Here is a 57,671-nt window from a genome sequence, read left to right on the forward strand (position 1 = left end):
GCCTCTGTCCCAATTGCGGTCCGGCAGTTCATCGATCAAGTCTTTAGGCGCGTTCCAATGCCAGCAAAAAGTGACAATGCCCCCGTTATTCCACCAATCGATCGCAATGTCGGTATCGCTGCACACAGAGCCGCGCTCCGTTCGCGAGGGCGTGTAGTTCATGAAGTCGAAGCCGTACACTGCCGGATACCTGCCTGTCGTTTCGTAAATGATGTCTACCTCCGGGGAAGTAACGACCCCGATCTGTTGACCGGTCAATATCCGCTTCCCATAGCTGTCGCATAAGTAGGTCATCAGCCGCTTGGCGTTGTCCTCCGCATTCGGATTAATGAGGTTAGGCTCTACTCGAAAAAAAGCTTGATCGTTCGTATTTATCATTAGCGGCTTCTCCCATTCATCGCTTTTCTTTATTTACTTCAACCTATATCGGCTTTCTTCCTTAACCGATAATACCGGAACGCTCAACGCTCTCAACGAAGTAACGCTGTACGATCAAGTACAAAATAATGAGCGGAATAATAGCGAGCAAAATGCCCGTATCGATAATAAGCGCCACGTGGTTCGGGTCGGCCTTCACGTTCGTCCCCGTACCGACGCCGGTCAACACCGGAATGAGCGCGTTCGCCTGCGCGGGCAGAGATGCGATCTTGATCGGCATGAGCGATGTCTCGCTCATGAACAGCGACGTATAGATCGTATCGTTGTATTGCCATACGAAGCAGAACAGGATAACTGTAATCATCGGCGGAATCGCGTTAGGCAGCATAATGCGCAGAAACGTCTTAATGCCGCCCGCGCCGTCGATTAGCGCCGCTTCTTCGATTTCCTTAGGCATTCCTTTGAAAAACTGGCGGAAAATGTAGATGAACAATCCCGCCTTCAGCCCCATCGCCGTGGCCGACGTAATAATCGACGGCCAATACGTATTCAGCAGGTTAACGCCTTCCTTGCCGGTGAACAAGGACACCAGCCCGAGCACATCGAAGCTTCTGAAGTGCAAGTACATCGGGACGAGCAGCGTGCTCGTAGGCACGAGTATCGTCAATATGACGAGCGCGAACAGAACGTTGCTGCCCGGGAAGTTGAAACGGGCAAATCCGTATCCGGCCAGCGCGCACGATGCGCCTGTCAGCAGCGTCGTGGCGACGACGAACAGCATCGTATTGCCAAGCAGCGGGAAGTAGTCCAAAATTTCCATCGCCAGCTTCAAGTTGTCAAGCGTGAAGTGGACGGGAACCATATAAATCGTCGGATTGTAAATATCGATCTTGTCCTTGAATGCCGTCGAGAACTTCATAAGGAGCGGATAAATAATAATAAACGAGATGCCGATGACGAGCATGTAGCGGAAGATGGAGTACAGAATATCGACCGTTTTGTTTCTCGCCTTTTGCAGCCTGTATTTGTTCGCCTCGTTGCTGACCGCCTGAGGAGTCCCAGCTTCCATCTTATTTCCTCCTTCGCTATCGCTTGAACTTAGTTATAATGGATTCTCTTCGCGAGTATCCATCCGATCGCGACGAGAATGATACCGACGATAAGGGTATAAATCCATGACATAGCCGAGCTAAGCCCGAAATTTTGCGTTTCGAATGCGGTCGTGAAGATTTCTTCGGTAACCGGGCTTCCCGCGAACGAATCGATAATCGTATAAATGATGTTCGTCAGAATAAGCGGGCTAACCATCGGGAACGTAATTTTCCAGAACGACTCGTAAGACGTTGCGCCTTCCATCTTGGCCACTTCGTACATCGAGCCGGGCACAGATTGCAGCGCCGCCAGGAAAATGAGGATTTGAACCCCGGAGCTCGTAATAATCTCGTAAATTCGCATAATCGCTCCGACGATATAATCGACGAACGAGATTGGAAGACCGATATCGCTCAAGATCATGACCATCGACATAATATTGTACTCCGACGTCGACCCGCCCATTTCGTTCACGACGCTCGCATCGCCGACGAGGTTGATCAGACCCGCCGATTCCGCCGACGCAATGGCGTTGGATGCCAGAATGACCGGCAGGAAGAAGATCGCTCTCGCGAGCGTTCTTCCGCGGAACTTCTGGTTGAGCAGCGTTGCCGAGAACAAGCTGAAGAATAGGATCATCGGCACGTTAAGCAGCATCTCCGATACCGACTGGGTCAATATCCGGTTGAACGTCGCATCCACGAACAGCGCGTTGTTGAAGTTGTCCCAGCCGACGCCTTCCAGCTCGAAACCGTTAAGGCCGACAGTCAGCTTGCTGAAGCTGAATTGCACCGATTGGAAGAGCGGCGCCGCGAACAGCAGTACGAAGCCGATCAGCCAAGGCAATATGAAGGCGATTCCGAGCAATGAGCGTTTGCGGGCTAAAGTAAGCTTCGTTCCATTCATGGCTGTTCACCGCCTATCGAATAATGTTGAGGGTCGACCGTAACGCCGCCAACGGTCACCGCTTGATCCGTATAGTTGACAATGATCGAGCTGCCGTTGCTGTACTTCACTTCGACGACGCCTTCTTGATGGCGGATATGCTCCGTCATTGTCTCGCTTCGAAGCGGTGCCAAAGCCGTGTTCGCTTCCTTATACATCGCAACCGCCTGGTCGTACCAATCCTTGTAGGAAGTCGAGAAGCTTGTGTCGAAATGCGTGAACTTCAGCTTTGACGGCGGTTCGTACGTCCAGGAGAAGTACGGCGCAGCGCCGAGCTCGATCGCCTTCAGCAATTGCAGCTTCGTATCCTGCTCGTCGCTAAGATTCATCGCTTTGCCCGTATAGTCTGCGAAGCCGTGCACGACCATCTCGTAGAACGGGACTTCTTCGTCCGTAATAAGGAAGCCGCTGGAATCGGTCGGCACATCGATCAAATGATCCGCGTACGGGAATGCGTAAGAGTTCCCGCCGGCAATCATCGTCTCGTGCGTGCGCTCATCGAGCTTGCCGAGCTGCTCCTTGACGATTTCCTTCGCCGTCTCGCGATGCACCACCCGGCTTACGCGATAATCGGAGACCAGCATGCCGCCAAGATCGCGCAGCGACAGACCGTTTATGCCAAGCTTGTCGTATTGATTCATGAACTTGTCAACGTAGTACGGCAGCTTCGCCGGCGATAGCAGATAATAAGTGCCAAGGAACCTATCCATCCGGTTCAAAGCCCGGTTGTACGGATACAGCTCCGCCTCTTCGCGGGTAACGAATCTGGCTGCATCGGACGATGGAGCGAATCCGCCGTCGTCATGGTACATTTGCTGGAACGCGACGTCAGGGAATAGCATGCCGCCCGCTTCCTCGAGCTGCTTCGCCAATGCGGCAAGGTCTTGCTTGCCGCCCAGCACGGCATCCGTCTTCAGCTTAACCGGCGTCTTATGGTTGACGCCTTTGCCGAACCAGCCGGAGTAGCGCATCATAAGCCGGTCTACTCCATCCCGCTTCAGCTGCGCGGCGATTTGCGACGCTTCCTTGAAGCTCGTCATCGATACGACAGCGTCGTAAGGCACGCCGAGCATCGACTTTCTTTTGTCAACGGAACCCGTAATCGTAAGGTAGAACGGCAATGCCTTCTCCCCGCTAAGCGGCTGAAGCGCTTGTTCCTTAACGAGCTTCTCTCTGTAATGCTCCGCCATGCCGGAATAGCTTGACTGCTCGCTTGGCAGAAAGCTGTAGCGAATCTGAATATCGCCGGTATAGATTTGTTCATTAAGCAACTGAATTTCTTGAATCGTAGCTCCCGTATACAGCTCGAGCTCATCTTCGCCGCGAAGGGCGAACGACGTATAGGCGTAGTTGTAGCCGTTTTTGCGTCCGCTCACGTCGGCCGCAATGCTTGCTATGGCGTCGCCCTCCTCGATAACCGCGAACCATGCCGCGTCATCCGCCTTCATGCCGAATACCGGCATTCTCGCGCTCTCGGTCACTTGACCGCGACGCCGGGTGTTGTCGTTCGGGTCGAAGCCGTATACCTTCTGTACGTATTGCTCTTCCTTCACCTTGCCGTTGTTCAGGTTAATCAGGCTTCCCGAACCATCGGGGACGAAGATATAGCCTTCCGTACTCGAATCGGCCGCGCCGAAGAAGTTAAGCAGCTCGATGCTGCCGATCTTCAAGGCGCCGCTTTCCTTGATTTGGCTGACGGGGACGGATACGATCAGCTCTCCTCCGTCCAGTCGATATTCAAGCGGGATCGTAAAGCTCGGCTTGTCGCTTCCGCCGCCTCCGGATACGCCGTTCTCCTCGTTGTCGAAAGCAAGATCCTCCTCGGTATAACCGGCCGCTTGGAAGGCGGCGATCATCTTGTTCAAGACAAGCTGCTTCGAAACCTGCTCATCCAGCCGCTCCAATATATCCGGGTTTCCTTCCTTCGGATAATACCGGGTCGAGACATACCTCGCTTGCGAAGCGTCGAGCTTCGACACCAGCTTCTCTTCCATCCTCGACTTGCTGATATACTTCGGCAGCGCGTCGATACCGAGCGACATATCGCCCAGCGTATACGTAATGCGCACGCCGTTCGCGATACTCTCCGCCGTGAACTGCTTCGAGCTGATGCTCTTCCCGAAGTTGGTGAACGTATTCAGCGTTCCTACGGAATCGCGGAACAGTACCGACACTTGCGAGGACATCACTTCCTTCTCGTATGGCGAAGCGATCGTATCCTCATTCCGTTTCTCGGGATTGCTGTACCATACCCGGTTGTGGCGCTTATCCTTGACTGCGACCTCCGTCGTATCGGGATTGAAGTAGAGCGACAGCTCCGCATTATCCGCCACAAGCTTCATCCCCGGCACGCCTTGCGACGAATCCGGCAGCGCCTTCAACTCGCTTCCGGCCTCCAACTCGGCTGTAGTCTCCAGGTAAGCGGCTGCGTCGACTGCCTTCACCCCGCGGTCGATCACAAGCAGGATAACGACGGCAACGATGATTATAGCTGCAGCACAGGCCAACGCCGCAACGAGAATCTTTCTATTTTTCACTTGATGCGGCCTCCTTTACGTACGGAAAGTAAGTTCCCGGTAAATGTTCACGATAAATTCAATGATTTGCTGCATCATGCTCATGACGAGCGTGCCAAGGAACACGATTATGCCCATGACGATAACGGTCAGCGCCATCGTTACGATCGTCTTAAACGCCGAATATTGGTGGACGGTCATCGTGCCTACGAACAGCAAGCCAATGAACCATATCGTCGAGATCGAATGGAACAAGTAGTAAAAGGCCGTCTCTTCCTGCACCATGAAGCGGCTCGCTATCGTCATCGGCACATAGATCAGCACGAGCGGCAGCAGCGCGTACCCGGTTGCCATGACGATTTCCTTGAATTTTCCTTCGCCGTCCATGAGCGTCGTAATGGCCCAGTTCGAGACGCACCATAAGAAAAACGGAAATACGATTGTGATGAGCTGCGTCAAGCTGTTCAAATACCTCGGATCGTTATAGTTGACGAGAAAGCCCGCGAATTGATTTTGCAAAATGACCGTTAGAACGACGAGAGCCAGGATGAACAAAGCGACGCGCACCTTGCCTTTGCCGTCGTATTTCATATCCCAGAAGCCGTCGAACGGATGCACGATCAGATGCAGCGGAAACTTGATAAAATCCTGCTTCATAGCGCTTTGCCCTCCCCTATGTTCTGTGCGCCGCTGCCGGACGGACGGTTCAGCTTATGCTTGCGCTTGCGGCTAACCGCACGATAGAGCTTGAATGCGAACCATGACGCCGCGAGCGCTACGAGCACCGATAAGAAATTGCCGAAGTGCTCCTTCATGAATTCCCGGCGATAACGCTTGTAGGCAACCGAATAGCCATCGCGGTCCATGCCGAGCTTGAAATATTGGAGCGCTTCCTTGTTCCGCTTCTCCATCAGCAGCGACTTGCCGATACCGATGTAGGCAATGTCGTAATTGGCATTCAAACGAAGCACTTCTTCCCATACCGGCACGGCCTGCTTGTCTTCGCCGTTATGGTGCAGCATGACCGCTTCGTTAACCTTCGAACCGAACTTCGTCGGCTTGAAGGCGACGATGTTGCTTTTACCCCTATCGAGCACAAGGTGATTGCCGCCAACGCTTTCGATGGCGACCGGCGTCTTGAACGTACCCGCCTGATTGCTCTTGCCGCCGTAGACGTAGAGCAGGTCTCCCTCATCGTTGTAAGTAAATATTTTGCCTTGATTGGAATCGAGTACGCTGTACATGCCGTCATTCTGCACCTTCACGTCGATCAGCTTCGAAGGGCCTACGGAAAGACGGTACAAAATATCGCCCTTAACATGAAAGTAGCCGTAACGCTTCAGCACATCCTCGCCGGAAGGGTTAAGCCGCTTGACCGGCTCCTGCGAGCCGGGGTCGATGTTCGTCGCGTAGACGAACCCTTTGGCGTCGATATCGATATTAGAGAACTCGGTCGGGATGAACAGAATCATCTGCGCCTTCTGCGCTTTCGTCGAGAATAGCCTCCAGAAGAACTCCGTATAATCGCGCTGTACTTTATTCGTTCCTACGAAGCCGATGAACTCGCCGTCCGGGTCGAATTGCATAATGCCCTCGAACATCCCTTGGGCGATGACGAAAACGCGCTTCGCCTTATCAACCGTTACCTTAAGCGGCGCGAATTTGAAGTCGCTCGCCAATATATCGGAATTCGGCTTCTCGATGAATCGGACCAAGCTGCCGTCCTTATCCAAGACGACGACTCGCCCGTTATCCGTATCGGCAATGTACATCATGCCGTCTCCGTCTACGTACATGCCCGTCGGGTTCTTAAAGCCGTCCCGTTTGCCGTCATTGCTGAAGCCGTCAATGATGTCTTGAACCTGCCACTTCTCGTCGATGCGGACGATACGGTTGTTGCCGCTGTCCACCACATGGATAAGTCCGTTGTCGTCCACGACCATATCGGCCGGTTCGACGAAGTCGCCAACACCAAGTTCCTTGCCGGATATGACGCGATCGGGCACGTAAGCCGCCGGAGCGGGAACGGCTTCTTCCCAATAGTTGTAATTGTAGCTCTCATAAGGCGTAGACGATGCGTACGCCGGCGCGGGCGTTGCATTAATGAACAGTAGGGAAGCCGCCGCGACTACGAGAAACCATTTTTTCGCTGTCAAGTGCCGTCCCTCCTTAATCCTTCATTCCTGAAGTAGCCATGGTCTCGATAATGCGGCTCTGCGAGAATACGAACAGCGTAATCGGCACGCTCATGAGAATGAGCGCCACGGCTGCCGCCGCTCCAGCTCGGGCGATACCGCCCTGCACGATCTGATTCGCCGCGAAGTGCAGCGACTTCAGCTGCTCGCTGTAGATGAACCCGTTGCCGTCGCTGCCCCATAGAATCTGGAACAGCAAGATTATGAGCGTTAGCCACGCCGGCTTCACGTTCGGCATGACGATGCTCCAGAAGATGCGATACTCGCTCGCGCCGTCGATCTTGGCCGCCTCAAGCAGCACGTCCGGTATTTGCTCCATGAATTGCTTCATTAGATATAAGCCGAGCGAGTAAGAGAACGCCGGAATAATAACCGCCCAATACGTGTCGATAAGTCCGATCCACGACATGATCATATACGTTGGGATGGCCGTTACGGCCGGCGTGAACATTAGCGATAGGACAACGATCGTGAACATGAAGCCTTTACCCGGAAACCGGTGCTTGGCAAGCGGGTATGCGGCGGCCGACGCCAGCAGCACATGCCCGATAATGCCCATGCCCGTTATGAATACCGTGTTGAAAATATATCTGGAGAACGGTACCCACGAGTTGCCGAGCAAGTTGATCAAGTCAACAAAGTTGTTCATCGTCGGGTTGCGAACGAACAACGTCGGCGGGAACATAAAGATTTCATCCAGCGGCTTGAATGCGTTGTTGACGGCATAGACAAGCGGCAGGATCATGAATGCGCCGAATAAAGTCAACAGTGCAAATAGCGAGAAGCTGCCCAAGAACGAGCGGTTGACCCGCTTCTTGCGAAGTCGAAATGAGAACGTCATCAGCTCATTCACCCACCTTACGAAGAAGTTTTTGTACCAGGATGTTCGTTCCGACCATAATCATGAACAGCACCGTCGCAATGGAGGAAGCAAAGCCCATCTCGAACCTTGTCGTGCCGTAGTCGATCAGATGCGTAACGATCGTCTCCGCCGCGTAGTTGACGCTCGGGAAACCCGCAAGCGCAATCGATACGTCGGCGACGGCGAACGCCGCGGTCAGTTGAATAACCGCGCCGAACATGAGCTGCGGACGCATGGAAGGCAGCGTAATATACCACAGCTCCTGCCAGCGGTTCTTGATTCCGTCGACCGCGCCAGCCTCGTACAGCGTGCCGTCAACCGTTTGCAATCCCGCGATGAAGGCAAGGAAGCCCGTACCGAGACTCAGCCACAGCTGTACAAGAATGATGATCGGCAGCACGTATGCTTCCGTCTTCAGCCATTGCAGCGGCTCGAGAATAATGCCGAGCTTAATGAGCAAGCCGTTCGCGATACCGTAACGGTCGCCGGAGAAGATCATCAGCCAGATGAAGAAAACGTTGCCGGAGATCGACGGCGCGTAGAATACGAGCGTCATGACAGCTCTCAGCTTCGGCGACAGTTCATTGATAATCCAGGCGAATACGAAGCAGGCAATGTAGCTTATCGGCCCGGTGATGACGGCGAATAAAATCGTATTCTTGACCGCGATCAGGAAGACGTCGTCTTCGAGAAACAGCCGCGTATAGTTCTGCCAGCCGATGAATCTCGGAAATTCCAGCATATTAAAGTACGTAAAGCTCAGAACAATCGAAATCAAGACCGGCAATACCGTAAATATCGTGAACAGCAGCATGTACGGCGCCAGCAAAATATACGAATGCTTATTGGCTTTCGCTTCCCGCAATTTCAGGCTCAACCAATTTTGCACGCTTAACCCTCCCCTTATTGCGGTAGTCCGAACTCTTTCCGTTTCGTGCGAATTTCGTCATGCATGTATTGGACGTAGTCCATAATCGACTCGCGCGCTTCTACAGAGCCGACGACCGACTTATAGAAAGCGTTGAATAGATGACGGCCCGTGAAGTAGCCGCCCGGCACTTCCGGCACGCCCTTCACGGATTCGAACTGCTCTTTCAAGTTCTCGTAATCGGCAACCGGCCATGGCAGGCTGTCGAGCGCTTTAATATTCGCGGTCGGATAACGGGCCGCCGCGCCCATGAGCCCTTCCATCTCGCGGCCGAACGTCGTTTGCGTCGTTTCGCTCGTCCACCATTTCATGAACTCCCATGCCGCATCCTTATCTTCGGCCGCGTTCAACATGACGACGCCGCTGCCGCCGCTCGGTACGGTACGGTCGATCGCACCGTCCTTCCGAACCGTACCCGGCACAGGAGCGAAGCCCCACATGCCGCGGATTTCCGGCGCAAATACGGAAAGCTGGTTATACGTCGTATAGTCGGCGATGCCGATCGGCATCTGTCCGGTACGGAAGCGATTGGCGAAGTCGTATTCGCGCTCCAGCTTATAGTCGGTATAGAACTCCGTCCACTGCTTGAACGTCTCTATTCCAATCCGTGAATCCAAGTCGGACTCATTGCCGTCGTTACGGTAGAACTGACCGCCATTCTGGAAGAGCAGTGTTGCATACATGGAGTTCGGCGGAATATTCTGGCCTTGAACGGCTGCTTGGGCAACGACCGGCAAGCCGAATTGCATATGGTTTTTGCTAAGAACGGCTAGAAGATTGGATACGTCATCCCATGTCTTCGGAACCTCAAGCTCCAGCTCTTCAAGCACGTCCTTGCGGTAGAAGAGCATATTGAACGTCTGCGTCTCCGGCAGCGCATAGACACCGCTTTGATAGCTGTACGGCACAAGCGCGCTTGAACGGAAACGATCCTTTACTTCATTAAAGTCGGCGAATTGCGTCAAGTCGACGGACGCGCTCCTCATCGCATAGTTGACGGGAATATCGTTCTCGATCTGCATCGCCACGTCGGGACCTTGACCGGCCAGCGTCGCCGGAAGCAGCGTGCTCATATTGACCAGCTTCAAATTGACATTAATGCCGGTAGCCGATGTGAACGTCTCGTCAATCATCGCTTTGATCGTGTTCGCTTGGTCACGGCCGCTTCCGATCCATACCGTTACGGAACGTTGATCCGACTTATCCGTTACGTTGCCGATTTGGTTGTAATCGGTGAAGAAGGAATACATGAAGGTCGAAGCTTCATGCTTTACCTTCGAGAAGAAGCTCATGCCCTTCTTCGGAAACTTCTTGTCTGGCGAAGCGATATAGATCGCATCGAATTCCAGCGGCTGCTGTCTCGCCTGCTGCACCCAAGTACCGAGACCGCCCGTATTCGTCTTGTAAGCGGTGAGTCGCTTCGATACGCTCTCGGGTTTGTCGATCATCTCGTCAAGCTGCAGCGCCATCGTCTTAAGCAGCGCTTCCTGATCGCCCGATTGGCCGGAGAGAGCAACTAATTGCTTCGAAATACGCTTCAGCCTTTCGCTCTCTGCAACGAATACCTCAAGCAGGTTGTCAATTTTCTTATCAAGCTGATAGTCGCGGAATTCATCCGGCTTCGTGCCCGTAATCATTAATATTTTGCGATACATGTCGTTGAGGTTATAAAGGCTCTCTTCCACCTCGCGGATGAGCGGAGCGAATTCGCCTAGGCTGACTTCCATCCGAATCGTATGCTTGCCTTTCTCAAGGCTGTACAGATACGGCTCGTCGCCGCCCATAACATCCATGCGATAGCCGCCCTTATAACGGAAAGCGACCTTCTCCATTTCCTTGAACGGCACTTCGCCGTCAATCGTCAGCCTGCGGGTTGAATAGATGCCCCTTACGTAGTTTTGCTGCGACTTGAAGGCAATCTTGTAGAGGCCCGTCTCCGGAACGTCGACTTCCCATTCCATCCATTGGCCCGGCAGACGCCAGTTGTAGCCGCCGATCGTGTTGATATTTATTTTTGAAGCACTGTATGGATATACCGCAGCACTTGAACGTTCGCTCAAAGGATACAAGGTAGGCGAGGATTTGGCGGTCGACGCTTCCCCTTCAATTGTAATCAGCTTGCCCGCAGTCGGCTTTACGCCGTCAGCGTCATACTGCTTAACCCTATCTTCATAAGGCAATGGCGTCGTCTGCTGTAAAATTTTCAATTGCTTTATTACCATAGGCTCCCGGGTCGATTCCAGGGCAATCGTATGTGTTCCTTGCGATAAGTAAAATAGGAAAGGCTCGTTCTCATAACCGTCGGAGTCTTGGAACAGCTTCTCGCTCCATCTCGGCTTCTCGATCTGCTTCGGGCGCAGCTCGTTGCCTTGATTATCTCTCACGATCTCTTCCTTCTGATTGCTCCAAATGCGGTCGAATTGCAGGAAGGCCGCTTCCCGGAACGGTCGCTCTCCGTCGATCGTAAGCGAACGTTCAATCGCCGAGCTCTTCCCTTCTACCGGATAATAGAGCAATGACAGATTGTACAGCCCTGCTTCGGCAATCTGAACGCTCCATTCCACCATGCCGGATTCCCCCGTCATCAGCGATATTCCGTTCATTCCCTCGAACTGCTCCAGCTTCTCGAAGCCGTCTCCATCGGTGCGGCTGTAATCTGCCGCTTCCAGCACAATCTCTTGCTTCGGCCTGGCTTCTCCTTCGAATTCGGACAAATATTGCGTATATCTTCGTTCATTGTAAGCCGATTGCTTGGCGACGCTGCTTTGGGCCTGTTCGTCCGATGATGCGACGTCTGGGCTTGCATTCGTTCCCAAGGTTGTTCCGATCGGCAGCACGATGATTGACGCCATTACAGCGAGCACTATCTTTCCAGCTAAATGAGTAAGCCGCATATTGCTTATCACCAGAGGTCCTCCTTAGGCTTTATTCATAACGGCGGGGGAGGTCGCACCCGACATCCCCCACCGTTACGCCCTATTGAATGCTTCTATTATTGGCCCAGCTTCGCAATGGATGCTTCGGCAAGCGGCTTAACTTTCTCGGCAGTCGCCGTAACCGACTGGTTGCCCACGATGATGTCCTCTACGAACAAGCCCGTAGGGAATTCAGGGAACGAATCGTCGAGCAGCACTTTGCCGGTTCCGTTAATATAATCGCGCGTAATCAAGATGTCATCCTCATGCGTATAGATGCCTTCCAGCCATTCTTGAGCCGGGAATTCCTCCGTTTGCGGGATATCGAACGTTTCTTCGAAAATTTGATAAACCAGCTGCGGGTCTTTTACGCCTTTCGGGATAAATTTCCCGGATGCAGCCGTGTCCGCGAACGTGATTGCAGGATCGCCCTGGGGTCCTGTCGGTATCGGAACGACGCCAAGATCAAACGTCAAGCCGCCAAGGTTCCATGCCGCCGTAATAAACATGGCAACATCGCCGTCTTTGAACGTGTTGTATTCATCCCAAGCCGTTTTGTTGCTGCCTTTAATACGAACGACTTTATCTACGTTATACATGCGGTTAACGAATTCTGCCGCTTCGATCGTTTTCGGATCCGTGAAGCCTTGTGTCTTCGCTGCTTCGTCAACGACGAATCCGCCGTTCGCATAAGCGAAGTTGCGGAACACGTCCAGCGCCCAACCGGAAAATCCGTAAGTATCGATCTTGCCGTCGTTGTCGTTGTCTTTTGTTGCAAGCTTCGCAATTTCCAGGAATTTATCCCAGTTCCATTGACCGCTTTCGTACAGCTCTTTCGGATCGGGAAGGCCAAGCTTCTGGAACAGGTCGCGGTTGTAATGCAAGCCTACGCCGCCCGTGAACGGACTGTCGAAGCCGTACTCATCGCCCGCGATCGGAGCCGTCTTCATGATCAGGTTCGCTTCGTTGTTAATGTTATTGGCTGCCGTCGTGTATTCGCTCACTTTTAGCAGTTGGCCTTTCAGAATAGCTGGCAATGCCGACTTGTATTCCATTTGGACGATGTCGGCGAACGGCTCGCCGCCAAGCACGGATGCCGTGAATTTTGGCATATATTCTTCAAAAGGTACGTTTACGAATTCAATTTTGACATTGTATTTCTTCTCGACTTCTGCGATTTTCTCAAGGCGCGCTTTCTCGGAAGCCGTGTTGCCGGCCGGCTTCAAGTCCCACCAAGCCGCTGCCTTAATAACGCGTCCGCCCATATCGACCGCCTCGGCCGGAGCATCCGTCGCCTCTGCCGGAGCGTTCGTCGCGTCGCTTGCCGGAGGCGTTGTCGCCTCATTGTTGCCGTTATTGCCGCCGCTGCAAGCCGTCAACATAAACATGAAACACAATACTAAAATTGAAAACCCTTTCATCTTTCTCATCGCAGAACCTCCCAATTTTATTGTTCATCAGTTGGTACTCATCAGCGTTCGTCCAAGCAAGCGAAATACTTATAAATAAAGCGCTTGCAAAGCTGATTTAAAAAAAATTCGCATTTCATTTATTTGTTAGGACATCCACCTTTCTTTTGTTATCGAAAATGTTTTTAATCACATAACAAACTCTAGCATCGTTTTCCAAAACGGTCAATTATTTTTTTTGTTGTTTTACTAATTCTATATAAGAAATTGCGTAGTATACTTATTCTTATAGCTTTTCCCCCTTGTGCATTGTGCCGTTTGGTGCTATCTTAAATAACAAAACAAAAATAACAAAACGGAAGATAAAGTGTTTTGTTATGCTAGATTCGCGACTAGATTCGCGAAACATGTTTGTTTGGTTTTTGGTGAATGAACTAAACGTTGTCGCATGACCTCTCTTTCAACTAAAAAGAAGGTTTTACTTGCTCGCTCAATCCGTTAAAATGATTATTGTTATCTAACAAAACCAACCAACTAAACTAACCAAAGTAGGATGATGTCGTGAAAGGTAAAGTGACCATTCAAGCTATCGCCGACTACACCGGGTTATCCAAATTCGCCGTTTCCCGCGGCTTATCCGGCAAATCCGGCGTCAGCCCCCAGACACGCGAAAGCATTTTGAAAGCTGCGGCACAGCTCGGCTATTTCAAGGAATTGCCTCATGCATCTGAATCGACCGAGCTGAACGATCTCAACACGCGCAACTGGTCGGGTACCGTCCTCGTGCTGTTCCCGAATATTCGCTATCAAAATACGGAATCTCTCTACTGGGGGCCGATTATTAACGGGATTTCCACCCGTCTCGATCAGAAGGGGATCAACATCCTTACGTTGACCGAGCCGAAGGACGACTCCGTGTTCTCTCTGCTCAATCCGGAAGCCATCATGGGCATCATTACGGTCGGCTCAATTTCAACGTCGATCCTGCTTGAAATTAAACGTCTTGGTATCCCTGTCATGATGGTCGACCATTACGACCCGGCATTCAAGAGCGACTCTATTTTCGCTGATAATATTTCCAGCATACGGGAAATTACGACGGCGGCGATACGTAAAGGCTATCGCAACTTCCAATTTGTCGGGAACATAAAGGATGCGCCAAGCTTCTATGAACGTTATATGAGCTTCCGCGCTACGCTTGAGGATCACGACATAGAGCTTAAGCAAATTCCAGAGCTTATTGGTCCGGAGATAGATTCATTTCATGAAAAGTTCCCGATCGCAATCAGGCAGCACGGATTGCCTGAAGCTTTCATTTGCATCAATGATATACAGGTAGCGAGTTGTTTCTTCCAGTTCGATCAGATGAAAATCCCGCTTTCCGAACGCCCGGTCTGTTCTGGCTTCGACAATACGCATCCCGATCTTCCGATCTGGGCTACCGTCAATATCGACAAGGAGCTGCTAGGCAAGCGCGCGGTCGATCAACTGCTGTGGCGCATCCTGAATCCGAAAACCAGCTATGAGAAAATATTGATTCAAGCCGAAGTCATTTTCAAAGATTGAGTCATTCGGCTGTTCGAAGAGAGGGAGGGACCTCATGAAGGAAAGGCTTCTGGAGGCCCGAGGATCTGCGTCCAGTCTTGTCGCGTATGCAAAGAAGGCCGCGGGGGAGACCCCCGCGGCCGTTATGTTATGTAAACATAGCAATATCTTCAGTGATTGACGTATTTGATGCTCACATAGACGAAAACTTTCTTCTCCGGACTATAATCATTGCCCGTATGTCCCTTAACTCTCCATTCCGCTTTGTAACCTCCGGGCACCTCGGCAGCACTGTACTCGGTACCACCCTTGAGTAACTTCGTATCTACCGGCAATCGGTTACCCCTGCCCGCGGTCTCCAGACTAAGGTCATAATCTTCCCCTTCCGGCGAAATCATGGATACCGTAACGACTCCTTGGCAACCTTCAGGGGCGCTCCAAGATCCGCTCAACTCTTGCCCGGAGGACGAAATGTACCCGTAATATAACGAATATTCATATTTGGTTTCACCGGCATGATACGTTTTCGAATCGGAAAGCTGAAAGCCTGGTTGGTTCGGATGGCTGGCCGGATCGTTGTCTATAATCGTCACATTCGCGGTTGTATTCGAACCGAGCTTTGCATGGCTTGTCGGATTGCTGAGGATGACGTTAAACGATTCGTTGCCTTCATACCGCTTATCATTCACCACTTCGACTTCAACCGCGGCTAGCGTATCGCCGGGATTGAAAATCAGCTGGCCTGCAGCTTCCAAATAGTCGCTGCCTCCTTCGGCCGTAACGCCTTCCGTTGCATAATCAACCCTCGCAGAACCATCCGAGCCATTCTCGCGGAGCACGTTCAACTTTACCCGATAGCCATCCTCCGTAATCGTGTAATCGCTCTGTTCGATCGTAAACTCACCCGGTTTATACGGCAGCATTCCGTCGTCATCTTTGATCGTGATTGTCGCGGTGCCATTCCCGATCGACGCGCCGCCTGTCGGAGTCGCCAGTTCGATCGTGAACGTCTCCGTTTCGTCTTCACCCTCCATGTCATTTACGATCGGGATTTCGATATCCGCCGACGTTTCACCGGTATGAAATTCAAGCGTTCCGGCCGTTTGGTCAAAATCCGTTCCTCGCGTCGCGGTCCCGCCGGCGGTATGGTAATTAACCGTCACATCTCCGGCCGATCCGTTCGTCCGGCTGATGGACAGCCTGACAATGCCGTCTCCTTCTTCAACCGTATAGCCGGTCTCAACAAACGAAAGCTCGCCCGGCGAATCCGATGCCGTATCATCGTTATCGGCAATCGTAACGGTGACATCGGTATAGTTTCCAAGCACCGAACCATTGGTCGGGTTGCTCAATACAACGAGAAAGTCCTCGTCACCTTCAATTTCGCTATCGTCGTTGATCGCAATCGAGATCGACTGCTTCCATTGTCTGGCAGCGAAAGTCAGCGTACCTGAGACGCTCCCATAGTCGCTGCCGCCCGATGCGGAACCATCCGATGTCGTATAATCGACGGTAACCTCGCCTTCCAACTCGCCATAGCGATAGACCGTCAATACGATCGAACCATTGGACTCTCCCGGATAGTAATACTCGTTCTCAAACGAAAATTCCCCGGCCATTTCGATTGCGTGAGCGGTTGAGCCGAATGTCTGTAAAACGAGTACGGCCGTGAGCAGAAGTGCGGCGAGCTTTTTCAATCCATTCTTTCGATGACCTGCAAATCTTAAACCTGTCATGTTCAACATCCTCCATGGATTTGAAATAGGAAAAAGGTATACGGATTGACTGATTGACTTTCTTAATGGATACGGTTTGACTTTCTTATAGAAGGAAATGACGGATAGCCCGAATCAGCCGGATTCATTTCGAGCGACATGCTATCCAGAAGTTCGCGAGTAATAATAACGAGGAGACTTGTCGATGACCATTCCGGAGCCGCTGCTGCGGAGCAAACCGTTATACACCTGAAGCGCGAAAGCTTTGCACGCCCGAATATAGATGCCGTCCGCGAAAATAGTCCTGCTAGATACATATTGAATCTATTATCGCATAATTTTTACCATTTGTATCTTTATTTTTTATACAGTTACGCCGCATTCGTACATGCTGTCGAGTAAGAAATCGTGTCTCTTCACGATTTCTCCTCCCGGATCTGGCGATTAGTAAGACCGCCAATCCCGGCGGTCTTTCTGCGCATCACGCTTTATTTTTGGCTGAAATCGTAATAGAACTTTGGCCGTTCCCCGAGCAGGACCTTGTAGATGTCGTAGTTGGTCGCCATGATCTCATTCAAGTATTCCTTATAAGGACGGTCGGCGACATTCACAAGGCCCGAGTTATAGCGTTCTCCCCAAACGCCCTGCCAATATCTTCCGAGACCTGCTTGATCCACATAATTGAACACATGCGCGCCCACAATGTAGTCCAGACTGGCTGCCCCCTCCACATAATTCCGGTAACGCAGACCCCTCTGGGTCTGGTTCATTGCCGCATTTGGAAGGAGAGACTCCAATCCTTGTTCCGTTGTACTGTAACCGAATTCGCTAATCAGAATCGGTTTGCCGCCCGATTTCTTGTATACATCTTCCAGAAGATCGGGTTGTAGCTTGTAACTGTAGTGGTTGATACTGATGACATCTACGTATTTCCCTTCCACCTCTGCCATCACGCTCCGAAACTTCTCATTATGGAACGGTGTCGTTAACCAGCGGTCTCCGAGAAGAAGATGATTAGGATCATATTTGCGGTAGATCCGCGAGACCGTTCCGAAGAACGTATCCAGATAGTACCTGAAAAAGGCGTCCATATCGCGCCAAGCCTGCGATGTCTCGATCGGCAGTTCCGCTTCTTTCAAGTCTTCAAAGGATTCGAAGCTTGTTCCCCAATTGCTGTTGAATTTGTCTATGTCTTGATATTTATCCTTCAGCCTTTTAACCCAATGTCCTTTGATCGCCGCTTCACTTGCCTTCAGCTTCGGCACATGGGAATAAAACTTGTGGTAATCGTATTCGTTGTCGATGAAATACCCGATCAGCATCGGATCGTCCTTGCTCGGCTTAACTGCTTTGGCAAACGCCAAATCGATCTTGGCTGCCGCATCCGGCGCAAAAATATCGAATAGCGAAATTCCGTTTATCTTAGCCCAGCTCATGCTGCCAAGCGGAAGCATCCTTACGTAAGGCAAGTTGTTCTCATTGCGGTATTTGTCAGGTGAATAGCCCCCCGCACTGTTAAATCCCCATTTTTTGATTCGCCCGGCCGCTTCCGAATAGATCGCATGCTCGGTTGGAACGACCCCTGTTTTCCGGTATTTGTTCGCCAAATAGAACGAAAAATTATCGGACCCTCCTGTAAAAGCTGTCTTATATTCCTCAAGATAAGACGGAATCGATTCGAACAACTCCTCCCTCCCCTTAACCATCGTATAGGTTTCATTGGCCGTAAGTCCGTTCACACCTAAACTAAAGAAGAGATTGCCATCCGGTGTAGTCATCACTTTGCGGCTTCCCGTCTGCTGAATGGTAAAAAAGCCCTTCTTTTGCAATCCGTATTTTGCCGCACTGCCTGCCAGACCGCCGAAACGGTCCCGTCTTGAAGGAGGTGTTAAACCGGCGTAATAGGAGGCGTCTGCTTTAGCATCCGCTTTCAGCTGCTGCTCGGTTGTCACCTTCCCTGGAAAATTAGCCGATATCATTTGACCGAACCTGTCCACTTGAATTTTATTGCTTGCGTTAAGCGTATACTTGCGGATTGGACTCCGATCCATGCCATCCTTGGCGGCATAGGTTTCGAGCAAGCTGTACCCCGTAAGCTGGAACGGCCCGGTGTAGAGCTGAAACTCAGGGGAGTTGTCCTTGCGGTAATAGATTCGGGCCCCTTGGGTCGCCGAAGACAGCTCGACCTGAAGCGATTCGGCGCTGCGGGTCGACTTGACGTCGACGGAAGCGGTGCTTCGATTGATCGATACCCTGGAAAGCTGCGGCGACCACGATTTGGCAGCTCCGTACAGCACGATTTTCAGATAACGCATCCCTGCCGGCAGCGAAGAAGCTTCAGTGGCGTACTGCTGCCAATCGGCCGAAGGATTGCCGACCGGATAGGTTTTGACCGGTATTTCCCGATACGTTTTCCCGTCCGCCGAGGCGAACACTTTGCTCTTTTCCAGTTCAATTTTGGTAAAAAAGTAGCTGTAAAAGAGCACAGAAGCGATATCGTATTTCGTATGGTAAACGATGCTTCCCGGCGACGTCGACGTTCGTGCCATCCGTTTCGCATCGCTGCCGAAGTAAGCGGGATGGTCCGTAGCGATGTACATATTCACGCGGCCCGTCATCAGTTTGAAGCTTTCGAGCGGATCGTAAAGGCCTGCGGAAGGCCCCGGCGCCGCGGGCGCCGACAGACTCCCGGGAACCTCTTTTATCGACAGGTCGATTAAGGCGGCTGCTTCCTCACGGGTCATCTCGTCCTGCGGCCGGTACGACCACACGCCGGAATCTTGGGTAACGTCCGGACCGTACCAGCCGTGAGCAATAATGCCGCTGATTCCTTCCGCCGCCCAGGTATCCGGCTTATCCTTGAAATGCAGCGCGCTGCCCGGAGCGAGACCCTGTTTTTTGGCATACCGCCATACCATAACAGAAGCTTCTTCGCGTTTGACCGGCTCATTCGGTGAAAAAGTCGTATCGGTAGTGCCGTTAACGATGCCCGCCTGATAGGCGGCACGTATATAGGCGGCTGCCCAGTGATCCCGGATATCCGGGAAGGGCGCGGTTCCTCCTTGGTCCTTCAGCTGAAAAGCGACGGAGACGAATTTGGCAAATTGGGCGCGGGTTAGCGTCTGTTTCGGACCGTAAATCCCTTCGGCGATTCCGTCCACTATGCCAAGCGTCTTCAAGTCGTGAATATAAGCGAAATAGGGACTTGTATCCGGTACGTCTTTAAAGTCCGCAGTCGCTGCTCCGCTCGTGCACGGCAATAAAGCAAGGGCGATCATCGCGGCGGCTGCAATCGAAAATTTTCTCATCATGATCCTCTCTTACTAAATTTTTCCTCTTTAATTATAAATATCGGACCTGTCCAAGGATATAAGGGGGGAGGGAGAAAAATAATTATTCACTTAGAAATTTTCCTTTTCAAATTCCAGCGCGGTTCTCATAACAATCTCATACGAACAAGGTCGGTCTCGGGTATATGTATCGTAAGATTGTCCAAGCTGGGGGAAGGATACCAGTCATTCTCGATTCCACCACCATATTTTATTACGTGTGTGACTGTATATGCCGACATGTACAAATTATGGTGGACAAACGGTTTTACCAGAATGCTTTCCCCCTGTTCTAAATGTTTCATAAATAATTTGTCATCTGAGGCATACTCCGTGTAAACTAGCCATCCTTTTTGGACGACATATAGTTCTGTAAGAGACTTATGATAATGGCTCTTCTGCCATCCGCCATTATTTGAAGCTTCCGTGCGGATATACGAACTACCGTCGGAAGATACCAGCCTGAATCGTCTTTCTCCATTATCCATTTCTTGATGCATAGTATTAATACCGAGCAAATGAGCTTCCTGCTCAGAGATCTGTTTCGGCATGAAAATCCCCCAATCTATGTGCTTCATCTAACATAACGAAAGTGCGGGCAAAAGGAGGTCACCTTATGCCTGCCTCCGCCAGTTTCTCGTCCAGCTTCGCCTTCTGGCGCAAATGGTGCCTGCTGTGCATACCAACCATCTCAAACCAATCACGCGCGTTGAGCCAGCCAAACCAGCCATGGCGCACCTTGCAAGCCGGATTCGCCTCATCTACGTAAACCGCCCAGTAGGCCAACTTCTCTAGCACCTGCTCCAGGCCAGCTATGATTTCATCCTTGCTCTCGGGGTTGCTTGTCGCGTTGGGCGGTTCCTCAAGTTTCACACGGATATTGGGCCACTCTTTTTCGGCAAGCGCCTTCGTCCCGTCTTCCGTCTTGCCTTCAGGCACTTCGTATGTTGCCTTGGTGCATGTTTCAATATGCCCGATGTACTCTTTCGCCACTTCGATCACATGGATATACATTTGCCCGACCGACCATACGTTTTCTTTGCCTTTAAATCGCAACTGCTCTATCGAATATCTGTTCAGATTCCGCATGTATTGCTCGATAATAGCCGAAGAATCGTTCAACATCCAGCCCCTCCCCGCCAACCCCAATTCATTACAGCACCTGCGTGATTGCGCATAACTGCCCGTTTTGATTTGCCAACTTCTTCGCTACGGCTAATTAAAGCCAGTTTTTTTGCTTTTCAATCGAGAATCACTTTCTTCTCCGGGTCTCGTAAAAACTCAAACATTATTTTAACTTGTTTCAATGTATTTCTTTCCAGTGAAAGCTCAGGCAAATTATGTTCGTCAAAAAAATCCACTTCGCTTGTTTCTAATCCAGTTTCAGCTTCGCCGCCAACAATTTTACATTCTATAAAAAACTTGTATACATGGTAAGGCTCAGGTGGATGATCATGATTTTTTTTATCCAAAACGGCCAGAAGCCGAACAGGAGTAACCACAAATCCCGATTCCTCCTTAATCTCTTTTATTGCAACTTCGGCGGGTGAATATCCAATATCCGCCCAACCCCCTGGAAGTGCCCAGGCTCCGTCTATTTTTTCTCTTACCAGAAGTATTTTGTTATGATTAAAAACAACGCCACGTATATCAACCTTTGGTGTGGCATATCCCGTCTCATTTGCAAAAGAAAGTTTAAGTTGTTGCTTTTCAATTAATGTATAGTTAGAAAGTATATCTATGCTTATTTGTCTAAGATCCTCATATCGTTCGATATCATATGGATCTTTTGTATACGTCAGCCCTATCTGGGCTATTGCCTGTATTTGTTTCGCCCATTCCAACCACTTAATTTCCAAAATTTATTCCTCCGTCTCAATTAGGCATACCCCGGCTGAACTTGTATCAAGTTGTGCCTAGCTTGGCTTGGCGCGTTTTTTATGTGTGTCGGTCAGTCCGGGTTTCTCCCTCGATTGGCATGAGCTCGATACCCTTGAAATCTTTGTGAATGTTGTAGTATACAATACCAACCTCGTTATACCCGCCTTTGATATCGATCGTTCCGTAGTTAAGTATTTCCGCCATAAAGTTATTTGAGAAATAGACCGATTCGTTAAAATCCTCAGGTTGCTTGCCGGTTTCCCCATTTGCGCCTATCGTATCCTTCTGCCACTTTACAACGGCTATACCATCCGAATTAACTTCGATATACTTGATTAGCCCCCTGTATTGCACCTGATAACGCAATGCTTCTCCCTTTGGAAAAGTATAAATGGTATGAAAACCTTCACCATTTGAAACGATTTCTTTATCCACAAGCGTGGTTGGAGTATGAATCGCAATTGTACGAGCATCTTCTAAATTTCCGCTCATAAGTGTTATGAAGCGTTCCTGGCCAGATGGCGTCCGCACGATTACGGTCTTTTCCGTACTATTGTATTTCACCGACCCCCCAAGTGTCTCTGAGAGAAAACGCAGAGGCAGATAGGTTCTCCCCTCTTTAATCGTTACAGGAGCATCCAGCTTGACGCTTATACCGTTAACCAGGGCTGTTGTGGATCCAACATTAAGGCGTACGGTCATTTTCATTTCTTTATTGATTATTTTTATCGTTTTCGTAGCCTGCTCATAGGAATACACTAAATTTACGGGATCCTTAAAAGCTATTAGCTGTACCATTGTCCTACCGTTCACAGTTAGTACATTCTCCTGCAGCGTACCATCAATATAAACCACTATTGGTTTTTGCGACGCAGCGGAGATTGATGAACCTGATACCAGCATTCCAACAATGGAAAAAAAAGCAACTGCTGCTTGCATCCATTTTTTCATAAGCAAGAAAACCTCCTCCATATTTGGATCCTAATACAACAAACGCCATATCCGTTAAAAGGTTGCAACCTTAAAAAAAAATCGAAACGCACGTAACTCTAGAATCGGCTTTGTAATACTGCGCAACCAAATACGCCGTTCGGTAGCGTAGTCTCTATTAGCGAATACAAGTAACCGCAAGCGACCATCCTGTCAGAGGGTGGCTGCTTGCGGTTTTGACGATGGTTCTGAATGATCATTTGCGCGATTGCGGAAGTACCTCCAATATTTCCATCGATTTGGCTACCCTTTAACAGCTCCCATCGTAAGGCCTTGTACTAATTGCTTTTGAGTAAACCATCCCAAAATAACCGATGGCAGTACGGCGGTAGTCGCTACTGCGGACATCTTCCCCCAGAACAACCCTTCTTGGGTCATAAAAGAAGCCATAAATACCGGCATTGTCGAGGAATTGGTGTAGGTAAGACTAACGCCAAAAAGAAACTCGTTCCAAGCAAAAACGAAACAAAGCAGTCCAGTGGAAATGACTCCAGGCTTTACCAAGGGAAGCGTCACTTTAAAAAAGCCTTGCAGTCCTGTTGCGCCGTCGACTTGGGTGGACTCAATCAATTCGTAAGGAATATCTTTAAAGAACGAACGCATCATCCAGACGGCGAGCGGTATATTCATCGCGGTATAAAGCAAGATCAGGGCCAAGTGGGAATCCAATAAGCCTAGTTTTTTGAAAATAATGTAGACAGGAATAATGACGCCAACGGCGGGAAGCATTTTTGTTGAAATGAACCAGAACAAAATGTCATCCGCTTTCTTCATACGGAACATGGATAAGGCATAGGCGGCGGATACGCCCAAAATTAAAGCGAGCAGTGTGGATATAACGACAATGATAGCTGAATTGCCTAAAAATGCACCGATTCCCGAGCCCCAAACGATTTTGTAATTGTCCAGAGTCGGGTGGAAGAAAAGGGAGGGCGGCATGATAACGGCTTCGCCTTCGTTTTTAAAGCCGGTAATAAACATCCACAGCAAAGGAAAAAAATAGATGAAAGCTGCCAGGTACGTAAAAATCGTCAATAGAACCGCAAGCAGCTTTTTCATGATAACTCACCTCGGAACGTTCTCCTCAAGAACTTGAAGAGGTACTTTAATAATATCAATGTAATAATCACGATAACGACACCGATCGCCGATGCGCCGCCGATATCCCATCCTTTAAAGCCTACACGATAGACATAGAACGGGAGATTTGTGGATGCATAGCCGGGCCCGCCCGAAGTTGTTACATAAATCTCTCCAAAGGTTTGCATAATGAACAGAAGCCCGAGCAGCACCGCAACCTCGATGTAACGCAGCAAGTGCGGAATGACGACATATATAAATCTCTGAAAGGTAGATGCGCCATCGATCATACAGGCTTCCATCGCATCCTTCGGCACAGATTGAAGTCCTGCAAGAATGATTAGCATAAAAAAAGGGATCCACTGCCAGGAGACCAGAGCGATTATCGTTTGCAGCGGATAGGAACCTAACCAATCTACCGCATCCTGTCCGAACACTCCTGCAAAATAAGCGGTTATACCGAAATTGGGATTCAATATCGCCGTTTTCCAAACGATGCCCGCAACGGCAGGCATGACGAAAAAGGGAGCAACAAATATAGTCCGCAGCAATCCTTTTCCGAGAAAATCCCGATTCATCAATAAAGCTAAGCACAGTCCGAATACCAGGCACAACAAAAGTGTACAGGCAGTTAGAATGAACGTATTCCCCAATACCGTATAAAATTCAGACCCCATAAAAATTGCTTTGAAATTGGCAAACCAGACAAATTTCGCTCCCTTGTCGGGCCGCATAAGATTCCAGTCCAAAAAACTGTAATAAATAGTCAAAATAAACGGGATTTGCGTAACGAGCGCAACAAGAATAATGCTCGGCCAGAGCAGCCTTTTGAGCGGCGGCGCTGATTTTAATCCAATCGATTTCATTTGGTTCTCCATTCCACCGGTGAATTGGCGAGGGGGAAGCCCCCCCCCCTCCGCCAACAGCCCGATTACTTTTTATATCCTCCGGAAACTGCGATTTCATCAGCTAATTTTTGAGCATTTTCCAGAGCTTCATCCACTGACTTTTTGCCTGCGATGGCCGCAGCAATTTCTTGACTTACGGAAGTGCCGAGCTGTTGAAATTCCGGAATAGCGACATATTGGATACCTTGATAAGGAACCGGATTTTTCGTCGGCTTCATGTAGTCGGCTTGTGTCATCGATTGCAATACAATATCTGCAAAAGGTGCCGCTTCTTTATATTTTGGATGATCGTAAGTCGATTTGCGGGTACCAGGAGGCGCTACAACCCATCCCTTCGATTCCCCTACTTGTTCGATATAGCGTTTGCTTGTTGCCCACGTTAGGAATTTGAATGCTTCTTCTTTGTGCTTGCTGGCGCTTTCGATCCCTAGCGACCAAGCCCACAGCCAACCGTTATTGTCCTTCGCCTCAGATGGCGCAAACGCATATCCGATTTTACCTGCTACTTGGGAATTTTCAGGATTATTCAAGAATCCCGCAGCTACCGTTGCGTCGTACCACATGGCTGCTTTTCCTGTCGAAAGAAGGGTGAGCGCCTCTGTGAATCCAGTGCTGGTTGCGCCCGGTTGTCCGGATTCTTTTAACACATCCACATAGAACTGAACGGCTTTCTTTGTCTCCGGGCTTGTCAGCTGCGCATTCCAATCCATGTCATACCAAGATCCGCCGAAGGAGTTGATTACCGTATTGAGCGGCGCCAAAACTTCTCCCCAGCCGGGAAGACCCCGAAGAACGAGACCCGGTACGTTATTTGCTTCTTTTACTTTTTTGGAAATATCGCGCACTTGGTCCCATGTCGGGTGCAGCGGCATCTCTACGCCGGCTTTTTGAAGCATTTCCTTGTTGTAATAGAGCATGCTGCTTTCCCCATAGAAAGGAAGCGCATACAAATTATTCTCATAAGAGAGAGCGTCGCGGATGGAAGGGAAAATGTCTTCTACATCGTAATCGCTTTTCTCTTGATCGGACATCTTATCCATCATTGGCGCCAGGGGTTCAATCCATTCATTTTTCGCCCAGATCGACGCATCGTAGGTGCCGATGGTAACGATGTCGAACATACCTGCCTGCATAGCTACATCCGTCGTAACTTTTTCCCGAAGGTCATTTTCAGGAAGAACGACGAATTCTAGATGAATGCCGGTTTCTTTCGTGAATGCACTGGACATTTCCTTCATAACCATCATATCCGGATTGTTTACAGTTGCTATTCTTAATGTCACATTTTCTTTTTTCTTATCACCGTCTGTACGATTGCCGGCATTTTGAGCTCCATTATTACCGCTCTCTTGCTCTTTATTTGCACCTTCCGAACCACACCCGCTTAAAACCAATACAAAAACTAATGATAGCAATGCGAACAGCGATACAATCTTTTTCATTGAAACAACCCCTCCTCATTTTTCTTATATGTCAAAATTGTCCGGCATTTCTTATGACTTGCCGGACAATGAGCCATTAAAACCGGTTGTTTTCTTATCCTTGTAAAACCCTGTCAGCCAAGGCTAAAGCGCCGGCAAGCCCGGCATTATCCCCAAGCGCCGGTTGTACGATATAATTGGCATTTCCTTTGGCTAGAGCCGGATGATTAATATATCCGTTTAATAATTTATTCAGTCGTTGATGGATAAGCGGATATATCTGCGTCTGCTTCATCACGCCTCCCCCTAAGATAATCTTCTCCGGAGAAAGTATGAGAATGAAATTGGCTAACGCTTGAGCCAGATAATAGGCTTCCAACTCCCAAGCGAAATGCGCTGCTCCCAGATCGAAGGCTTTCAACTTCCACCGGTCTTCGATCGCCGGCCCCGAGGCAAGCCCTTCCAGACAGTCTTTGTGAAAAGGACAGCTGCCCTCGTAGGTATCGTTTGGATGCCGGCGAACGATAATGTGTCCCATTTCCGGATGGGTTAAGCCATGTAAAAGCCGCCCTTCTACGATTGCGCCGGCACCGATTCCGGTTCCGACAGTCATGTATAAGCAGCTGCCCAGACCTTTTGCCGCTCCCCATGTCGCTTCGCCTAAAGCCGCGGCATTGACGTCCGTGTCAAATCCGACCGGCACATCTAAATGCCGCTTCGTAAAATCAACCACATTGAAACCGCTCCAATAGGGTTTAGGCGTATTGATTATGCTGCCATAGCTTTCGCTTTGAACGAACAAATTAGAGCAAGCCGTTAGGATAAACCACGATTTTCAAGCATTCACTCTTCTGGTTAAGCGCACGCTCCATGGCTTCCTGGGTTTGTTCAAGCGCAAATTTGTCGGTGATCAGCTTGTTTGCGTCGACTATTCCGGAAGACAAGAAGTTTATGCCTTTCGGGTACGTATTGGCATAACGGAAGATGCCGTAGATATCGACTTCGTTATCTGCAATAAAAGGCACATTCAACGGAATTTCGTCTTGGGCCGGCAAACCTACGATTGCGAGCTTGCCGCCGCGGCGAAGCGATCCCAGTGCGGATTGAAGCGCCGTCGGATTACCGGCCGTTTCCCATGCGACATCGACGCCTTTGCCGTTCGTAATCGTCTTAATTTCCTCAAGCGGGTCCTGTTCACGGATGTTAATGATGTGACTGGCACCCATTTGCTTAGCCGCCTCAAGCCGCAGCGGCTCGAGATCTGTCACGATAATGGTCGCTGCCCCATAAGCTTTAGCCGCAGCTACAGCCATCAAACCGACTGGCCCCATTCCCATAATGGCGACCGTGGATCCTGGCTGCAGTCCGGTGCGTGCGGCTGCATGTATCCCGACCGAAAAAGGCTCAACTAATGCAGCTTCTTCATAGGAAAGATGATCCGGAATGGAGAAAACGAAGTCTTCACGGATTTTAATGTATTGCACAAATGCGCCGTCAAATGGGGGCGTCGCCAGAAACTCAACATCCGGACAGAGATTATACCGGCCTTCCTTGCACGCGTCGCAGCGTCCGCAAGTTACGCCTGGTTCGACTGCCACACGGTCGCCTACTTGGAAACGCTGCACATTCGAACCGATTGCCGCAATGTCTCCGGAACATTCATGTCCAAGAATAAATGGTTTGTCGACCACGTATTTACCGATTCGGCCGTGGGAGTAATAATGTAAATCCGATCCGCAAATCCCGACTGCCATTACTTTAATCAAAACCTCATCCGGACCGATTGGCGGAACCGGGTATTCTTCGATTTGAATTTTCCGGGTACCGCGCATGACTGCAGCTTTCATCGTTGGTGGCAGTTGATTAGTCGACAACGTGACCAAATCCCTTCTTTACCAATTGAATGTTTTTATTTCTTTTGCTTCCTTATAATCCTCATCACGCACAGTCCCGCCGGCAATAAGCAAAGCAGCGGCATCTAGTGTCGTATAAATTTACCTCCTAAATGGATAATATAAGGGGATTCATTTGCGTTTTTTATGTTTTCCTTGCCCAAATTATAAGCATTGCCCTCTTCCGATATCTATCTATTTGAACTGTATAATCATACAGCGCCGCTGTACAACTAAGCTTTCCATATACAAAGAGACGATTTTTACACTAAAATAGAGTGATATGCCAAATGCAGGAGGTGCGAAAAAGTGGCGGAACTTGAGGATAAAGAAAGATTTGCGGAACTGTTGACGTTAGGCATTACCGCATTGAAGCAGCATCCCGACTATAAAACAAAAAGAAAAAAACGAGAAACGCTTCCCTCGGGACAATTCTCTTCCGAGTCCTATATAGATAAAATCGCCTATCAGCTTGGCATTTCCTCTAATACCATTAAAAGCTGGATGGGTCAGATGGGCGTAAAGTATATACCGAGCCGGATCGAGGACGGCAAGCTGTTCGGCATCGTTTGGCTGATTATTGAAAAAAGCGGGATGGATGCCGTTTGGTTCACCGAGCTTCTAACGACGACCTCCATTCCCGTTATTGATCCCCCTCTGTCGGTTTGGGTCGCGTCTTGCCTATCGAAAGCGAAACTATTGAGGGATGATGAATTCGGAGCGCCATCGGATCAGGAAATTGAAGCGGTTAAGACTAGACTGTTTGATGGAATATCTCAACTGCAGAAACCTGCTGTACCTGATGTACCTGCAGTACTGCACAACTTACCGACGCGGTGGTCGGAATCATTCGTTGGCCGCAAACATGAGTTGGAAGCGATTGGACATTGGTTGACTTCGCCGTCACCCGTATGTTTAATCTCAGGCTGGGGAGGTATGGGGAAAACCACGATTGCGCTTGAATCAGCTTACGCATGCGTGGGAGCACCGCACGGCGAAGCTGCTTCGGAAGACCTGGAGTGGCCACCCATTGCTTGCGTTATTTGGATAAGCGCAGATTTAAAGAGTTTAAATTTCGGTGATTTCCTCGATATAATCGCTTACCAACTCGGACGGGTAGAACTTCTTAGCAAATCCCTCAACGAGAAATGGTTTGTGGTTCGAAATGCTCTGTCCTCCTATTCTGATAAAATGCCCGTACTTCTGATTATCGACAGCATAGACACGGCAGACTATGGAATAAGCGAATTCATCGTCAATCTCCCGCAAGGCGTCAAAGTATTATTAACGGCCCGGGAGAATCAGCAGCAAATCGAGGCACTCGCAGGGAAAGAGATTTACACGATCCAATTGGATGGCCTGCTGCATTCTGAGGCATTGGATTACCTGGCTTCAGAGGTACAACATCACATCCGATTAAGCAGCGTGCCTCGTAGGAAGGCAAAGCTGGAACAGCTGTTAGCCGAATCGGTTGAAGTTCATTTGCAGCTGATTGATGCAACCGCAGGGAACCCGAAAGCAATCGCGCTTAGCGTCGCCCATATGACGGAAGACGATATTCCAATCAGACAGCTTATCGCGGATATAGGGAAAGCCGGTTATTCGTTGTCGGCATTATTCGAGTATCTGTTCGGCCGTACTTGGGAACGCTGCACCGATGATGCCAGACGTTTGTGGCAAGTACTCTGCTTCTTCGGCAGGCCGGCCTCGGAGGAGAGCTGGGGGGCCGCGGCAGGTTTGGATGGGCGGCGTTTTTTTCTGGCAATGGAACAATTGCGCGGCTGTGCCCTGATCGAGACGGAAAGAGTAGAGGGACATTTGCATTATCGGGCTCATCAGACCGTATTGGCGTATGGAGAGCAATATTTGTCCGAGAACAAAACGTTTGAATCGGAAGCCAGACAAAGGTGGAGTCAATATTACATTGATTATTTGGACACCTATCTAAAACGGGATAAACCGGAGGCGCCTTATTGGAATTGCCTTCTGGGGCGCGATCTTGAAAACGTTAAACGGGAATGGCCGAATATAGCCAAGCTGATGGAGTGGGCAAGCGCCGGGGAGCATTCGGAACTGCTGATCCAATTGATGCTGCGGCTAAGCCATTTCCTAAGCCGGGTTAATCTGCCGCTGCGGATTGAGTATGGGCTTAAAGCCGCGCGCGCCGCGTTATTATTTAATAAAGAAACGCTCAGCTCATTGTTTTTAATCGATACGGTCGGCTGGGCATTGATCGAAATCGGATTGCTGGATGAAGGGCTGCGTCGTATCGAAGCCGGCCTCCGGATATTGGAGGACCTTGATCCATCCGATCCGGAGGTTCAGGATTTAAAGGGGCTGGGACTCGCTTTCAAAGCGAAATATTATTTGAAAACGGACCAGCGGGAGAAGGTCGCGGAGATTCTCGATGAATCGCGCGATGTCTATTGTACGCCCTTGATAAAACATCGCTTATTGCTGATTCGAGGTGATCTTTGTTTGCAAAATGGCGAGTTTAGGAATGCCATACATTGTTATGAACAGGCAAACGAGGTCAGTAAGTCATATGGCGGCGAAAAAACGATAGAAGCCTACTTTAATTTGGGAATAGCTTATGTCAAATGCGGCGAGTATGAGAAAGCGGAATCGGCGTTTGATCGATTGCTTTATAATAAATCGAAAGCCAATCAGATCGAGCTTATCTATTATCAATATGGCATGGCGCAATTGATGCATCGTAAAAGGAATAACGCCGAAGCATTGCAGCTAACACGAAAAACGCTTGCCATCATCGACTCCTGGGAGAGAACGATCTGGCTCCGTGAGGAAGTGGAACGGTTTCACGCGATGTTAACAGATGCTTCATCGATATAAAAACCAAGACCCATCCTAGTTCGTTAATCAAAAAAGGAAACAGACGTGACTGGATAGATTGTTCACAGCGATTAAGGATTCCAGTATACGTTATAGCTCTGACGCTGTTTCTGAAATATCCAAAAAGCTCCCCTTTCAGTAGCAGGTTTTATTATTTCACCTGTCTACCGTAAGGGGAGCATATCTGCGGCAAACTGCTCCCTGGATCATTAATCAATAGTCCTCCGTTAGCTTCATAATCTAGCAGGTGTTAACCTTATTTATCTTGTCGGCAAAACATCTCTTCGGGACCTTGTTGCCTATTGCCGGAATCCTCAGTAGATAGTCCTTCTTCCAAAACGCTCATTCTCGCTGCTTACGCCTCTGGTCAAGCCAGCGTCATACATACATATAAGCAACATATTTGTCTGCCCCTTTCGTTTGCACCCTCCAAAGTGTTAATCTATTTTTTCAATGACTCGTCTCCGGATAAACGGCTCTTTCAGAACGTTTAACGAGCACGAAGTAAGCAAGGACGGATGCCAAGCTTGTCGCAAATAGAAGGACTCCGAATGGTACCGCTGAATATTCACCCGCGATGCCTACAATCGGCGAAGCGAATGCGCCTAATAAAAACGGCATGACCCCTAATACCGCGGAAGCACTGCCTGCAATGTGTCCTTGCGATTCCATGGCCAATGAAAAAGTAACCGGCCCGATTATTCCAATGGCTATAGCAAATATAAAGAGCGAAGAAACCATGGCAATCAACGGTCCTTGAGAAAAGACGACCGTCATAACGGTACCGGTTGAAAGAACACCTAAAGCTAACCCCATCATCAAAATACGCTGATCGGTCATCCGACCCGCAAGAAGTTTTACGATCTGAGATCCTAACATGATTGCAGCTCCATTGAGGGCAAACAAGATTGAAAACATCATTGGGGAAACACCATATATATTTTGGTAAATAAATGGCGTTCCAGCTACATAGGCAAACACTCCTGCGAACATTATTCCATTAACAAGTGCATAACCCATAAAATTACGGTCTTTAAGTAACGACCTGTAGTTTCTCAGTATTTCCAAAAGGTTGCTCGAAACGCGTTGCTCTGCGGGTAAGGTTTCCTGCACACCCCATTTTGTCACCGCTAATAAAAATACCCCTAGAATTCCTAGAAAGAAAAACACGCCGATCCATGAGGTATAAGACGTAACGGCGCTTCCTGCAACAGGAGAGATTAACGGAGCGATATTGCTAATCATCGTTAGCAGTGAAACAAACTTCGTCATTTCAATTCCGCTATACGTATCACGTACGATCGCGCGGGAAATAACGAGCCCGGCAGAAGCGACAAAACCTTGTATGAATCGCAGAGCAATAAAAACTTCAATATTAGGTGCAAAAGCGCAACCGACAGAGGTAAGGACATACAGGATCATGGAGATCAGCAAAGGGTTGCGTCTGCCATGAACATCGCTTAGAGGCCCCATTACGATCGGACCCAAACCTAAACCCAACAAGCTTGCGGTTAAACTTGCCTGAACCATGGACGCATTTGTTCCAAAAAAGTCTGTGATTTTAGGAAGTGACGAAAGATACATGTCGACGGTAAATGGACCAAGCGCAGAGAACGTTGCTAATATAAGTGCGAACATAATAGTTGGTTTTGTTACAACATGATTCATTTCGTACTAACCTCCTTATTTCGAATAAGTTTCGACTACCTCCAGATGATGTATCTAATTTTGCACGTCATATGCCATAGATGTCGAGATTTCGCGGTAAGCGCTGATCTGCTCTTTGAGGTCTGATATTTTTTGCTCTGCAATGCCGATCGCGTCAGCGCCGGCGATGAAGCGGCGCGGCGGCTTCGCTTCTTCAGCAATCATTAAGAGAGCCTTGGCAAGCTTCTCCGGATCGCCGGTCTGTTGGCCGTTCTGGTTATGATAAAATTCCATATGAGTAGCACTGCGAGCTGCATAGTCCTCGATTGACGGCTCGGCATAGGTCGACGATGCTTTCGTAAGAAGCTCCGTGCGGAAAAAACCAGGGTTGACAATGGTAGTATGAATGCCGAACGGGGCAACCTCGGGTTGCAAAGACTCCATCCACCCCTCGAGGGCGAACTTCGACGCAGCGTAGGCGGAAGTAAACTCAAATCCGGAAAGGCCCGCGCCTGACGAGATCGAGAAAATATGACCGGAGCGCTGTTTCCGCATGATTGGCAGAACCGCTCGTGTCACATTCATCGGGCCGATGAGGGCTACTTCGAGCTGTCGCTCGATTTGGTCCGGGGTCAGCTCCTCGAAATAACCTCCATAGAAGTTCGCGGCGTTATTAACGAGAACATCGATTGTGCCGAATCGCTTCATCGCAGCATTGACAGCATCTCCTGCGTCGGAAGGGACTGTGACATCCAGTTTGACCACAAGCAGATTTTTATCCTCGCCAACGGCTTTCGACACAATTTCGACATTGCGTCCCGTGGCAACGACCTTGTGACCTGCAGCCAAGGCAGCTTTGGCGAAATCGACACCCATTCCACGCCCGGCACCCGTAATAAACCAAACTTTATTATCCGACATCATCAATTCCTCCTTGTTGGTCTCGCTATACTTTAAATCAATAATATTTTTCGATTCGATCGTTACCAATCACTTCTTTTTCCATCCCTAAAAAAGCCGCCATTAGGACCATCAGGTCCGATTGTCGCCAACCAAAGGATTGATTCCGCGGCTTGCATTGGTGTTCGCGGAGCATTCGGTCCTCCCATGTCCGTACTTACCCATCCCGGATCGACAGCATTTATTTTAATATCTCCATGAACGTGTGCAGCTGCCAATCGCGTCAATCCATTAAGAGCAAGTTTAGATAACTTATATGCGCCCGCTCCTTGCCTCGACAATTGACTCATCGCTCCATAGTCCGAAGAAACATTAATAATTCTCCCATAGCCATGCTTTTCCATAAGCGGAATAAAAAAATGAATGACGTAATAAGCGCCGAAGAAGTTCGTTGACATCGTTTTCTCTAGTATGGAGGGGGCCGTCGTCAAAAAATTTTCATTCTCATCCCCATACATGCCGGCGTTATTAATCAAAACGTCTATCTTTCCAAACTTCCGATCCACTGCAATCGCTGCTTGACGGATACTTTCTTGATCGTCGACATCTATCCTGACGAACGAGACATCTAACCCCGACTCCTTAAGTTTTTGAGCAGCATCTTCACCTTTATTTGGATCCCGACTTGCCAATATAACCTTAAAATCATTCAAAGCCAGCTGTTTGACCAACTCATATCCAATTCCGCGATTCGCGCCTGTAACAAGAGCCACTTTAGTATCGTGTAACCTCATCTTATCCATCCACCCTTTCTATAAAAAATAATCAAGGCATCGGGATTGCCCTTTCGCCTACATGAGCTCCCAAATATGTTGCCTTTTCGAACCATCGCCGTTTCACTTTCATCTATAGCAATTAATATAGAAATTACGCTTATAGCTCAATTATCTTCACCTTTGTCTGATCGTTCATATGTTGTCGGTTTGTTCTCTTCCTCCTCATAGTGCAGTTAAACATTAAACCAATAAAAAGCCTTGATGTATTATTGTACTTCTGTCTATAATTATAGACGGATACAGAGTGCATACAATGGTTAATTAGGTGAGTTTCGTCAACTAATAGACGAATACGCGATTACTGTTTAATAATTTTATAGAAAGCACGGTGACCCATTCATGCCGAAGGTTGATAGAAGAATACTTAAATCTCAACAAGCATTAAAGAAAGCCGTCATTGAATTAATGGATGAAAAAAATTTTGACGATATTACGATCCAGGACCTTTCCGACCGGGCGAATGTAAGTCGCGGCACGATCTATCTTCATTACATGGATAAGTATGATTTGCTTGATAAACTTATCGAAACCCACATCGAAGAACTTCGAGCGATTTGCTTATCGGCAGCCGAAATGGATTTTATTGATTCGACACTTCTCTGTACGGAATACTTGGATCGTAATTATTCATTCTTTTCAACCATGTTAGCGAGTAAAGGAGGAGCCCCTTACTTCCAGAACCGATATCTTAACTTTCTGATCGAAGAGTTTAGAATTGAGGTAGATGTAACGCAAGGCAAAAATCAGGGTATCGACGAAGAGGTTATAGTCAGATTTATTGCCTCTGCTTACGAAGGTATCGTTGAATGGTGGCTGAGGAATGAAAGACCTATTCCTCATGAAGTTTTAGCGAAACAGTTGGGGGAATTGTTGGAGAGAAATATATGAGCGGCATCATTTACAATCACGAAGTGATGGAGCAGCTTGCCAAGGGCAGCTGCTCCATTTGCATGAAATAAGCCAAATAGCTTCCCCCGCAATGAAGGAAGCGTCTATATGGCATTAGCCGTTAATAAACTCCATTTATCTTTCCTGCCCCCGGTATAGGCGTGCCCCTAATGTTTTGCTAGGATTACTTGTTATTCACTCGCCATCGTGCTGATGTCGATCACAAATCGATATCGGACATCAGAAGCTAGTACGCGCTCCCAGGCTTCATCAATCTGGTTGGCGGAAATAACCTCGATCTCGGGAGCAATGCGGTGTTCAGCGCAAAAGTCAAGCATTTCCTGCGTTTCGCGAATTCCACCGATCATCGATCCAGCAAACGATCGACGATGCATGATAAGTGAGAATACTTGAACTGACAACGGCTCCGCTGGCGCACCGACGTTGACCAATGTACCGTCCACCGCCAGTAACGAAAGGTAGGCATTAATATCGAGCTTCGCGCTCACTGTATTCACGATGAGGTCGAACGAACCAGCCAATTTCTTAAAAGTCTCTGAATCGCTCGTGGCATAATAATGGTCCGCGCCAAGCCACAAACTGTCTTCTTTCTTCTTCAAAGTTTGTGATAAAACGGTAACCTCTGCCCCCATGGCATGAGCGAGCTTCACAGCCATGTGTCCAAGCCCGCCAAGTCCAACAACAGCTACCTTCTTGCCCGGAGCAGCACCCCAATGGCGCAGCGGCGAGTACGTTGTGATGCCGGCACACAAGAGCGGAGCGGCGACGTCAAGCTCAATGCCGTCAGGGATTCTGACCACGAAATCTTCAGTTACGACGATGTGGGTGGAATAACCACCTTGCGTATATTGCCCGTACCTGTCGACAGCTGCATAGGTACCCGTATTTCCACCAAGACAGTACTGCTCCACTCCCTTACGGCAGTTATCGCACTCCCTGCAGGAGTCAACCATGCAGCCCACCCCTACTCGATCGCCAACGGCATACTTTGTAACTTCAGAACCAACCTGAGTGACAATTCCGGCAATCTCGTGCCCTGGAACGAGAGGGTAGTTTACCGGTCCCCACTCGCCGCGAGCTGTATGGATGTCAGAGTGACAAATACCAGCGTATTTAATCTCAATGAGTACATCATGCGGTTCAAGTTCCCTGCGTTCTATCGTGGTCAGTTTGAACGGACCTTCTGGACTGAATGTAGCGCGTGCATTAGCTGTAATCATAGTGTGCCTCCTGTAATTCATGAATTATTGGTTCCGGTCCTGCTCTTGATTTCATTTTTATGGTTTTATTAATTCCATATCATTTGCTATATCCCTTTCAGTCATAGAACCGGTTATTATCTTTAGAACCTTCCCATTATTATCGATTAAGAATGAAGTCGGAATTGGAGTAATATCGTAAGCTTCAGTAACTGCTCGATCTTTATCTTTTAGAACGGTAAATGTGAGTCCATGCTTTTTAACAAAAGATTCAATGGCAACGTCACTTTCCCCAACATTAACAGCTAGTATTTCTAAACCAAGATTTTTATATTGATTATATTGTCTCTCCATGAAAGGCATTTCCTTCTCGCATGGTTCACACCATGTTCCCCAGAAATTCAAAAAAACGCCTTTCCCCTTTAAGTCTGATAGCTGAACTTTATTTCCTTCCATATCTTCAAGTATAAAATCAGGTGCTTGATCGCCAACCTGAATCCGGTTTCTTTCAGTAAAGAAATGTTGATAAAGCGTGTAAGTTATGGCTGAAATCATAATAAGCAACAGACTCAAGCGAAGAATAAATCTAGTCTTTTTGTTCTTCATCTGTCACTGACGGAAAATGTAACCTGAACGCTACCTGTCCCAAGTGCCGATGCAAGACCGGAGATGTCCTCTATATATCCGACTTTAACATATTCGTTTGAATTGGAAAACGTATTATAAAAAAGCACCAAGGTGTTGGAGGACCAAATCATAATTTCACCTGCGTGGATCGATGCCGGCCTTTCTGTTGATTCAGCAGGCAGATCACTCGGTAAATCATAGAATTTCTCTAATCCGTTCAGTTCAGACATATTGACTGTCATCGGCAACTGTGCAATCAATGCCTCTGTTGTTTCATTATCATCCATCTTTGCAGTGAAAGTTGTATTACCGACTGTGATATCCATGGTAATCATTCCCTCCGTGGGTAACGCAGGAACAGTTGGTTCAGCAGGTTCTTCCTTCGCAATGTTTTCCATAGAATTTTGACTGTTCTCCTCTTGTACTTCATCGGGGCTAGCTGTGTCAGGAGTAGAGCCCTCACTGTTAATTACACCACAAGCTGCAGAAGTGAAAATCAACGCCAAAGCAAGAGCCACTGATAATATTTTTCTCATATCGTTTGTTCCTCCGCCCACTTAATCGATTTTTTCAATTTTCATTATACAATTATCACTGACTGACGGAAAATGTAACCTTAACGCTACCTGTCCCAAGTGCCGATGCAAGACCGGAGATGTCCTCTATATATCCGACTTTAACGTATACGTTTGAATTGGAAAACGTATTATAAAAAAGCACCAAGGTGTTGGAGGACCAGATCATAATTTCACCTGCGTGGATCGATGCCGGCCTTTCTGTTGATTCAGCAGGCAGATCACTCGGTAAATCATAGAATTTCTCTAATCCGTTCAGTTCAGACATATTGACTGTCATCGGCAACTGTGCAATCAATGCCTTTGTTGTTTCATTATCATACATCTTTGCAGTGAAAGTTTTATTACCGACTGTGATATCCATGGTAATCATTCCCTCCTCGGGTAACGCAGGAATAGTTGGTTCAGCAGGTTCTTCCTTCGCAATGTTTTCCATAAAGCGCATAAACAAGGCCGCAGCCTGGCCACGGGTTGCGGAGCCAGAGGGCGTCAGACTGTTGCTGCTGCCCCGAAGGATCTGACTGCCTACCGCCCAGTGCATGGCAGTTTCTGCATAGGAGTGGATCTGTGATGCGTCGGAATACCCGTCAAATGTGGCATAAGCTGAAGTGTCATATCCCTTTGCATTGGCATAACGGTACAGTATGGAGGCGAATTCCTGACGGGTGATACGGCTGTGCGGCGCAAATCTGCCGTCTTCCACACCGTTAACGATCTGATTTGCTTCCGCCCATGCTACGGCGGTGGTGTAGTAGTTGCCATCGGGGACATCGGAAAAGCCGCCGTTGCCTGATACTTCTGGAGAACCTTCGATGCGGTGCAGTATCGTAACAAGCATTGCGCGGGTCATAGAGGTTTCCGGCTCGAAGTTTCCTCTGCCAGTGCCGGCCATCAGGTTTCTATTGGTCACATAGTCTACGGCGGTATGATACCATGCGTTTTCTGCCGTATCGTTATAGTCTGCCGCGAAAGCAGTGGGAGTCATACAGACAATCAGAACGATTACCAGAAGCAGGCTAATGAAACGCGATGTTTGTTTTCGTTTCATAAAATCATCTCCTTATTTATCAGGCGTAAGAATGCAATCCGGCGATAATCAAATTAACAAAAACCAGGTTGAAAATAATGATTCCAAAACCAATGACTCCAAGCCATGCCGATCTTTCACCACTCCAACCTTTAGACAGCCGTAAATGTAAATATGCAGCATAAAATAACCATGTAATGAGTGCCCATACTTCCTTAGGGTCCCATCCCCAATAACGTGTCCAAGCAATTTGAGCCCAAATCATCGCGAAAACGAGTGCGCCCAATGTAAATATCGGAAATCCAATTGCAACCGATCTATATCCAATTTCATCAACCATATCAAGCTTAATGTTCTTCGTTAACGGTTGAAGAGCTGCAGAAATTCTTTTTCTTAGAAGGAGTCTTAGTCCTCCATATAAAAGCAGAGCCGCAATAGCAGACCAGATGACTGTATTCAGTTTTCCAGCATCGATAATAGCCGGCACCTCGACAAAAGCATCCATTTTACCTTTGGTTAGCAATTCACCTTGATTAGGTCCTACAAGTGAAGGGAGATGATAAGTCATCTCAGCCTCTTGATCATTTTTATCGATCCAATTGTAGACGACTTCATAATCCAATCCTCTATAAATGCTTGTGAACACTACAAAAGCAAGTATTGTCATGATCATGTACATGATAACCTCAAGCCAAAAGGTTTTCTTTGATTGTTTGGTCTGGTCGACAGAACGAAGTAAATAAATGATACCTGCGATAAAACTGCTTGCTAAAATAGCGGAACCTAATGCCGTTGTTGTTACATGTATAGCAAGCCAATCCGATTGCAATGCTGGAATTAATGGAGAAACATCTGTCGGGAACAAGCTTCCATAGGAAATCATTAATAAGGTAATCGGCAAAGTGAATAAACCCAAGATAGACACCTTATACAAAAAATAAAGGATGATGAATCCCAACACAAACATCATAGAAAAAGCTGTAACAAACTCGAACATATTACTCACCGGTGCATGTCCGGAAGCCAGCCATCTTGTGATAAAATAACCCAGATGTGTAACAAAGCCTAGCATGGTCACACTTATTGCGATTGCAGCCCATTTATTTGGTTTTTCGTATTGTTTTCTCCGGTCGCGAATAGCTCCTCCAAACAGAAAGGTAGATATTAAATATAGAAAAAACGCTGTATAAAGCAAGTTACTGCTTAAAGCGATCATTTTCCCCCTCCCTCTGCCCTAGTTTCGCTTATCCTGGTTTGTTTGATCCGTTAATTCTTGTAAGCCGGTTGCTTTTAAAATATGGTTTATTTCATTTCCGATACCATACCAATTTTTATTAGTATGGCCAGCAATTAATAGGGCGTCATTGCTTCTTCTGATCCAAATTCTACGATGATTCCAGTACATCCCTTGTATAACTCCAATCATGAAAATGGCTCCTCCCAATCCAAGAAACCATAACGTATTGTCTTTACGAACGGTAAGGGCTGATACATTTTTCATTTCAGCGTTTTCAAATTTCATATTCAATTGATTATCTTCGCTTAGTTCCATTGTTCTTTGAATAGCAACAAAGCTTCTTTCCCCGTCCGGGTGTTCAGGCGATATCATGTTAAACACAAAAGCCGGATTATCAGGAACTTGTGATTGGGTTGCCGGCTGACCTTGACGATCAAAATAGAAATTTGGAAAATACTCTAAAATTTCAACTTTATATCCCTTGCCCAGATCATACTCCTTCTCTGGGTTTAACAAATCTATCTTAATCTGGCCAAAGCTTTCTTCCGTCTCTTTATCTACTAAACGAAAGGCCATTTTATTTAGTTCATTTAATTTATAGGAAACCTGGTAAACCGCATATGAATCATGAAATAAAGGCTGGTTCACTTTGATTTGCTCATCTTTCACCTTTACGAGCTCGGGTGTCTCTCCAAGAATGCTTTCACCTTTCCGTTCATATAAGGTCACATTCGTTTGATAATTTTTAACCATATTTCCATCCCCGACTCGCGAAAGCGTATTTGCAAATACTTGATTCTCTTGATCCTTTTGATAAGTTTCCATCATAAACTTGTCGCTTCTAATATAATATTTTCCGTTGGTTCCTGGAATAACACTCGTTTCACCGTCGCGAATCCAAAGCATTTCGTCCACATACATCCCAGGAATAAACCGGAGCATTCCTCCAATAAGGAATATAATAAGGCCAACATGATTTACATAGGGTCCCCATCTTGAGAAACGATTTTTCTCAGCCAGGAAGTTTCCATTTTCTTCCCGAACGCAGTAACGTCTTTTCTTTAATTTGGATATGACCGAAACGATCTGTTCATCAAGATCCTCTTTCACTCTTGATTCTCCGAAAAGACGTTGCCTGCGCATGAAGCTTTCCCTGCGTGTAATCCCTTGATTTTTCAAAGCGCGATATAATGGAATAACCCGGTCCAAACTTGCGGTAACAAGCGATATTCCCAGAGCAGCCAATAATAGAAAATACCACCATGACCCATATAGATTATTAAAACCTAATTGATAGAATACTTGACCGAAAAAGCCATATTGATCCCGATAAAATTGTTCATGTGCTACATTTGAAGGAATATACATCTGCTGAGGAAAAATTGTTCCAATCGCAGAGGCTATTAAAATGAGAACAATAATCCAGATCCCTACTTTTACGGATGAGAAAAAGTTCCAAACCTTATCCAGCGGTGTTTTATTATACGTTTGTGAACGTCTTGCACTTCCTTCATAACGCATATCAACCGACTTTTCCGAAAAATTTCCACTCATGTGTTTTCCGCATGATTCACAAAGAATTGTTCCGTGAGGGTTAACATGACCGCAATCGCACTTTACACGTTCCATTAATAATAACTCCTATTTTTGAGTTGCTGTTTGTCCCTCTCTTTGAACAAATTTCAAAGCATAGTGTGTACCGCAAATATAAATTCCCATGATGGATAAGTGGTCAATTAAAAAATTAATGGCGGAATCATCATTCACCCAGGTGCCAAACGGATTATAAACGGTTAGTTTAAAACCGATCTCCCTTTCGAAGGAAGCATACACCCCATAAAATACAATCAACGCCGCAAGAACACGTAAGACAATGGTGCGAATAAGGCTAGTGCTGACGATTCCCGTCATTCTCCGTACCGAATTGATGATCATACCCCAAGAAAATCCTACGTGTACGGCCATGATGATAAATCCCCAATAGGCTGTCTGAACATGTATTTGCCGGAGGATCATGTCGTCATTCACCTGAATAAAGGAGAATATATCGCTGGATATTAATATTCCACAGATCATCATAACAGCCATTGCTGCAAAAAAAAGCAGATTGAGTACGATTTGCAGAATACGCCGCAGATTATGCTTTCCCTTCAGTATCGTACCAAACCAACGGCGATTCAAAAAAATATGGACGATAAACAGTACAAATACTGTAACGCCAAGGAATTCATGGACTGTAATTCCGGTAATATAGTAAGCCATTTCGATTAACATGAGAATTGTCATGGCCAGGTCAATTACCAGCTTGAATAACATCTTTCGATTCAAAGCATTCTCCTCTTTCTACTTGACCGATCATAGATTATTTTTAGTTTTTATATTGATGCATATACATGGTCAGAAGAACATCCTGAAGGATTCCCGCTTTTTCTTCTTCCCCAATTGACCTGCTTGCTACATCCTTAGATTGATTCAGATGAGCAGATATTTCAGTTACCTCCCAGTCCTCTGTTGGGACAGCTGCAATTGGAGTTTCTGTGCTGCTGCTATCTGCTTGTGGAACCGTTCCTAAATCAAACTCTTTCATTTGATCGAATGAATTCAGGTACTCTTCTCTTTCCTGATTTGCGTGGCAGGAATAGCATCGTCCAATAGCTTTTCCACCAATACCATCCTCCATCACTTCACTGTCAGGAGTAAATGCCTGGAATTCCCATTCCCCGGTACGCTCATCAGGCGAGTACTGGGAACCCCAGCCGGTACGCTTTTCCATCACTAAATAATGTTCAAGCTCTCCATCTTTAAAGCCTTCAAGAGTGACAACGGTGCCGCTCGGAAGCTCCTCTCCTCTTTGCACCGCTTCAATCGCTTCCCTGCTGTTTACATAGATGTTTTCATGAATATCTCCTCGATCGTAAGTCGTAAATATGATCTGATCTTCAAGGTTCTCAGGGAATTGAACCAGGTTAGCCCCGGAGCCAAGTTCAGCATATTCTCCAGACTCAGCTGCTGGGGTATTCTCCTCTTGCTGAGGATTGTTCATTGGATTGCCCATTGGATTATTCATATCATTATCATTGTTGCTGCAAGCAGCAAGGGTGAGGGATAGCAGCAATACGAGTGTCAACATGAATTGTTTTTTCATATTTATATTAATCCTCTCAAGTTTTGTTTATTATTGTCTCCAAGGAAATCTAACTATTTAGTGAGATTCTGTATAGCTTGTCGTCATTCTCTTGCGGACTACCGCGTCCGTCTGTATTATTGCTAATGAAATACAGGAAGTTATCTTCAATAAGCACATCCCGAATTCTACCGAGTCCGGTTACGAAATCACGTTGTTCGCCTGTTTCAAGGTCAAATTCTAAAATGGCAGATCCCCTCAACGCTGCAACGTATAGTTTGCCGCCATAATAGGCCATTCCGGATGGTGCCCAAGTTGCTTCATCCCCGGAAGTGAATTGCGGTGATTCCATACCTTCTTGTTCCTCAAAGCCTTCAATAATCGGCCAACCATAATTATGACCGGCTTCTATTCTGTTGACCTCATCATTTGCATCGTTGCCATGCTCGCTTTCATATAGCGTGCCGTCTGTCGACCAGGTAATTCCTTGAGGATTTCGGTGTCCATAGCTATACACATAGGAATTTGGAAATGGATTATCGCTTGGAATAGATCCATCCAGATTCATTCTTAAAATTTTGCCGCCTAATGAATCGGGATCTTGTGCAATATTTCGTTCAGATGCATCACCGGCTGTCGCATAAAGTTTTCCGTCAGGACCAATTTTCAGCCTCCCCCCATGATGGTAGGCACCGCTTGGGATTTGATCGAGCAGCAAGCTCTCTTCTCTCCAAATACTATCTTCAAGATGAAGTGTTACGATGCGGTTAAATTGTCCGGAGCTGTCTTCATACGTATAATAAGCATACGCCAAATTCGATTCCGGAAAATCTGGAGCGAGCGCAAACCCTAACAACCCTGCCTCCGAAGCTGTCGCAAGTTCTTTCTCGAGTGCTACGCTTTGCCGTTCTATTTCTCCATTCTCAATTTTTACGATGTTTCCCGGTCTTTCCGTCAAATAGTAAATATGATCACGTTTATCAATAGACCAAGGAACCTCAAGATTTTCCGCAATCACTTCTCGCTCTTCACCGGACACGAATGTCTTTTCTCGTTCTTCATTTTGCTGCTGATCTGTGGAATTTCGCTGTTCATCCATGGAATTTTGTTGCTCATTTACAGAACACCCAGCGATTAAAAGGATTCCGAACAAAGTTACGGCTAACATTTTTTTCAAACCAATCACCTCTGGGATAATGCGATTTTTGATTCAATGCTACAAATGAACGTTTGTCTATAATTATAAAATAAAACAAAATGCTTGCAATTGTTAGATGTGCGCAATTTGTCAATTAATGAACAAAGGCATTATAATTGTTCATTATTGAACCTCCTAGCGTATAATTCCATTAACATTAATCATTAAAGATACGGAATTTCGTTATTGATTGTACCTTACAAAATGGCGAGTTACCTGAGAATTACCTTATCGTTACCTGAAATTTCGAATAAAAAAACAGAAACAGCGGTGGCCTTGATGAAAGTGTCCTAGACAGCCGCTGGCCTCCTGATACCAGATTTTCTCCGACTATCGTCAATCCGGAAAAGTCTCCGGATCGCTTCACCCATTCACTCGGGAAACATGTTGCGTACTCTGGCCTAAATACGCGGTCAACTCTTTTGAGCTGAAAGGTTTGATTATGTAATCGTCGACCCCCAGATTCAGCGCTTTAACCCGATCGTCAACTTCTTCCCTGGCGGTAAGTATGATGATCTCCATCTTATCCATCTTTTTCAATCAGGGAGAATAAATCCGAGCGCGGGATGCCGCAAACATGCGCCGCTCATGAACATGGCTCACGACAAGAGGCGCTTGCACGCCGGTTGAACCGGTCGGCTGCAAGCGCCTTATTGCCAAACAGAAGATGTCAACTTTGATCGACGGCAAATGTCGGCACCTTGATCCGTACTCCCGCAACAGATTTTCTTGTTTCCTCTCCTGAGAGGGACGGGCACTCCCGGAAAACAAGCTTGTTACAGTCATTTCATCTGTCCTGGTCAAGCAAGGTCATGGCAGGGAGTTCCCTAAAAGCAGCATTCCGGGGCGGCAAATGTTTCTAGCATCACCCTATTTCAGATACTCGGCAAAGAAGGATGTGAGCTTCTCAAAAGGGATAAGATTCACCCTGTCGTACAGATCCACATGACCTGCGCCCGGAACAATGTAAAGTTCCTTCTCTTTACCCGCCAGCTTGTAGGCTTCTTCGCTAAACTCTCTGGAATGTGCGTTTTCACCCGTGATGAAAAGCATCGGACGAGGAGAAATCGTCTCTATATCTTCGAACGGATAGAAATTCATGAACTTGACGTTACTGGTTAGCGTCGGGTGTGTCGTGAGTTCAGGTGACGAACCCTTGGTAGTGAATTCGCCCCTTGGAGTGCGGTAGAAGTCAAAAAACTCTCGCTGGATAGGGTCGGTGTCTTCCTTCAGTTCATGCACTGTCCCGCCGGTGTATTTGGTCTCACCGCCCGTGAACTCCACAAAGCGTTGCTCGGCTGCCTCTGCAATGAGCTTCTTCCTTTGCTCAAGTGTCAGGGAATGTTTAAGCCCGTTACGATTGGCGGCGCCCATGTCGTACATGCTGACTGTCGCAATGGCTTTCATGCGCGGGTCAATCTTGGCTGCGCTGATGACAAAGCTCCCGCTGCCACAAATCCCGATAGCACCAATTCGATCCCTGTCAACAAACTTCCGGGTGCCCAGGAAATCCACCGCAGCACTGAAATCCTCGGCATAGATATCCGGCGAAACAGCATTGCGAGGCTGACCCTCACTCTCTCCCCAGAAAGACAAATCCAAGGACAAAGTAACGAATCCCTGGTCAGCCATTTTCTGGGCATACAGATTCGCACTTTGTTCTTTTACTGCGCCCATAGGATGCCCGACAATGATCGCGGGATTTTTGGTGTTCTTATTCAAACCTTTGGGAATAAAAAGATTCCCTGCAACAATCATGTTGTATTGATTTTTAAACTCAACCTTTTTCATGGTTACCTCGTTGCTCTTGTAAAAGTTGTCTGCTCCATTGGACATGTCCGGCGTGTATGCAGCTACAACGCCTGTTGTGGTTAAAACCAAGGCCAGTGCCAACACGGTGAGTTTGAGGAAAGGAGTGATCGTATATTTTTTTTTCATTTTAACACCCTCCAAAATGTAGTTTTTCCTGCAATCCTATCTCCTTGACTCGATTGTAACCTCCTTGTCTGTGAATAGAACGGCTTGAGCCGTTTCGAATATACGGATACGGGCATGATTATTTCGCGGATCACCTCCTGACCTTATTTGATCGAACGACCGCTTTCGTTATTGATTGTACCTTGCAAATTGGCGAGATGCCTGAGATTAAACTTCGAAACACCTGAGAATTACCTTATTGTTAGCTGAAATTTTTCGGAAAAACCAGGAATTTGAAAATGTTATCTTCAGGTGCATCTCGATACCCCGCAGTATGAACTTTAAATGTCACCTGTTAACACCTTGTAAAAGCAAACAGCGGTGGCCTTGGAGAAAGTGTCCTAGACTACCGCTATACTTATTTGATCTATCGGGTCCCGTTAGCAAGGTAACTTTAACCAAGGAAGAACAGTATCGGGAATTACTTAATCGGCAGATAAACACGAAATAACGCACCTTCCCCTTCCTTGCTTTCCACTTCGATTCGGCCGCCGTGCAGTTCCACGATCGATTTGGTGATGGCCAGGCCCAATCCGGCCCCGCCGTACTTTCTTGCCCGAGACGGTTCACCGCGGAAGAACCGTTCGAATATATGCGGAATATGATTCTCCTTGATCCCGAAACCATTATCTTGGACTGAAAGCCTGATTTCGCTGGCGCTTTTTTCCAGGCTGATACGGATATCGCCTTTTGTTGGATCGGTTTGCTGAACGGCATTTTGAAACAAATTCAGGATGACTTGCTTTATCTTGTCCGTATCAACAGCAATAGCCGGGTCATCAATCAAATCGAGCCGAATCCGTCTCGCTCCGGCGATCATTCGCAACTGAGGCTCCATCTGGCGAATAAGTTCGCCGAGATTGCCCGGAGTCATGCAGACATCCGGACTGCGTTCCATTCTAGCCAAAGCGAGCAGGTCTCCGACAAGCTTATTTAACCGCTCCGATTCGCTATACATGCTTTCTAGCGCTATTTGCAGTTGATCGGGTTTATCCGCGCCCCCCTCGAGAAGCACTTCCAGAAACCCATGGATCGAGGTTAACGGGGTGCGGAGTTCGTGCGAGGCGTCAGCGACGAAACGGCGCATTTGCGCTTGAATCTCTTTTTCCAAAGCAAACGAGGTTTCAATTCGTTTCAGCATTCCGTTGAAGGCAACTGCCAGTCGGTCGATTTCCACGGGGCCCTGCTTATTCGGCAAGCGCTCATCCAAATTTCCGCTGTGGATTCGTTCCACGGTGTTCACCATCCTTGACAGTGGAACCATAGTCCGCTGCAGGACGGGACGGAAGATAAGCATCCCCATAATCAGTGCGATCAGCGAACCAATCACGTAAATGGTTAATGAATGCCTCTGTAAAGCCAACATTTCTTTCAAATCTACGGTTGCTTGAACAATTCCCCATTCCGCATCTGCAGGGCCGACTAACAGGCAAATAACCATTTGAGGGTTGTTTTTTTCGTCCCGGATGATTTTATAACCATCCGTCATTTTGCCGGTTTCAAAAATTTTGCGGTATTCCTGCTTTGACAGCCGGGGAACCGGCAAAGAGTAGCCGGGATTAACAAACAGTTCAGACACGTTCCCGTTTTCTTCGATGAACGCGATTGTCGCCACGTTATTTTGCAACGTTTTAATTGCAGCCACATCGTCTTTTCCCCTTGAACGGTCCTCTTTCCATTGGATCCAGATCTCGGGTGAGACGGAGCGGATTTGGCTTTGAATCCCCCACTCCTTTTTGTCGTACGAAAATTGCTGCATCGTGAAATATTGAAAAACGCCAATTAAAATAAAAAGTCCGGCCATGATCAAAATAGAGCGGGAGAGGAGCTGAAAGCCGAGAGAATGGGGTTCGACACGACGGCAAAAGCGGAATCGGGCCTTCATTGGATATTCATCCGGTAACCGGAACCCCGAACCGTTCGGATCAATTGATGCGAGCGGTCCTCCAGCTTTTCCCTCAAGTAGCGGATGTATACTTCCACGTTATTTTCATCTCCGACGAAATGGAGTCCCCAAACCGCATCCAGAATGGAAGATTTGCTCATGACACGATCATGATTCAAAACGAGAAACTTAAGTAGTTCGTATTCGGTGCGCGAAAGCTCAAGCAGAGCTTCTTGATACCATATTTCTCTCCGACTGTCGTCAATCCGGAATGGTCCCCGGATCACTTCATCCAGCAACTCGGGATACATGTTGCGCACTCTGGCATGAATACGCGCGGTCAACTCTTTTAAGCTGAAAGGTTTGATCATGTAATCGTCGGCTCCCAGATTCAGCGCCTTGACCCGATCGTCAACTTCTTCTCTGGCGGTAAGCATGATGATCCCCATCTTATGCATCTTTTTCAACAGATTACAAACCTCGAACCCGTCCATGCCTGGCATCATTACGTCAAGGACGACTACATGCGGAAGAAACTCCCGAGCCTGGATGACGGCATCTAATCCGTCTGAAGCGGTCCGCACAAGGAAGCCTCCGTTTTGAAGCCCCAACTCCAAAAATTTCAAAATGTTCGGTTCATCGTCGACAATCAACACTCGAATATGGCCTGGCTGCATCAAGAATAATCACCTCTGCCTATATTTTACATAAAGCTGATATTTTCACTCACTTGTTCCGGGGATAGTTACCTACTCTTCTATTCAGACAAAAAAGTGTGAATCCCAACAATATTTGCGGGGATTCACACAGCGGTTTCACTCAAAGCGCCATTGGCACGCAATGCTCTCTACGATCTTCGACACAAGCCTTATTTCAGATTCAAATTTTCATTGAAGAAGGACTCGAGCTTATTAAATGGAATGTACTCCATTCTGTCGTACAGGTCCACATGCCCTGCGCCTGGAACAATATAGAGTTCCTTCGATTCGCCCGCCAGCTCGAAGGCGTCTTCGGTGTAGTACCTGGAGTGTGCATTCTCACCTGCGATGAATAGAATCGGACGCGGAGAAATCGTCTCAATCTGCGCGAACGGGAAGAAGTTCATCATCGCCCCGGTGCTGGTAAGGCTCAACGCCGCTGAGCGGGGGTGTTGTCCCCTTGGCGTACCGTAGTATTCGGAGAACTCTTGAAGTGCTGCTTGTTGTGAGGGTTCTAGTTCCACGGCAGTTCCTAAGCCGAATACCCTCTGTCCGCCCGCAAATTCGGTCCAGCGCTGTTCAGCGGCTTCTTCAAGTACTTCTCTCCGTTCTTCCTCGGTCATATTTTCGCCCGGTACCCCTGCATACCCCAATCCCTCACGGGTGGCGCGGCCCATGTCGTACATACTAACTGTCGCGACAGCCTTCAGCCGAGGGTCAATCTGCGCAGCGCTGATCGCAAACCCGCCACTGGCACAAACGCCGATGACGCCAATACGGTCACGATCCACAAACGGGCGTGTGCCCAAATAGTCCACAGCGGCGCTAAAGTCTTCAACCAACGCTTCCGGAGAAGCAATATTGCGCGGATGCCCGCCGCTTTCTCCATTGTAGGAAGCGTCAAAGGCCAGGGTTACATAGCCCCGTGCTGCCATCTCCTGGGCATACAAGCCGGACGTCTGTTCTTTCACGCCACCGAACGGGTGTCCGACAATGATTGCGGGAGATTTCTTTGCTCTATTCATATTTTTAGGAAGATACATATCCGCGACTAAGTAAATGCCAAGTCTGTTATAGAATGTGACTTTTTCGACGGTCACCTTGTTGTTGGGAGAAAAGGTCTTATCCCATGCCAGGGTGTCTGCCGCGGATGCAACGGAAGCCGTGGATGCAACGGAAGCCGTGGATGCAACGGAAGTCATGGATGCAACGGAAATCGTGGATAAAACCACGACAAGTGCCGTCGCTGTTAGTATATGAAGGCCACGCTTGGTAATAGCTTTTATTTTCATTTTTAAACTCCTCCAGACAAGTTAAAGTATGCCCTTATTTTCATCGAATGATATATACGGTATACGGTGTGGTCTACGTTATCGTAAAGATCAAGATTATAATATTTTTTTCAATAAAAATCCTACCTCCTTGTCTCAACTGTAACCTCTTCGTCTATGAACAGAACTGCACTTGTTTCGCAGATCACCACCTGACCATATGTGATCGAATCAACCGCATGAACGAATTCGTTTTTTATTGTACCTTACAAAGTGGCGAGATACCTGAGAATTACCTTATCGTTTACTGAGATTTCAGGTAAATGACAATGATGGATGACATATTAGTTCAATAAAACAGGGAGCAGATTGCGTTCGCAACTGCTCCCTGTTTTATCAAGAACGGCTCTTGATTCAGACGCTTTTTTCTACTTCTCTTGATCTGCTTTCTAAATTTCCATACAGCGAAATTCGTCTTTGTGGACTTTGCATGTAGACTCTTAGCGATATAGAGCCTATACCTAAAATCAAGAATAGCAATCCGCCTAACGCCAAGTATTGTGGACCCATCCCCGATATCAAGACTCCGCATGCCGCTGCGCCGATTGTTGTTCCTAAGTTAGCCGATGTGACAAATAAACCATTTGCAAAATCAGGTGTCTAAGGGGCTGCGGACGTAATCCAATATTGATTGATGTTGCCTCCAATGCCGGATAATATTCCCCAAACAAAGTAATCAAAGCCATGGGCAACAAGTGTACCCCCTGCATTCGTGAATTAATCAAACCCGGCCACAGGATGCGGCACATACGGTTCTTCCAGAAACACGATTTCTTCCGAGCTCAACTTAAGTCGGGGTTTCCGAAGGTCACCCCGTCGTACTTTACAAACATAAATGTTTGTAAAGTGTATAAACATATGTTACGTTTAAAAAAACTAAGTTGAAGAGGATAAACGCTGAGACCCTTATACCGGCGCTTATCGGAGTTACGAGCAAACACTTAATCACTATCAAAAGCAACGTGAATCAAAGAGTCTTTCTAAAAGCACAAAAGATATTTTCCAACAAGGTTGTGTATCTTAAAAAAAAAAGGAGGCTGTATCGATGAGTGTCAGTTTAAACTGGATTTCAGCAGGCAATTTGGAAGCGCTTAAACAAGAGGGCGCAAAGGTTATACGGGGCGGTATCGCTGTTTTTTATCATGAAGACCACGTATACGCGGTAGACAATCGCTGTCCGCATTTAGGCTTTCCGCTCCATATGGGGAGTTTGTGCGACGGGATTTTAACGTGTCATTGGCATCATGCCCGGTTTGACGTCTGCAGCGGCGGCACGCTTGATCCGTGGGCAGACGATGTTCCGTCGTATGAAGTGCGGGTCGACGACGGTGAAGTGTGGGTAAATCCGGTTTCAAGAAGAGCGGAAGGCACGGAAAAGTATAAGCAAAGACTGAAAGAAGGACTCGAGCAAAATATCGGCATCGTCATCGCGAAAGCGGTCGTTGGACTGGTCGAAGCCGGAATGCCGGAGCAGGACATCGCCCGCATTGGCATTGAATTCGGCACGACATATGGAACAGGCTGGAACGCCGGACTTACGATTCTTACCGCGATGGCGCAAAGCGTCGGCAAGTTGGACAAGAACGGCAAAATACTCGCCTTGTACCAAGGCCTTGTCCATGTCGCTCGAGGCAGCTCGGGCAGAGGAACTCGCCACTTGCTGTCGGCGCTGCCGTCGGCGGACGTGCCGTTCGAACGGTTGACCGAGTGGTATCGAAGCTGCATAGAGGTTCGGGATACGCAGGGCGCTGAGAAAGTGCTGATCACCGCCATTTTGAAAGGCATCGACACGAAGCGGCTGTCGGAAATGATGCTTGTCGCTGCAACAGATCACTTTTACTTGGACGGCGGGCATGTGTTCGATTTCCACAACAAAGCTTTTGAAGCGATGGAGTGGGCGGAGGTGTCGCAAAAGGAGCGGATTCTAACTTCGCTCGTGCCGATGATGGCTCGTCCGACACGGAGCGAGGAGCTGCACCAGTGGCAGGCGCCGCTGAACCTCGTAGAGCCGATCAAGCAAGCGGTCAACGAGCTGGAGCAGAATGTGCTCGCCGGTGGGTCAATGGATGCGCAGCTGTCTGCTGATACAGAAGAGCAATTGCTGCAGCAGCTGTTGAGCGATACGCCGGAGCAGACGATCGCTTTGCTGCGCGACCTGCTCATCGCGGGAACGGCTCCGGCGCAATTGGCGCAGCTCGTTGCTTTGGCCGCTGCGGAACGGATCGTTCGATTCCATACGCAGAACGATTTCGGCGATTGGATTACAGTGCTCCATACGTTCACTTATGCTCACGCTGTGCATGAGAGGCTGCTGCAATCAGATGAGCCGCTGCTGCAGCGGGCGATTTTTCACGGAGCCGTCAGCTTATATCTTGACCGTTTCTTAAACGTGCCAACAGCCGCGCGTCCGAAGCCGTCCGGCTCCGCCGCGACGGCCAACCATCAGGATCTGCTCGATTTGCTCGATCTGCGCCAGCAGGTCGGACCGGCCGCGCAATGGGTGATAGACTACATTCATGGCGGTAATGAGCCGGGATCGCTGCTGAACACGCTTGGCCATGCTCTGTTGCGGGAGGATGCGGAATTCCATTCTTTCCAAATGTATGAGGCTGCAGTGGCCGAATACGACCGCTGGCAAGCGGCTGAAGGCTCCTTTGCGGAGAAGGCCAAAGAAACGATGCTGCTCGCCTGCACCCGATATTTGGCGGCACATGCGCCAACCGCGCGCGAGCTCCCGCATACGGCTAACATTGCTCGCAGGCTGCATAAAGGTGAGCGGTTGTTTGAAGAATAATATATGAAATCCCGGACTTAACGCTTAGAGTATGAAAAAAGCTAGACTCGACGTGTAACCACCATAGATGGATACTTCACGAAAGTCATTTCTATAGCTGTTATAGTATTGTATACGCTATAATACCAGGACCATCTGCATCCCTTGATAAATCGGTAGATGGGAAAACGGCAGCCAATTAGCTGCCGTTTCTTCTTATTTATTTCAATATAAAAAAACCGTCATTTTATCACAAACCAACTCATTATTCGTTTTTTGATTTCTCGCCGCTTCACTAGCTGGTAAAGAATCAATATTTTCTTAGTAATCTCAATGTTTTCTCAAATTCAGAATTAATCTAACCGGCAAAACAATTCAATACTACCGCCAAAACACTATCTATTTAGCGTCATTATAAAATAAAGTCTACAACTGGATACTAAGAACCGCCTAAATCTTATAAGCCTTCATCGCTTTCCGGATCTCTTTCCAGCTAGGGCGTTTGCCGTACATCAGCACGCCGGTGCGGTAGATTTTCGCGGAAATCCATACGGCAGCATAAATGCCGACGAGCAGTATGCCGATCGAAGTCAGTACTTCCCATAACGGAGGGTCGGTAAGTCCGAGTCTGAGCAGCATAACGAATGGCGAGAATAACGGGATGAACGACGTTACCTTCACCAGCATGCTATCCGGGCTGCCGATGCTGAAGATGGAGATGTAGAATCCGGCAAGCGATACGATCGTAATCGGCATGACCGCCTGACCCAGATCCTCCGTCCGACTGACAAGAGACCCGACTGCCGCGAACAGCGTCGCGAACAGGAAGAAGCCGGTTAAGAAGAACAAGATTGCGTATAGAAGCAGCATCGGATCGATATCGCTGAGGTTAATATTCAGATTCCCCATCACTTTGCCGTTATGCGGCAGCGAGACGTTCGCGAGAATAACGATGACATAGATGGAGATTTGCAGCAGCACGATGACGAACATACCGAAAATTTTACCGAACATTTGCTTCAGCGGCGAGACGCTCGTAATCAGGATTTCCATGACCCTCGAGCTTTTCTCTGCCGTCACTTCCGACGCGATCATTTGGCCGGAAATCATAATCGACATGAAGAGAAGAAAAAGCATCGCGTAGACCAATCCCATATTCATCCCTTGCTGCTCCGCTGTTTTTCCTTCCCCCATGCTGCCGGCGCCTTCCGTTGCCGAAATTTGCACCGCGTCGATGGCGATCGGAGCGTTCAACAATGCCCGCTGCTCTTCCGTCAGGCCGGCATCCTGCAGGACCGTATCCTGGCGGATGATCTGCAGGGCGCCCTGCAGCGAGCTTGTCATTTCGAACTCCATCAGCTTCTCCGATTTATAGGTCATTTCGGGAAAGCCGCTTTCCGTCATTTCACCGAATGCCAAGTACCCTTTAATGTCCTTATCTTCAATCGCTTGCTTAAGCTGCTTCTCATTCTCCGCGGCAGAGCCTTTATCCCCGTAAGGCACAAGCTGCAGCTTCGAGCCTTCCTGCGCTTCGAAATAAGCCTTCAATTGGTCGCCGGTTTTGGTTCCATCCGCATGCTCCGCCTGCTGCGACTGAATATAGCCGATGCTTGTCACCTTATCTCCGCCGCCGAACTGAGAGAAGATATAAGGAAGATTAATGCCGATACTCAAAATAATGGCGATAATAAGAGTGGTAATGGCGAATGCTTTGCCTCTTAATTTATTTTTTACCGTAAAGCCGACGACTGTCCAAAAGTTATTCATGGCTATCACCTACCGTTTTTATAAAGATTTCATTCAAGGTCGGTTCCTTAATTTCAAAGCGGGTAATCGTCGCTTGATTCATCGCATGCCGCAAAATATCGCCGCCGACCGACTCGTTTGCGATGCCGATCTCATATCCGTACTCATGGCGAATGACGTTCGTCACGCCGCCGATCCGGTCCAATCCCGATACTTCCTTCTCCGTGCTAAGAATAACGCGTTCTTTCGGGAATCGCTTCTTAATCTCCTTGATATTCCCCTGCAGGACGACGTTCGACCGGTGCAAAATCGTAATGTTTCGGCACAGCTCCTCTACATGCTCCATCCGGTGCGTCGAGAACAGGATACTCGTTCCGGAATCGCGCAGCTCCTTAACCGTCGACTTGAGCAGTTCGACGTTAACCGGGTCGAGACCGCTGAACGCCTCGTCTAGAATAACGATTTTCGGCGAGTGAATGACCCCGGCGATAAATTGGATTTTTTGCTGATTCCCTTTGGACAGCTCCTCAACCCGTTTGTTGTAATACTCCGGAACCTCGAACCGGTCGAGCCATCGTTTCAGACTATCGTCCGCATCCTTCTTCGACATGCCGCGCAGCTGTGCGAGATAGATCAGTTGATCGCTGACGCGCACCTTTGGATATAAGCCTCTCTCTTCCGGCAAATAACCAAGATTGCTCAGCTGCTCCTTGCTGTAGGCTTTGCCATGATATAAGATTTGTCCGCCGTCCGGATAAATCAAGCCGAGCACCATCCGCATCGTTGTCGTCTTCCCCGCGCCATTGGCTCCAAGAAGACCGTAAATCTCCCCTGCGCCAACCTCAAAACTTATCCCGTTCACCGCTGTTTTGTCTCCATACTGCTTAACAACCTTGTCTGCCTTTAATGGATTCATCTCTGCTCCTCCTTATTAATTCATCCGGTTGCCTAATCGGTCATGCAGCAATAAGGCGCTCATAATCTCGTCAAGCTCCAGTACTTGCCGGCTCACAAGCTTAACCCCCTTCGCCGAGCACCATTCTTCGGCTTCCGCAGCACGATTTGTCGTAATGCGATACGTTGTGCCTCCTGCATGCTCCACGCCGCATTGTCCCGGCATGTCTGCCGCCTTCTTCGCCGTGAGCTCATCTCCGCTAACGAATAAGGTATACCAGCTGCTGAACAGCTCATCCTTCTCATATACGCCCAAGACGCGGCCCTGCGCCATAAATACGATAAAATCGGCAAGTCGTTTCACTTCTTCAATAATATGGGAGGTCATCAGTATCGTACGCTCCCCTTTGTCCATATACCGGTGCAAAATTTCAATCATCGTCTTCCAAGCCAGCGGATCAAGACCCGAGGACGGCTCGTCGAGAAACAGCAGCTCGGGGCCATGCGACAGCGTCAGCGCAAATTCAAATTTGCGGCGCATCCCCTTCGACATTTTGCCAAGAGCCTGATGATCGTCAACCTCCAATAGATGAAGCAGCTCGCGATAACGGTTCACATCCCAGCCGTCATGCCAGAACCGGTGAAACTCCGCTTTCTCCGTCCCCTTCATATTGTCCTCATGTGAGGAGGGCTGCTCCGGCAAATAACCGATCTTTTTCTTCAACTCGGTCTGAATGCTCTGTCCTACCGTATGGCCCAGCAGCTCGACTTTGCCTTCGTCCGGCTTCACTAAATCCAGCATGAGATTAAAGGTCGTGCTCTTGCCGCAGCCGTTCGGCCCGACAATGGCCGTAATATATCCTTTCGGGATATTCAAATCGAGCGGTCCCAGCTTGAAATTCGCGCGATTTTGCACGACGCCGCTTAGTTGTACCGCATATTCGTCGAACATAGTCATTCCCCCGCCTTCAATCAAAATGTTTGCCGAGTGCCCCTTTGAATATAACCTCGAGCTCTTCCGCCGAGCACTGCACCCGCTTGCCGGCAACAACCGCCTGCTCCATCGCTTCAATAACGGCAGCCAACCGGTGCCGGTCCCTTTCCTGCTGGCCTACCTGAGCAACATAAGTGCCGGTTCCCTGCCGTGTCCGCAATAAACCCTCCGCCTCCAAATCACTATAGACGCGTTTTACCGTTATGACACTGCACTTTACCGTCTGGGCAAGCTCGCGAATCGACGGCAGCAGCGTTCCTTCCGTCAACTGACCGCTCACGATCAGCGCCCGCAGCTGCACCTCGATCTGATGATAGAGCGGTTCGGCGCTTTGCTCGTTAATTTGAATCGGCAGCCGCATTGCATTCACCTGCTTTCCTACCTGATTGACTAAGCTCCGTAACTGCGTTTATCAAGACGTTTCTCCATGCGGTTCATGCCGATGACCAGAGCCCCGGCGCATACGGCCAAAGCTGCAAGCACGATCCACCAATTTCCGTTCTCGATCGCGTGCAGCGAGCCGACGACTATATTTCCGTTATCAAGCAGAGCCATGCCAACCGATATAATTAGAAAGATGAAGATAAAAACAAAACTAATGAGAAAATACATTTTGCCGGTATGGCCGACTTCCCAATACACATACGCCGTTGCAATCGATAAGGAATAGAAGAACCAGAACAGGGCATAGAGGATAAAGCTTCCGGCTGAAGGATCCGCCCCATCTAAGCTCAGAATCAAGAATTGAAGTGAAAAGAAAATCAGCTGACCCACGATCATCACAATCGTCAATTGAATGAGACGTCCAAGCGCAATCTGCTTCGATGAGATCGGCATAGTGCGCCATTGCGCGAGTTTCTTCGTATACAGATCACTCTTCCAATAACCGGCCATCGTTTTATTTAATACAAAACCGAGACACGGGAGCAAGGATAAATAGATAAAGTCAGAGGCCCACGTTATGCCACCCGTTTGTTCCCCCTCCAGGCTATCCATAAAAAACGGCATAGAGAACAGCAAAATATATAGGACCAATGCCAATGTGATGAGAAACTTCCAACGGTCCTTCACCAGCTCGTGCTTTGCCAAGTACCATGCACCCTTCCATAAGCTCATAGCATTCGCTCCTTTCCTTTTACAGTGATTATACTGTATATATCCTTATACACAGTATATTCAGTGTGCACACCTTTGTCAACACAATTCATAATAAAAAAAAGCCGTGCCATTGAAAGATAAT

The 57,671-nt window shown here is 48.1% G+C and carries 46 protein-coding genes and 2 pseudogenes (1 of these 48 cut by a window edge); 4 read left to right on the plus strand and 44 right to left on the minus strand.

Annotated features, from left to right (window positions below; all coding sequences use genetic code 11):
* The 10 genes from H581_RS35995 to H581_RS0131085 form a co-directional block, all read right to left on the minus strand.
* On the minus strand, positions 1–378 hold the 5' end (the start) of the coding sequence (locus tag H581_RS35995) for a glycosyl hydrolase (RefSeq protein ID WP_036720694.1). The gene continues 654 nt to the left of window position 1, outside the view; the window shows 378 of its 1,032 coding nt (coding positions 1–378); the start codon lies at positions 376–378; its stop codon lies beyond the left edge, outside the window.
* A gap of 61 nt (positions 379–439) precedes the next feature.
* A complete protein-coding gene (locus H581_RS0131045; protein ID WP_029192647.1) occupies positions 440–1,447 on the minus strand; it encodes a carbohydrate ABC transporter permease in 1,008 nt (335 codons plus the stop codon).
* Between the two features lie 29 nt (positions 1,448–1,476).
* Positions 1,477–2,376, minus strand: coding sequence for a carbohydrate ABC transporter permease (locus H581_RS0131050; protein WP_029192648.1), 900 nt, complete (start codon positions 2,374–2,376; stop codon positions 1,477–1,479).
* A complete protein-coding gene (locus tag H581_RS0131055; protein ID WP_029192649.1) occupies positions 2,373–4,952 on the minus strand; it encodes a DUF5696 domain-containing protein in 2,580 nt (859 codons plus the stop codon). Before H581_RS0131055 ends, H581_RS0131050 begins: the two co-directional genes overlap by 4 nt.
* 15 nt (positions 4,953–4,967) lie before the next feature.
* Entirely contained in the window at positions 4,968–5,588 is a 621-nt protein-coding gene (locus H581_RS0131060; protein ID WP_029192650.1) for a Yip1 family protein, read from the minus strand.
* Complete coding sequence (locus tag H581_RS36000; RefSeq protein WP_051251497.1) at positions 5,585–7,087, minus strand: NHL repeat-containing protein; 1,503 nt, start codon at positions 7,085–7,087, stop codon at positions 5,585–5,587. The genes H581_RS0131060 and H581_RS36000 overlap by 4 nt, the downstream gene beginning before the upstream one ends.
* A gap of 13 nt (positions 7,088–7,100) precedes the next feature.
* Complete coding sequence (locus H581_RS0131070) at positions 7,101–7,967, minus strand: carbohydrate ABC transporter permease (RefSeq protein ID WP_029192651.1); 867 nt, start codon at positions 7,965–7,967, stop codon at positions 7,101–7,103.
* Positions 7,968–7,971: 4 nt separating this feature from the next.
* Complete coding sequence (locus H581_RS0131075) at positions 7,972–8,877, minus strand: carbohydrate ABC transporter permease (protein WP_245600212.1); 906 nt, start codon at positions 8,875–8,877, stop codon at positions 7,972–7,974.
* 14 nt (positions 8,878–8,891) lie between these two features.
* Complete coding sequence (locus tag H581_RS0131080; RefSeq protein WP_425414677.1) at positions 8,892–11,768, minus strand: extracellular solute-binding protein; 2,877 nt, start codon at positions 11,766–11,768, stop codon at positions 8,892–8,894.
* A 140-nt stretch (positions 11,769–11,908) separates the two neighbouring features.
* Positions 11,909–13,261: an ABC transporter substrate-binding protein gene (locus H581_RS0131085; RefSeq protein ID WP_029192654.1), complete on the minus strand. Its 1,353-nt coding sequence runs from the start codon at positions 13,259–13,261 to the stop codon at positions 11,909–11,911.
* Between the two features lie 540 nt (positions 13,262–13,801).
* Between H581_RS0131085 and H581_RS0131090 the strand changes: the two genes are divergently transcribed.
* Entirely contained in the window at positions 13,802–14,806 is a 1,005-nt protein-coding gene (locus tag H581_RS0131090; protein WP_029192655.1) for a LacI family DNA-binding transcriptional regulator, read from the plus strand.
* Between the two features lie 149 nt (positions 14,807–14,955).
* On the opposite strand, the gene H581_RS36005 is transcribed toward H581_RS0131090, so the two are convergent.
* The 11 genes and pseudogenes from H581_RS36005 to H581_RS0131150 all read right to left on the minus strand — a co-directional run bounded on the left by H581_RS36005 (position 14,956) and on the right by H581_RS0131150 (position 27,956).
* Entirely contained in the window at positions 14,956–16,521 is a 1,566-nt protein-coding gene (locus H581_RS36005; protein ID WP_051251498.1) for a Calx-beta domain-containing protein, read from the minus strand.
* A gap of 467 nt (positions 16,522–16,988) precedes the next feature.
* A complete protein-coding gene (locus H581_RS36010; protein ID WP_084134887.1) occupies positions 16,989–19,811 on the minus strand; it encodes an S-layer homology domain-containing protein in 2,823 nt (940 codons plus the stop codon).
* A gap of 125 nt (positions 19,812–19,936) precedes the next feature.
* Positions 19,937–20,380, minus strand: a complete 444-nt coding sequence (locus tag H581_RS0131110; RefSeq protein ID WP_029192656.1) for a hypothetical protein — start codon at positions 20,378–20,380, stop codon at positions 19,937–19,939.
* 58 nt (positions 20,381–20,438) lie between these two features.
* On the minus strand, positions 20,439–20,954 hold the full coding sequence (locus tag H581_RS0131115) for a DinB family protein (RefSeq protein WP_036720696.1): 516 nt from the start codon (positions 20,952–20,954) through the stop codon (positions 20,439–20,441).
* A 116-nt stretch (positions 20,955–21,070) separates the two neighbouring features.
* Positions 21,071–21,688 carry an NUDIX hydrolase gene (locus H581_RS0131120; protein ID WP_029192658.1) on the minus strand — a complete coding sequence of 206 codons (618 nt, stop codon included), beginning with the start codon at positions 21,686–21,688 and terminating at the stop codon, positions 21,071–21,073.
* A 79-nt stretch (positions 21,689–21,767) separates the two neighbouring features.
* Positions 21,768–22,661, minus strand: coding sequence for a copper amine oxidase N-terminal domain-containing protein (locus H581_RS0131125; RefSeq protein WP_029192659.1), 894 nt, complete (start codon positions 22,659–22,661; stop codon positions 21,768–21,770).
* Positions 22,662–22,943: 282 nt separating this feature from the next.
* Positions 22,944–23,759 carry a carbohydrate ABC transporter permease gene (locus H581_RS0131130; RefSeq protein ID WP_029192660.1) on the minus strand — a complete coding sequence of 272 codons (816 nt, stop codon included), beginning with the start codon at positions 23,757–23,759 and terminating at the stop codon, positions 22,944–22,946.
* On the minus strand, positions 23,756–24,646 hold the full coding sequence (locus H581_RS36015) for a carbohydrate ABC transporter permease (RefSeq protein ID WP_169507564.1): 891 nt from the start codon (positions 24,644–24,646) through the stop codon (positions 23,756–23,758). Before H581_RS36015 ends, H581_RS0131130 begins: the two co-directional genes overlap by 4 nt.
* Before the next feature lie 65 nt (positions 24,647–24,711).
* A complete protein-coding gene (locus H581_RS0131140; RefSeq protein ID WP_029192661.1) occupies positions 24,712–26,130 on the minus strand; it encodes an ABC transporter substrate-binding protein in 1,419 nt (472 codons plus the stop codon).
* 94 nt (positions 26,131–26,224) lie between these two features.
* Positions 26,225–26,899, minus strand: a pseudogene (locus H581_RS36020) (ROK family protein); the annotation flags it as partial.
* Between the two features lie 13 nt (positions 26,900–26,912).
* A complete protein-coding gene (locus tag H581_RS0131150; RefSeq protein ID WP_036720804.1) occupies positions 26,913–27,956 on the minus strand; it encodes an NAD(P)-dependent alcohol dehydrogenase in 1,044 nt (347 codons plus the stop codon).
* A 354-nt stretch (positions 27,957–28,310) separates the two neighbouring features.
* Here H581_RS0131150 and H581_RS0131155 point away from each other — a divergent pair, with 354 nt between their 5' ends.
* Positions 28,311–30,854 carry a tetratricopeptide repeat protein gene (locus H581_RS0131155; RefSeq protein WP_029192663.1) on the plus strand — a complete coding sequence of 848 codons (2,544 nt, stop codon included), beginning with the start codon at positions 28,311–28,313 and terminating at the stop codon, positions 30,852–30,854.
* Between the two features lie 450 nt (positions 30,855–31,304).
* On the opposite strand, the gene H581_RS0131160 is transcribed toward H581_RS0131155, so the two are convergent.
* Genes H581_RS0131160 through H581_RS0131170 form a run of 3 tightly spaced genes read right to left on the minus strand, consistent with a single transcriptional unit; the run spans position 31,305 to position 34,195 of the window.
* The gene (locus H581_RS0131160; protein WP_036720701.1) at positions 31,305–32,522 is read right to left on the minus strand and encodes a multidrug effflux MFS transporter; all 1,218 of its coding nucleotides are present in this window, start codon (positions 32,520–32,522) and stop codon (positions 31,305–31,307) included.
* Positions 32,523–32,576: 54 nt separating this feature from the next.
* Entirely contained in the window at positions 32,577–33,491 is a 915-nt protein-coding gene (locus tag H581_RS0131165; RefSeq protein ID WP_245600213.1) for an SDR family NAD(P)-dependent oxidoreductase, read from the minus strand.
* Entirely contained in the window at positions 33,485–34,195 is a 711-nt protein-coding gene (locus tag H581_RS0131170; RefSeq protein ID WP_029192666.1) for an SDR family oxidoreductase, read from the minus strand. Before H581_RS0131170 ends, H581_RS0131165 begins: the two co-directional genes overlap by 7 nt.
* Before the next feature lie 381 nt (positions 34,196–34,576).
* On the opposite strand from H581_RS0131170, the gene H581_RS0131175 reads away from it, so the two are divergent.
* On the plus strand, positions 34,577–35,125 hold the full coding sequence (locus H581_RS0131175; RefSeq protein ID WP_029192667.1) for a TetR/AcrR family transcriptional regulator: 549 nt from the start codon (positions 34,577–34,579) through the stop codon (positions 35,123–35,125).
* Positions 35,126–35,316: 191 nt separating this feature from the next.
* Here the strand turns inward: H581_RS0131175 and H581_RS0131180 are convergent, their stop codons facing one another.
* The 15 genes and pseudogenes from H581_RS0131180 to H581_RS39180 all read right to left on the minus strand — a co-directional run.
* Complete coding sequence (locus H581_RS0131180; protein WP_029192668.1) at positions 35,317–36,366, minus strand: NAD(P)-dependent alcohol dehydrogenase; 1,050 nt, start codon at positions 36,364–36,366, stop codon at positions 35,317–35,319.
* Between the two features lie 57 nt (positions 36,367–36,423).
* Positions 36,424–36,951 (minus strand): thiol-disulfide oxidoreductase ResA, encoded by a 528-nt coding sequence (gene resA / locus H581_RS0131185; protein WP_029192669.1) that lies wholly within the window; start codon positions 36,949–36,951, stop codon positions 36,424–36,426.
* Positions 36,948–37,508: a cyclophilin-like fold protein gene (locus H581_RS0131190; protein WP_051251502.1), complete on the minus strand. Its 561-nt coding sequence runs from the start codon at positions 37,506–37,508 to the stop codon at positions 36,948–36,950. The genes resA and H581_RS0131190 overlap by 4 nt, the downstream gene beginning before the upstream one ends.
* Before the next feature lie 55 nt (positions 37,509–37,563).
* Positions 37,564–38,595, minus strand: a complete 1,032-nt coding sequence (locus H581_RS37545; protein ID WP_084134890.1) for a cyclophilin-like fold protein — start codon at positions 38,593–38,595, stop codon at positions 37,564–37,566.
* A 19-nt stretch (positions 38,596–38,614) separates the two neighbouring features.
* Entirely contained in the window at positions 38,615–39,790 is a 1,176-nt protein-coding gene (gene ccsB / locus H581_RS0131200; protein WP_029192672.1) for a c-type cytochrome biogenesis protein CcsB, read from the minus strand.
* Positions 39,791–39,808: 18 nt separating this feature from the next.
* Positions 39,809–41,440: a cytochrome c biogenesis protein ResB gene (gene resB / locus H581_RS0131205; protein WP_029192673.1), complete on the minus strand. Its 1,632-nt coding sequence runs from the start codon at positions 41,438–41,440 to the stop codon at positions 39,809–39,811.
* Between the two features lie 12 nt (positions 41,441–41,452).
* The gene (locus H581_RS0131210) at positions 41,453–42,139 is read right to left on the minus strand and encodes a DUF4405 domain-containing protein (protein WP_029192674.1); all 687 of its coding nucleotides are present in this window, start codon (positions 42,137–42,139) and stop codon (positions 41,453–41,455) included.
* Positions 42,140–42,179: 40 nt separating this feature from the next.
* Positions 42,180–42,956: a cytochrome P460 family protein gene (locus tag H581_RS36800; protein WP_051251503.1), complete on the minus strand. Its 777-nt coding sequence runs from the start codon at positions 42,954–42,956 to the stop codon at positions 42,180–42,182.
* Positions 42,957–43,005: 49 nt separating this feature from the next.
* Entirely contained in the window at positions 43,006–44,112 is a 1,107-nt protein-coding gene (locus tag H581_RS0131220) for a PQQ-dependent sugar dehydrogenase (RefSeq protein ID WP_029192675.1), read from the minus strand.
* Positions 44,113–44,496: 384 nt separating this feature from the next.
* Positions 44,497–44,664, minus strand: coding sequence for a response regulator (locus H581_RS39820; protein ID WP_425414678.1), 168 nt, complete (start codon positions 44,662–44,664; stop codon positions 44,497–44,499).
* Between the two features lie 339 nt (positions 44,665–45,003).
* A complete protein-coding gene (locus H581_RS0131230; protein WP_029192676.1) occupies positions 45,004–46,071 on the minus strand; it encodes an alpha/beta hydrolase in 1,068 nt (355 codons plus the stop codon).
* 460 nt (positions 46,072–46,531) lie between these two features.
* Positions 46,532–47,995 carry a sensor histidine kinase gene (locus H581_RS0131235; protein WP_029192677.1) on the minus strand — a complete coding sequence of 488 codons (1,464 nt, stop codon included), beginning with the start codon at positions 47,993–47,995 and terminating at the stop codon, positions 46,532–46,534.
* Complete coding sequence (locus H581_RS0131240) at positions 47,992–48,672, minus strand: response regulator transcription factor (protein ID WP_036720703.1); 681 nt, start codon at positions 48,670–48,672, stop codon at positions 47,992–47,994. The genes H581_RS0131235 and H581_RS0131240 overlap by 4 nt, the downstream gene beginning before the upstream one ends.
* Before the next feature lie 191 nt (positions 48,673–48,863).
* Complete coding sequence (locus H581_RS0131245) at positions 48,864–49,985, minus strand: alpha/beta hydrolase (RefSeq protein ID WP_029192679.1); 1,122 nt, start codon at positions 49,983–49,985, stop codon at positions 48,864–48,866.
* A 393-nt stretch (positions 49,986–50,378) separates the two neighbouring features.
* A pseudogene (locus H581_RS39180) lies at positions 50,379–50,719 on the minus strand (hypothetical protein); the annotation flags it as partial.
* Positions 50,720–51,069: 350 nt separating this feature from the next.
* On the opposite strand from H581_RS39180, the gene H581_RS0131255 reads away from it, so the two are divergent.
* Positions 51,070–52,818 (plus strand): Rieske (2Fe-2S) protein, encoded by a 1,749-nt coding sequence (locus tag H581_RS0131255; RefSeq protein WP_029192681.1) that lies wholly within the window; start codon positions 51,070–51,072, stop codon positions 52,816–52,818.
* Positions 52,819–53,247: 429 nt separating this feature from the next.
* On the opposite strand, the gene H581_RS0131260 is transcribed toward H581_RS0131255, so the two are convergent.
* From H581_RS0131260 to H581_RS0131280, 5 genes are read right to left on the minus strand one after another with little or no spacing between them, the layout of a single operon-like run.
* A complete protein-coding gene (locus H581_RS0131260) occupies positions 53,248–54,564 on the minus strand; it encodes an ABC transporter permease (RefSeq protein WP_029192682.1) in 1,317 nt (438 codons plus the stop codon).
* Complete coding sequence (locus tag H581_RS0131265) at positions 54,557–55,459, minus strand: ABC transporter ATP-binding protein (protein ID WP_029192683.1); 903 nt, start codon at positions 55,457–55,459, stop codon at positions 54,557–54,559. The genes H581_RS0131260 and H581_RS0131265 overlap by 8 nt, the downstream gene beginning before the upstream one ends.
* Before the next feature lie 15 nt (positions 55,460–55,474).
* Complete coding sequence (locus H581_RS0131270; RefSeq protein ID WP_029192684.1) at positions 55,475–56,389, minus strand: ABC transporter ATP-binding protein; 915 nt, start codon at positions 56,387–56,389, stop codon at positions 55,475–55,477.
* 16 nt (positions 56,390–56,405) lie between these two features.
* On the minus strand, positions 56,406–56,792 hold the full coding sequence (locus H581_RS0131275; RefSeq protein ID WP_029192685.1) for a GntR family transcriptional regulator: 387 nt from the start codon (positions 56,790–56,792) through the stop codon (positions 56,406–56,408).
* A gap of 29 nt (positions 56,793–56,821) precedes the next feature.
* Positions 56,822–57,547 carry a hypothetical protein gene (locus H581_RS0131280; protein ID WP_029192686.1) on the minus strand — a complete coding sequence of 242 codons (726 nt, stop codon included), beginning with the start codon at positions 57,545–57,547 and terminating at the stop codon, positions 56,822–56,824.
* Between the last annotated feature and the right edge of the window lie 124 nt (positions 57,548–57,671).

The sequence above is a fragment of the Paenibacillus harenae DSM 16969 genome, assembly GCF_000422465.1.
GTDB lineage: Bacteria > Bacillota > Bacilli > Paenibacillales > Paenibacillaceae > Pristimantibacillus > Pristimantibacillus harenae.

Excerpts from the sequence above, each read along its gene's own strand:
- H581_RS0131255 (WP_029192681.1), top strand. The coding sequence starts at position 51,070 with ATGAGTGTCAGTTTAAACTGGATTTCAGCAGGCAATTTGGAAGCGCTT.
- H581_RS0131125 (WP_029192659.1), bottom strand. The coding sequence starts at position 22,661 with ATGAAAAAATGGATGCAAGCAGCAGTTGCTTTTTTTTCCATTGTTGGA.
- H581_RS0131265 (WP_029192683.1), bottom strand. The coding sequence starts at position 55,459 with ATGAATCCATTAAAGGCAGACAAGGTTGTTAAGCAGTATGGAGACAAA.
- H581_RS0131050 (WP_029192648.1), bottom strand. The coding sequence starts at position 2,376 with ATGAATGGAACGAAGCTTACTTTAGCCCGCAAACGCTCATTGCTCGGA.
- H581_RS0131180 (WP_029192668.1), bottom strand. The coding sequence starts at position 36,366 with ATGATTACAGCTAATGCACGCGCTACATTCAGTCCAGAAGGTCCGTTC.
- H581_RS0131150 (WP_036720804.1), bottom strand. The coding sequence starts at position 27,956 with ATGAAAGCTGCAGTCATGCGCGGTACCCGGAAAATTCAAATCGAAGAA.
- H581_RS36015 (WP_169507564.1), bottom strand. The coding sequence starts at position 24,646 with ATGAAATCGATTGGATTAAAATCAGCGCCGCCGCTCAAAAGGCTGCTC.
- H581_RS39820 (WP_425414678.1), bottom strand. The coding sequence starts at position 44,664 with ATGGATAAGATGGAGATCATCATACTTACCGCCAGGGAAGAAGTTGAC.
- H581_RS0131260 (WP_029192682.1), bottom strand. The coding sequence starts at position 54,564 with ATGAATAACTTTTGGACAGTCGTCGGCTTTACGGTAAAAAATAAATTA.
- resB (WP_029192673.1), bottom strand. The coding sequence starts at position 41,440 with ATGGAACGTGTAAAGTGCGATTGCGGTCATGTTAACCCTCACGGAACA.
- H581_RS0131060 (WP_029192650.1), bottom strand. The coding sequence starts at position 5,588 with ATGAAGCAGGATTTTATCAAGTTTCCGCTGCATCTGATCGTGCATCCG.
- ccsB (WP_029192672.1), bottom strand. The coding sequence starts at position 39,790 with ATGATCGCTTTAAGCAGTAACTTGCTTTATACAGCGTTTTTTCTATAT.
- H581_RS0131045 (WP_029192647.1), bottom strand. The coding sequence starts at position 1,447 with ATGGAAGCTGGGACTCCTCAGGCGGTCAGCAACGAGGCGAACAAATAC.
- H581_RS36800 (WP_051251503.1), bottom strand. The coding sequence starts at position 42,956 with ATGAAAAAACAATTCATGTTGACACTCGTATTGCTGCTATCCCTCACC.
- H581_RS0131240 (WP_036720703.1), bottom strand. The coding sequence starts at position 48,672 with ATGCAGCCAGGCCATATTCGAGTGTTGATTGTCGACGATGAACCGAAC.
- H581_RS0131080 (WP_425414677.1), bottom strand. The coding sequence starts at position 11,768 with ATGGCGTCAATCATCGTGCTGCCGATCGGAACAACCTTGGGAACGAAT.
- H581_RS0131245 (WP_029192679.1), bottom strand. The coding sequence starts at position 49,985 with ATGAAAATAAAAGCTATTACCAAGCGTGGCCTTCATATACTAACAGCG.
- H581_RS0131115 (WP_036720696.1), bottom strand. The coding sequence starts at position 20,954 with ATGTTGAACGATTCTTCGGCTATTATCGAGCAATACATGCGGAATCTG.
- H581_RS0131110 (WP_029192656.1), bottom strand. The coding sequence starts at position 20,380 with ATGCCGAAACAGATCTCTGAGCAGGAAGCTCATTTGCTCGGTATTAAT.
- H581_RS0131235 (WP_029192677.1), bottom strand. The coding sequence starts at position 47,995 with ATGAAGGCCCGATTCCGCTTTTGCCGTCGTGTCGAACCCCATTCTCTC.
- H581_RS37545 (WP_084134890.1), bottom strand. The coding sequence starts at position 38,595 with ATGAAACGAAAACAAACATCGCGTTTCATTAGCCTGCTTCTGGTAATC.
- H581_RS0131175 (WP_029192667.1), top strand. The coding sequence starts at position 34,577 with ATGCCGAAGGTTGATAGAAGAATACTTAAATCTCAACAAGCATTAAAG.
- resA (WP_029192669.1), bottom strand. The coding sequence starts at position 36,951 with ATGAAGAACAAAAAGACTAGATTTATTCTTCGCTTGAGTCTGTTGCTT.
- H581_RS0131085 (WP_029192654.1), bottom strand. The coding sequence starts at position 13,261 with ATGAGAAAGATGAAAGGGTTTTCAATTTTAGTATTGTGTTTCATGTTT.
- H581_RS0131275 (WP_029192685.1), bottom strand. The coding sequence starts at position 56,792 with ATGCGGCTGCCGATTCAAATTAACGAGCAAAGCGCCGAACCGCTCTAT.
- H581_RS0131170 (WP_029192666.1), bottom strand. The coding sequence starts at position 34,195 with ATGAGGTTACACGATACTAAAGTGGCTCTTGTTACAGGCGCGAATCGC.
- H581_RS0131130 (WP_029192660.1), bottom strand. The coding sequence starts at position 23,759 with ATGAAAAAGCTGCTTGCGGTTCTATTGACGATTTTTACGTACCTGGCA.
- H581_RS0131280 (WP_029192686.1), bottom strand. The coding sequence starts at position 57,547 with ATGAGCTTATGGAAGGGTGCATGGTACTTGGCAAAGCACGAGCTGGTG.
- H581_RS0131190 (WP_051251502.1), bottom strand. The coding sequence starts at position 37,508 with ATGAGAAAAATATTATCAGTGGCTCTTGCTTTGGCGTTGATTTTCACT.
- H581_RS36010 (WP_084134887.1), bottom strand. The coding sequence starts at position 19,811 with ATGATGAGAAAATTTTCGATTGCAGCCGCCGCGATGATCGCCCTTGCT.
- H581_RS0131270 (WP_029192684.1), bottom strand. The coding sequence starts at position 56,389 with ATGTTCGACGAATATGCGGTACAACTAAGCGGCGTCGTGCAAAATCGC.
- H581_RS0131160 (WP_036720701.1), bottom strand. The coding sequence starts at position 32,522 with ATGAATCATGTTGTAACAAAACCAACTATTATGTTCGCACTTATATTA.
- H581_RS0131070 (WP_029192651.1), bottom strand. The coding sequence starts at position 7,967 with ATGACGTTCTCATTTCGACTTCGCAAGAAGCGGGTCAACCGCTCGTTC.
- H581_RS0131140 (WP_029192661.1), bottom strand. The coding sequence starts at position 26,130 with ATGAAAAAGATTGTATCGCTGTTCGCATTGCTATCATTAGTTTTTGTA.
- H581_RS36005 (WP_051251498.1), bottom strand. The coding sequence starts at position 16,521 with ATGACAGGTTTAAGATTTGCAGGTCATCGAAAGAATGGATTGAAAAAG.
- H581_RS0131230 (WP_029192676.1), bottom strand. The coding sequence starts at position 46,071 with ATGAAAAAAAAATATACGATCACTCCTTTCCTCAAACTCACCGTGTTG.